We start from the raw sequence: 57,671 nt of genomic DNA, 5'->3' as shown, positions 1-57,671 counted from the left end.
CGCAGTTTGTCGAGGGTCAGGGCGCTGTCAAACCCACGGAAAGCGTGGGGGTTGAGACCCCAACTGCTTTTAACGGTACCGGAGTTGATGGGGGTATAACCCGCCGCCAGCTTGAAGTTGGTACCTGCATCACCAAGATTGAGCTTGAGTGCGGCAACCGACACGCTCATGTAGGACTTCTCGCACGGGCTGAACTTGCCTGGCTGGCCACATTCGTAGTCGTAGTACAGGATCTCCGACTGACCGACGGTATGCCCGAGCTTGATGTTGGCGTTGCCCCAGAAATCAAAACCAATGACGTCTTTGTAATAGCCAGAAATATAGCTAATCGCCACGTTACCGGTCTGGTTCTGGATCCCGGCCGGACCCAATCCGTATTTACCGGTAGTAGGATCTTTGACTGCACGATGACGAATGTATAACGAGGTATTGAGGTTTAATTTGCCTTCATCATAAAACGCTTTCTCAAACTGCGAAGGCGCTTCATAATCCGTTTCTTCTTCCGCAAAGGCATTTGGGGCAATAAAAAGCAACAGCGGTGCACACAGAGAAACTCTGAGTTTATGACTTGTCATTATTATATATCTTATAAAACCCTGTATTGTAGGGCGAGGGGACGTACTACTTATTTAAAATTATTGTTATTTATTAGCTCCGGTATTTGCGTGCCATATTTCTCCAGGAGATATTCATTATGTTGCGCCGAATTAGCAATGTTACCGCTCAAAAACACCGGCAGACATTTATTATCACGCCCCAGCTTCGCGATGATTTCTGCAAACAGGCTGTGCATAATAAAGAGCCCGGTCATCGAGGAGACTGGCGCAAACGGCGTGGCATGATCCGCAAGCGACAGCACCGCATCACCGATGGGCACCTGGTTATCTATCGCGATATCGGCGCAGTCGCGCAGCTTGAGACCAGCCTTGTGCTTCGACGGCTGGGTCTCGGCATACAGGAAGCTGGTCAGCGCCAGGGTAAATGCCCCGTGCTGTTTTGCCCATAATGCCGCATCCACCGGCGCGGGATTGATCCCGGAAGTTGAAATAACGATTAATGCATCTTTACTGGTTATCGCGAACTTCTCCAGATGCTCAGCGATATAGTCATTTTGCTTTTCATAATGCGATGAAGCTGCCGCACCTTCATGTAGCATTAAAGGCTCGATAAATATCGGCCGGACTGGAGCGATGCCGCCGGCACGATAAAACATATCTTCAGCGAAAATATGTGAGTGACCACAGCCAAAAATATAAACCACGCCACCCTGGTTAATGACCTTTGCCAGTTCCCCGGCGGCGGAGGTGATTTTATGGCTTTGCTGTTGGGTAATGTCGTTAAGTTTCTTCTGGACGATATTTAAATAACTTTGAATCATTGTCATAACCAGTATCCTGACCATTGCGGTTGGTAGATTCGGTATAACGCTTCCATATAGAAGTAATCCCCCCAGAGATTACATTCATCGATGCCTTTACCAAGGGCATACGCGTAAACACCGTGTTTAAGTAAGCCTTCGCAGGCGTCGTCATCGCGGGCAGAAGCGCCGCGCATTAATGCCTGCAGAAGCTGACGCGCCAGTTTCTCGTACCCGGCATCCGGGAAGTGCTTGTGCGCTTCGAGCAGGCCGCACACGGCAATAGCCAGCGCGGAGCTGTCTTTTGGCGCCGCCGGATCATCGGCAAGCAGCAGATCCCAGGCCGGAACACCGTCCTCCGGCAGGTAGCGGAAGAAGTACTCGCAGGCCTGCTGCCAGCGCTCGTAGTGGTCGGTTTCCCCGGTGGCAGACCAGTGAAGTGGGATCCCGAGAATGGCCCACGCCTGACCGCGCGCCCAGCAGGAGTTATCGTTGTACCCCTGGAAGGTTTTCCCGTGTGAAGGCGCACCGCTTTTCGGGTCAAAATAGAAGGTATGGAAAGTGGAGCCGTCTGCACGAAAAATGTTGTTGATGACCGCTGCATAGTGGCGTTCAGCAACGATTCGATAACGCGACTCACCGCTGATCTTCGCCGCCACGTGGAGCAGGGGAAGGTTAATCAGTGAATCGATAATCAGCCGGTACTCCTGCGGGTCATTCAGCGTTCCCCAGGCCTGGATAAAACCGGCGCTGTCGTGAAAACGGTTCACCAGCAGATCGGCCGCCGCCACGATAAGCGGGGTTAACTCGTCGCGCTCCGTCAGTTTCCAGTGCGCGACCGCCGACAGGCTATAAAGGAAGCCGATATCGTGATGGTCAAGGACATGGTGTGCCGCCAGGCGCGCTTTAAAACTGGCGACGTTACGTTCAACGCCGTCCAGGTATGGCGTATCGCCGCTGAACTCCCAGGCCATGGCCTGCATTCCGGTCCAGAAACCGTTGGTCCAGTCGTTATTCTCTTTCAGGAGATAGCGATTGTTGTGCGTGCAGGCGGAGGGGAATTTCTCGCCATACAGGCCCATATTGCGCGTGATGCGCTGCACACATGCCGCCAGCGCATCCCGACAGTCGTCGGGCGTGATAGCAGGAAAAGGCAGCGGCGCGAGGCGATTCGACAGAGTCTCTTTCATGTTTTTCCCCTACAGCGTAAACACGCGCTCTTTGTACTGGCTCATCAGCGCATCGTTGTATTCTTTGCCACCGGACAGATTGATGCTGCGCATCACCGGCGGCGCGATACCTTGTTCCAGCAGCATCTCGATGCAGCGGATCACTACGTTATTGATGATGAAGGCCGCAGAAAGCGAGGACACCGGGCCGGTCATGATGTTGCCGTTATCCATACTCAGCGTGCAGTCACCGTCCGGACAGCCGTTATCAAGAATGACGTCGGCATAGTCGCGAATGCTCTCGCTCGTTGATGCCGACTCTCCGCTGTAGCGGGTGATAACAACCAGCTTCAGTCCCATCTCTTTTACCTTGCGTGCCAGCTCAACGTGCAGCGGCTTGGTGCCGGAGTTGGAGATAATCACAAAGCAGTCTGCCTCGCGCAGATCCAGCAGCCCGGAAAAGATATCGCCAATCCCTTTGAGCGAATCAAACCAGCCGGTTGGCCCATAGAACTGGTCGATGGCTTTCGTGTTGACCAGGCCACCCGCACGACCGGCCAGCTCGACCGCCGCGGCAAACGAATGGCCGGAGCCAAAACCGTGAATAATGCCGTTGGCTTTGACGCACTCGGCAAACAGCGCCGCCGCTTGCTCAACTTCAGCACTCTGAGTAAGAAATACCTGATCCAGCGTCGCTAATACATGCTGATAATACTGCTGCTGATGTGGTGACATTCCTTATCCCTTATCGGCTTTTAAAAACGTGGTGATACAGGCGTTTGGTTCTTCCGGGGTCATCTGTGCCGTGACCGCCACGCCTTTTTCCAGCAACGCGTTGATGGCAGCAATTTCAGCATCGTTAACGCTTACCGAACGCTTAATCTGGCGACGATCGTCTTTGTTGGACATATTGCCGATATTGAGCTGGGTGAGGGCAGCCCCGCAGTTCATCAGCTTCAGCGCCAGCTCCGGCGTTTTCAGCAGGATCAGCACGCGCTGACCGTCGTAGTTCCCGGCGAGGATATTGGCGCTCGCTTTCTCAAAAGAGAGGATAGAGGTGTTGCAGCCTTCCGGTGCCGCACTGCGCAGCAGCATCTTTTCGACATCGTTTGCAGCAACGGCGTCGTCAATCACCATAATGCGGTTGGCGTTGAAATGGCTTACCCAGCGGGTCGCCACCTGGCCGTGGATCAGTCGGTCGTCGACGCGGATGTGAACAATACCTTTCATAATAACTTCCTTAAATCAATGTGTTGCTTAACCGAGAATATTCAGGTTGTAGCCAACGATACCTAAAGCAATCAGGACGAAAATGACGCGAGTTGAGTTCATCTTTTTGAGCCCCAGTAGCCACCAGGTGAACCACACAACCAGCAGTGGAATAAGCCCCGGCATAATCTGGTCGGCAATGCTCTGCAGCTTGAGCGACACTTCGCCGTAGCTGAACTCGAAGTTAAGATTTGCCTTCACCACCGAGGGAATAAGCGCCCCGATGACCGTCAGTCCGAGAATGTTGGCCGCACGGGTAATTTTGTTGAGGCTGTTGGTCAAAGATCCCAGCAGGTTGACCCCTTCCTGATACCCTTTACTGATGCTAAAGCGCATAAACAACATGCGAACCAGAGCGAACAGCAGCCAGAGGATAAGCCCCACCGGGTTGCCCTGCAGCGCGAGGTATGACGCAACGGAACCGATAATGGTGGTCGGGATAACGAAGAACAACGTATCTCCGATGCCCGCCAGCGGCCCCATCAGACCGGTTTTGATCCCGGCAACGGCATCTTTACCCGCAAGCCCGGTCTGCTCTTCCAGGGCGATATTTACCCCGAGGATCCCAGGCGCCATGGTGTTGTTGGTGTTAAAGAACTGGCTGTGTACCTTAGCCGCCTCCTTCTGCTCTTCAGGCCGGGTGTATTTCTTCTGAAGGAACGGGTAGATGCTGTACAGATAGCCAAGACCCTGCATTTTTTCGTAGTTCCAGCCGGACTGGCCGAACAGGAACCAGCGCCAGAACACGCGTTTTAGTACTTTATTCATCGCCCATTGCTCCATTTGCCGGGGACTCGGTGGTTTGCGTTGCCTGTTTTTCTGAGTTGAAGACGTAAAGCGCAATCGCCAGTCCCAGCAGTGCGGCACCCAGCACCGGCACTTTCAGATAGGCCGACAGAAAGAAGCCCAGAATCAGGAATGAGATGTTCTTCTTAATCGGTAAATAACGCAGCAGGATGGCGATACCCAATGCAGGCAGTACGCCGCCAGCGACTTTCAGACCGTTCATGATGGAAGCGGGGATCCAGGTCACGACGTCATTAACGAAGGTTGCCCCGAGGATCAGCGCTAACAGCACCGGCAACATCCGCGAGAGCGAGATCGGCACCTGGCCCAGCAGGTTCATTCTTGCTGCCGCCTTCACCTGACCGTCTTCAATCAGCTTATCGGCCTTATGATGAATAAAGGTGTTGGTAAAGCGCGCGAGGATATCCAGTTGCACCATTAAGAGCCCAATCGGTACGGCAATGGTGGCACCGAACGCTGCGCCCTGGCCGCTGATGATGGCAAAGGTGGTTCCCAGCACCGCGCCGGTCATGTAGTCCGGAATCGATGCGCCGCCGAAGTTACCCACGCCCAGCACCAGCAGGTTCAGGGTGCCGCCAACAATAAGGCCGGTGGTCATGTCACCCATAATCAGCCCGGCAAAGAAGCCCGCCATGCTCGGTTTCACCAGCCCAAGCGTCGTGTTGTTGCCGTCATATATCGCCAGCCCTGAATAGAGCGTCAGTAACGCTATCTGCCAGACCGCAATGTGCTCCATTTTTTACTCGTCTCCGTCATCTGTTTGCGCGGCAAGCGCTGCTTGCTGTAAATGGTAAATACCATCACGCGCTGTTGCTATTATTTCATTCAGCGAGGCAGGAGTATGATTTTCATCAATCGCCATCGCTATTTCGAGAATTAAGTTCAAATTCATCCCAGAGAGCAGGGTGATATTATCCCACAGGTTGTTGCTGACAATAATCTCCATTGCGGAGTTATACGGCGAACCGCTTTTTAAATCAGAAAGAATAATAATGTTTGATTCTGCTGTGCTGAGGGCGGTAATTTTATCGCGAAGTTCCTGTTTAAATACGGTTATGCCTTTCTCACCATCCAGTTCAACTACATGGAGGTTAGGCTGTGCGCCGAGAATCAATTCTGTGGCCTGTCTGGCACCGCTGGCGAAACCCCCATGAGAGATTAATAATAATTGGTTCATCCTGCCCCCTTATCTGGTGTTCTTATTTCAATATAAAATGATTCTAACCGTTTCCAGGTCTCAATATATTCAATCACCTGGCCTTGCTCGTCGTGGGTATAGCGCTTCATCATGATAACGGGCTGATGATCCGCGAGCTCAAGGTGCTGCAGTACCTCTGGCGCAGCATCGGTCAGGGCGCAGATGGTCTGTCGATAGGGCATGGTGTACATATCCAGACCATTGTTAACCTTAAAGGCCTCATAGATAGAGCTGAGTGCCGAATTCTTGACCGTTAATTTACTGGCGAAATAGCGGGCCGGAATATGTGAAATCTGTAATGCATAAGGTTTGTTACTGTCAAACTTCAACCGGGCAATACGATAATATCTTTCGTCATCATTTAATCCGAGTTTTTCTTTAATACTCAGATCGTTTTCCAGTTCACAGGCGATAACTTTAACAGACTGCATGCCTTTTAAATCGTTATCTGATTCAGAAAAAATAATGCTCTCATTACGTTTGGCTTTCGACACAAAAGTGCCTTTGCCCTGATAACGAATCAGATAACCTTCATTAACCATTTCGTGAATAGCACGAATAACCGTGGCGGAACTGACGGAGTAACGTTCTTTTAATTCCGATTCACTGTAGAACTTTTCACCTGGTTTAAAGGTACCGTTCCTTATTTCATCTAACAGAGCTGCCTTTATCACCTGGTATTTTGTTGACTGTGCCGTTGCTTTCATTGTTTCGCCAGTTTCTGTTTGCATTTATTTTATTTCGTAGGCTTACGATACCCGTACCAGATTGCACGATCAACCGCCCAACGCAACTTAACCGGTTAACCTGTTAAGTTGTTTCCTGGATTGTGATGTGCTTCGCAGTTCAGAGAGGAGTGAGAAGAGGAGAAGGGCGGGAAAATTCTGTCATGTAACTTGAAAGTGTGAGCGCATTCACGTTTAATTTACATGTCTCCAACCTTATTGAAAAAGATCATGATTCTTCGCCCGCATCAGCACTGGCTGTCGCAAATCTTTGTCTGGCACGGCTCTGTGCTGTCGAAAGTCTTCTCCCGGCTGCTACTTAACTTCGCACTCTCTGTCAGCGTTATCTGGATGCTGCCCTGGTTTTCTACCCTGGGTATCAAATTCACCCTCGCGCCGTTCAGCATCCTCGGGGTCGCGATCGCCATCTTCCTTGGTTTTCGTAATAACGCCTGTTATTCGCGCTATGTAGAAGCACGCCAGCTTTGGGGGCAGCTGATGATTGCCTCCCGCTCGCTGCTACGCGAGGTGAAAAACACTCTGCCGGAAGAGAAGGCAATGGCCGATTTTGTTCATCTGCAAATTGCTTTTGCCCACAGTCTGCGCCTTACCCTACGACGCTTACCGCAGTCGGCAATTCTTGCCCGATACCTTTCGGAAAAGGATCTGGCTCAGGTCGTTACCGCCCATTCACCGGCAAACCGTATTCTGCTATTGATGGGAAACTGGCTGGCTGAGCGTCGCGCGAACGGACAGCTTTCCGATATTCTGTTTCACAGCCTGAATAACCGTCTGAACGATATGTCAGTGGTGCTGGCGGGCTGCGAGCGGATTGCCAACACGCCGATCCCGTTTGCTTACACGCTTATCCTGCACCGCACGGTGTACCTGTTTTGCATCATGCTGCCGTTCGCGCTGGTGAGCGATCTGCACTATATGACGCCGTTTGTCTCGGTGCTTATCTCGTACACTTTTATTTCACTGGATGCGCTGGCAGAGGAGTTAGAAGAACCTTTTGGCACAGAAAACAACGACCTGCCGCTGGACTCGATCTGCAACGCGATTGAGATAGATCTGCTGCAAATGAACGACCAGACGCCGGTACCTGCTAAAATGATGCCGGACAAACACTACCAACTGACCTGATGCGCGTCTTTCAGACCAGGATTAAGTTATTGTTAAGATTTTCCGGGTCTAATGGCACAGAGAACCAGAAGGAGGAGCGAGATGGAAAGACGTGAACAAAGAGTGGAGACCGTCATCACCCTGGTGCTGTTCATTTCCCTGGTGGCGACGGCCTGGGACTTATCCCTGATGCGCTGGTTACCCTAAACCCGTCTGGCAACCATAAACAGACGAGGAAACGCCAGCAGGACGGTGCCGTTTTGCTGGCGTGGGTAGGTTTCCTGCAGCCGCTTCAGATAGCGTGATAAAAATGCCTGCTGCCCGGCATCGTCGAGATGTTGCAGGTAAGGGCGAAGGCCGGTGGCGCTGAGCCAGTCGATGATGGCTTCGTGTGATGCCATCGGGTGGAAATAAGTCGTCCGCCAGATATCCACTTCACATCCCGCATTGCTCAGAATATCGTAGTAGCTTAGAACATCCGGCAACGCCTGCCTGCCACTTTCCGCAAGCTCCAGCGTTTTCGCGACCTCGCGCATCAATGTGTGCGACGGCTCCTGCCAGTTGTCGGGCATTTGTATCGCCAGAACCCCGTCCACCGCCAGATGAGCCACCAGCTTCGGTAGTAGTGCGTGGTGATCGGTTACCCACTGCAGCGAAGCATTGGCGTACAGCACATCAAGAGGTTGTTCGGGGACGAAGTTTGAAATATCCGACTCCACGAAATCGCAGTCTGGCAGAGCATGGCGGGCTTTCTCCAGCATCGCCGGAGAGTTGTCGACGCCGGTAATGCGGGCATGCGGCCAGCGGCGGTGGAGGAGTTCCGTACTGTTGCCGGGGCCGCAGCCCAAATCCGCAACATAATTCACCTCGGTTTTCGCCACGCGTGCCAGCAACTCTGCTGCCGGACGGGTACGTTCCTGCGCAAACTGCAGATAGAGCGAAGGATCCCAGTCAGCCATTTTTTACTCCCTTTTTCAGTGACAATGTCACTTTTTCATTAATTTGTGCGCATAGGCTTCAAGCTGTTTCACCACAATTCCCCAGCCTTCGTGAAAGCCCATTTCTTCGTGCTGTTTGCGCGCTTCAGCGCTGCGGTGACGGGCAATGGCGGTATAGCGGGTGGTGCCGTTTTCCGCATCTTCCAGCAGCAGTATTGCCGTCATGAACGGCTCCGGGTTCGGTTTCCAGCCTTCAGTATAGGTATCAGTAAACACGAGTTTTTTACCGTCAACCACCTCAAGCCAGACGCCATTATTTTCCATTTCGTTGCCGTCGACCTCAAACAGAGTGTTAAAGCGGCCCCCCACGCGCAGGTCGATTTCGCAATGTTTGACCCGATGCGGTAGCGGTACAAAAAACTGCTTTATATGTTCCGGCGTTGTCCAGCACTCCCACACCAGCTGGCGCGGCACATCGACAATACACTCAAGTTTCAGATCGGTTTCTGGATCCAGCATGATACTCATCATTATTACCTCAGTAGACGTACCTGAATAATTGTTAGTGGCGCATGGGGGAAAGTCAAAAAGCAGGGCACATCATGGTATTATCTCAGAATGACTCCGGTACCGTTCGACTTCACCCCTTATCTGAAATGCTGGCAGCTCACGACTGATGGCGCGGCGATCGCCACGCGCTCCAGTTCGCTCTTACCGGTCATTTATGCCGGGGAGAAGGCGATGTTGAAAGTGGCGCATACCGATGAGGAGATAATCGGATCACGATTGCTTCAGGGGTGGCAGGGCAACGGCGCGGCACGCGTATTCAGACTGGCTGACAATGCGGTTCTGCTCGAGCGCGCCACCGGAGGGAGATCGCTTGTCACGATGGTTGAACAAGGTCAGGATGCGCAGGCCAGTGTCATTATCTGCCAGACGGTCGCTCAACTTCACCATAGTCGACCTGGCGCAATCCCAGAACTCACTCCGCTAAACGTCTGGTTTGAGGCGTTACTGGCGACACCCCAGCACGGTATACTCGCGCTTTGTGCGAGCACCGCGGCACAGCTCCTGCAAAACCCGGAAGAGGAAATCGCACTGCACGGTGATATTCACCACGGCAATATTCTCGATTTTAGTGAGCGGGGTTGGCTTGCTATCGACCCCAAAGGGCTCTTTGGCGAACGCGGTTTTGACTACGCTAATCTGTTCTGTAATCCCTCTGATGTGCTGTCTGGCTCAGCAGAAAGACTCGCGTCTCAGGTCATGCTGGTGGCAAAACAGGCCCGACTGGAACCTTCCCGGTTGTTGCAGTGGATTATCGCCTGGAGTGGTCTTTCCGCCGTCTGGTTTCTTGAGGATGGTGAAACGCGGAGTGCTACCGCGCGCCTGCGCGTTGCCACAAACGCTGCCGAAAAACTAGCGCAAATGTCGTCATAACTCGGTTTTCCCTTCTTTTTGCACGATGATTTGTGAAAGCTATCAAAGAACCAATATTTCACCGCTGCTAAACCTTCTGAAAAAACCTCACTTTTTATCTTTAAAAATCAACGCACTAAATCGTTCACAAAAAACTCACATTAAATGATCAAAAAATTGAACGCCCGTGTGTTTTTTTTAACATGCGCTAGATTAAGGAAATCGCATTCCCGCCAACCAGGAACTCTAGCCCATGCGTTTTCTCTTTCCTTGTGTACTTTCAGTATGTTGCATGACCTCATCTTTACCCGCGCTCTCCAGCGCCGACCTCATTTTCCACAGTGGCAAAATTTATACCGCTGAGGATAAACAATCCCTGCAGGAAGCCATCGCTATTGAAAACGGCAAGATCCTCGCCGTGGGCGATGATAAGGATATTCTGCGGCTAAAACAGCCCGGCACCCGGGTGGTGGATTTACAGGGAAAAGTGATGATGCCGGGGCTTCTGGATGCGCACTCGCATGCCATTCGCGGCGGGTTACAGCTGCTTTCTACCGATATCGACAGCCAGATGGTAAGCATTGCTACGCTGGAAAGCATGATGCGGGAGGGGGATAAAAGCGGTAAAGCCCGGCGTGGAGACATTCTGCTGGTTAACGGCTTTCCTTCTTCGTACTGGAGTCACCTCGATGAGCTTGATAAGCATTTTAACCAGGGGGAGTGGAAAGACCGCCCCATCATTTTCGTCGCCTGGGATCAGCATACCGGCTGGGCGAATAACACGCTGCTGAAGCGCTATGGCGTAACGGCGGAGCAGGTTAAAGCGCTGAAGGGCGAGGCCGTCAACACCATTGGGCATCACCAGGACGGGACGCCGAACGGTTTTCTGGCCGATGCCGGGCTGTACAGCCTGATGGAGCGCCTGCCACCGTACAGTCAGCAAAAACTGTTGAAGGGTGCCCGGGAAGCCCTCAGTGAATATCACCGACTTGGCGTCACCGGCTGGATGGATCCTATTGCTAACGATGCACCGGGAGTGAAGTTCACCAACGCGTCGGTGGGCGTCTTGCCAATTTATCAGGCGCTGGCGGAAAAAGGCGAACTGACCGCTCACGTGGCGGCATTGATGCTCGCCCCATCAAAAGCGACCCCGCGCGATCTCGACGAGCTGGATAAAGTCCGCCAGCGTTATCTGAATGTCCCGAATTTAACAATTCCGGGTATCAAAGTGTTTGCCGACGGGGTGGCGGAATACCCGGCGCAAACGGCCGCGATGCTGGAGCCGTATCGTAATACCGGTAAATACGGTGAACTGCTGCTGGATCCGGCAACCTTCGGCAAGCTGGTGACGGCGGCGGATAAGCGCGGCTGGCTGGTACATATTCACGCGATTGGTGACCGGGCGGTACGCGCGTCGCTCGACGGCATAGAAGAAGCCCGAAAAGCGGGCGACAGCCAGATCCCACACTCTATTACCCATATGCAGACCGTCAACCCACAAGATTTCCCGCGATTTAAGTCGCTGGGGGTGATTGCCGTGATGCAGCTGTTCTGGGCGGCGGCCGATCCCAACTCTGTCGATTTGTTTAAACCTTATGTCAGCACCACCGCCTTTGAAAATCAGTACCCGGTGCACTCGATGATTGCCGATGGCGCGGTGATTGCGGGCGCCAGCGACTGGCCGGTCAGCACGCCAAGCCCGTGGAAAGCCATCTATCAGGGGATGACCCGCAAAGGGCCGGAAGGTGTGCTGGATCCTGCAGAAAAGCTGGATCGGATGGACCTGTTCCAGGCGTACACCATTAATGCCGCCAAAGCGATGCGTCTCGATAAGCAAATCGGCTCGCTGGAAAAAGGGAAACAAGCGGACCTGGTGATCCTCGATCGCGATATTTTTACCGTTTCACCCGAAGCCCTACGTGATACCCAAGTCATCAAAACCTACTTCGCGGGACAGGAAGTCTATACCGCGCCACAACCACATAATAAGGAAGCAAAAAATGAAAGTTTATGAGTTCAGAAGTGAACAGCAGTCTGCCCATGCGTTAGGTAAAGCCATCGGTGAGCGCTGGGCGAAGGAGATCCAGCACACCACCGCGCTGTACCTGGATTTCTTCTCCCGTACCGGTATCGATACCAGAGAGGTCAGAAGGATCGGGGAAGACAGCCTATCGGCGCTTGAAGCCTGGTGTCCGCACCTGGCAAGCGAAGTGATTGCCACTGCCGCTGGTGCCGGGTTGCCGACCTGGCAGCTGGCGAGCCTCAATGCGCGTACCGAGATTATGGCCATCATGCCGGCCTCTCAGGAGGGCGAGTGTTCCACTGCTATCTATGCGCCTGCGGGTAGCGCCGCGCCGCAGACCATTCAGACCTGGGACTGGCACGACAGCCTGACGCCACACGGCCTGATGCTGCAGTTTATCGCCCGCACGGGATTTAACGTAAAACTGTTCACCGAGTTTGGCATCCTGGGGAAAATTGGCGTGAATAGCGCCGGAATTGGCCTGCATTTCAACATTCTGCATCACGAAAGCGACAACGGCAGCGGCGGGGTGCCGGTGCATGCTATCGCCCGGCGTATTCTCGAAGAGGCCAGCAGCGTGCAGCAGGCCATCGACATCGCCAGAAGCGCGGCCGTCAGCGCCTCGACGGTGCTGAGCGTGTTTTCGGCCGAAGATGCACCGCTGCGGGCCGCCAGCATTGAAATGTGCCCGGCACGCGTGGCGGTGGTGCCACCGAATCAGAACAGCTGGCTGCTGCATACCAACCATTTCCTGGCCCCGGAGCTGGAACCCGGCGAGCGGACGCCGGATGTCTCGACCACCTATGAGCGACTGGCGCATGTGCGGGCGACGCAGCACAGCATGGAGAACCGTCCTGCGCGGCAGAGAGCCGCCGCCATGTGCGGCATGGCGGGAAGTGAAGCGCCCATTTGCTTCATTCCGGATATGTCTTTACCCGATACGGAACGCTGGGAAACGCTGTTGACCATCGCGATAGATTGCAGGAGCGGCGAGCTCGAATACGCCGCCGGTCACCCGCAATACTTCGCCGACAACGGATCCATCCATTTCTGAAGAGAGCCAGCCATGTCTCAATCATCCTCTCAGGTGTCGTCTCTGACGGCACTTAAGACCTTCTGCGTTTCGGGGCTGGGAACTGCCCTCGAATTTTATGATTTCATTATTTATGGCACGGCTGCTGCATTAGTGTTTCCTCAAGTGTTTTTCCCGGAAATCGACCGCCTGATGGGGACATTGATTTCCCTCAGCGCCTTTGGCGCGGGCTTCCTCGCGCGTCCCGTCGGGGGGATCCTGTTTGGTCATTTCGGTGATAAGTTCAGCCGTAAAAAGGTGCTGATGACCACCATGACCCTGATGGGCGCCAGTACATTTATGATTGGCTGCCTGCCGGGACACGCCACGCTCGGCATTATGGCCCCAGTGCTGCTGGTTCTCCTGCGCCTGCTGCAGGGCCTGGCCGCCGGAGGGGAATGGGGCGGCGCCGCGCTGTTTGGCATTGAATCCGCGCCAAAGGGTCGCCGGGGGCTGTGGGGTAGTTTTACCAGCATGGGGATAGGTATTGGCGGGATCTTCGGTTCTGCGGTCTTCGGTATGGTCAGCCTCGCCTCGGGGGGGAATCTGGCGGAGTTTGCCTGGCGTATCCCGTTCTGGCTGGGCGGCGTGCTGGTGCTGTTCGGGCTGTATGCCAGGATGCGTAACATGACCGACGATGTACAGAAAGGCCCCAAACACGATACCTTTCCGATTGTCGCCGCCTGGCGCCAGCGCCCGCGCGAACTGTTGCTGTGCACCGGGATTGCCTTCGGTTATGTCACCATCGCCTATATTGGCAGTACCTTCTTTCTGGCCTACGCCACGCAGCTGGGTTACAGCAATAACACCGCGCTGCTGTTCGACATTATGACCTCGGTCACCATTATTCTTTCAGCCCCGCTGTTTGGCCATCTGTCGGACAAGTACGGGCGGCGTAACGTGATGGTATTTGGCGGCTTTATCATGGCCATCGGCTTCTTTATCTTCTTCCCGGTGGTTCGCACGATGCACGTGACAATGTCACTTATTGCCTATGCGATGATCGGGACGCTGATGGGGGCGACGCAGGGGCCTATCCCGGCATTTCTTGGCGAGCAGTTCCCACAGGAGATGCGCTATTCAGGAATTTCGGCAAGCTACCAGATTGGTGCAGCGCTGGGAGGGGGGACCGCGTCCAGTATCGCCACCTCGATTCTTATCATGAGTAACCAGAATCCGACCGGGGTAGCGATTTATGGCGCACTGGCGCTGGCATTACTCGCCTGGTGTACGCGTCAGCTGCGCGAAACCTCCCACCTCAGCATGGAGGAGATTGATAACGCGCCGCCGCTGACAAGAAGCACCTCTTCATGGTGGTTACGTAAAACCTCGAAGGACAAAGCGCTGTAATTCACCGCCACCGATAATGCTGTGGTTATGGCGCGTTATCACGTAACCACGGCGTCACGGTGACGCCCGCCAGCAGGCCTTCCGGGCTCAGCAGGCGGGTTACCGTTTGCCCCCAGGGCTCCTCGCGGGCCGCCACCAGTAGCACATAACCCTTATTCAGCAGCGCCTGGGTCGCCAGCGTGATATCCCTGACTTCAAACTCTATCCACGCCTGCGGCCGCGGGTGAGAATCCGGCCACTGCGCCTGCCCGAAGCAGGATTCAGCCGCCTGACTGAGCGGCCAGAGCGCGAAGTGCTTAACGCCGCCCAGCGCATCGTGCCCGGTAAGCAGATAGTCGGGGTTGCCATCCATCGCTTTCAGCGGCAGTCCCAGAGCCTCTTTGTAAAAAGCGCTACTGGCCTGCGTACTCTGCGTAATCGGGCCAAAGCCGGCGACAAACATGACATCAATACCTGATAATTCCGGGGCCATACTTCCTCCTGAGACGTGATGAATGTTCTGAGCAATAAACCACGGTGTATCTTAATCATAGTGACTGTACAATTTCTTTATAGAAATGATTGTGTTATGGATAGTAAAAGTCAGCTAAAGGAGACGGAAAGTGATTGAAACCCCACGTTTAATCTTACGCCAGTGGCAGGAGAGCGATCTCGAACCCTTCGCCGGGCTTAACGCCGATCCCGAGGTGATGAAGTATTTCCCTGCCACGCTGAACCGAGAAGAGAGTGACCAGCTCGTCCACCGCTTCAAAACCATCGTGGCGCAAAATCAGGGCTGGGGGTTTTGGGCGGTGGAGCACAAGGAGAGCGGGGATTTTATTGGCGGCGTTGGATTGTTGTCTCAGCCGGACCGTTTCGCCTTTTCCCCCTGTACGGAGATTGGCTGGCGTTTACAGAAACGTTACTGGCACCAGGGCCTGGCGCGTGAAGCGGCAGAAGCTGCGCTCAACTATGCCTTCACAACCCTGAAACTCGCGGAAGTGGTGTCCTTTACCTCTATCCACAACGCGCCGTCGGAAACGCTGATGCAAAGACTGGGATTCCAGCGGCAGGGGACATTTCTCCATCCGGCGCTACCGGAGCAGCACCCTCTGGCGCTGCACGTGTTGTATAAAATGCGTGTTCAACAGTCAGTGCATTCATGAGCACAGCTCATAAGTCCTAATCACGTTGAGCGACTAATACTCCAGGCGTAGCGGCGCTACACTTTAGCCATTCCCTCATAAGCCTGGAGTTAACCCTGATGAAAATTATTCGTAACGCGACCGTTGCTTCTGCCAAAGGCCCGGAAGCGTATTTTACCGGACAGGTACGTATTGATTCGCCGTTCAGCACCACACCGCCTGCACGGGTGGGCGGCGCAACGGTAACGTTTGAACCCGGCGCCCGCACCGCATGGCATACGCATCCGCTGGGACAAACCCTGATTGTTGTCCACGGGCAGGGGTGGATCCAATGTGAGGGCGAAGAGAAGCAGACCATCAATCAGGGAGACACGGTGTGGATCCCGGAGGATGTTCGTCACTGGCATGGCGCAACGGCCTCGACCGCGATGACTCACATCGCGATTGCAGAATCCCTCAACGGCAGCCCGGTCACCTGGCTTGAAAAAGTCAGCGACGAAGATTTTTTGCGCTAGTCCGCCTTCGTTGAACGCCGGACCTTCAACCGGCCAGCCAGTTTGAGCTGGGCGGGGGCATCTTCGGCACGGCAGAGATATTCCACCGCCAGACGGCCAAGCTCACCGTAAGGGAGCTGAACGCTGGTCAGCGGTGGGTTCAGCTGCTCGGAGATCTTCTGGTCGTCGTAACCGGCTACCAGCATCGATTCCGGTACCTGAACCCCACGGGTCGACAGCGCCTGGTAACAGCCGATAGTCAGCCAGTCGCTGGCGCAGAATATCGCATCCGGTCGTTCTGCAAGCGCCAGCAGCGAAAGGGTGGCCTGATAGGATTCATTAAACTGCCAGTTAGTTTGCTGAACCCACTCATCGCGGGGGGGAATGCCGAACTGCTCCAGCGCAGCCTGATAACCTGCCAGCCGCTGACGAGTGGCCTCCATCCAGCTTTCACCGGTGATGTGGGCAATGCGCGTGGCACCTTGTTGAATAAGATGCTTCGTCACCTGGTAGGCGTTAGCAAAGTCATCCGGGATAAATGACGGCAACAGCGGGTTATTCGGATCCTGCTGGTTTAAGAGCACCAGTGGGATGGCGGTACAGTCGAGAAATGCCGTCATATCCACAAGAGTCGTTACCGGAGAGGCGAGGATCAGCCCCACACAATTACGTTTTTCCAGCTGGCGAATGATGTTCAGCGCCAGCTCGGCATCATCACCGTATTCATAGAGCGTCAGCAAAATTTCATTACGCCACGCCGCTTCCCGCGCCTGGCTAATGGCGTCGATAAACGGATCGTAACTTTGCAGGGAACTTACCAGCAGGGCAATTTCTTCCTGATTACGCGGAGTATGAACGCCGGGAAGACGCTCATAGCCAAGCTCGGTGGCAATAGCAATCACCCGCTGGCGGGTCTCTTCACTGAGTTTGATATTGCGGGACTCATTGAGCACCAGGGAGACGGTGGCCTGTGAGACCCCCGCACTGCGCGCAATATCATTCATCGTGACCTTGCTCTTCCGCTTCATACTTCCTCACCTTTAAGGCTTATCTTAGCCACATCATACTCTGCATTACTAAAAACCACACAGAGATAAGGCTGTGTTAACAGTCACAATTTTTGGTCATTGCTGATGTTCTTTGTGATTGCTATCGCTTTTCACCACAAAGGTGTTTGCTCATTTCATCACCAACTAATAATTATTAGCTAATCATTATCAGTGAGGGCAAGTAATGAAAAAACAGTGGAGTCGGGAGCAGGCACAGGCGTGGTATCAGCAGCAAGGCTGGCTGTGCGGTTTTAACTATCTACCATCAACGGCGGTGAACTGGACGGATATCTGGCAACAGGAGACCTTCGATGCGCCAACCATCGAACGCGAACTGGGCTGGGCGGCAAAAGCAGGTTATAACAGTCTGCGCATTAACCTGCCGTTTATCGTCTGGGAGGCCGATCGCGACGGACTGATTCAGCGTATTAACCAGTTTTTGACGATTGCCGACCGCTATGGCATTCGGACCATGCTGACGCTGATGGATGACTGCGGTTTTTCCGGCGATGAACCGTACCTGGGTCCGCAAAAGGCACCCGTGCCGGGCAAACACAACAGCCAGGCGGCGGCGAGCCCGGGCAGGGCAAAGGTCTGTAATCGGGACGACTGGCCGCAGATCGAGCGCTACGTGCGCGACATCGTTCGCGAGTTTCGTACCGACTCGCGCGTATTGCTGTGGGATCTGTATAACGAGCCGGGCAACCGCGGTATTTTCGCGACCGGTACCGTTGAAGTACAGTACGACGAAAAGCTGGAGCGCTACGCCCACGAATTGATGCAGAACGCCTTCGAATGGGTGCGGGATGAGGATCCACAACAGCCGTTAACCGTCTGTGCCTGGCGTTTGCCGCCGGAACAGGAGGATGAGGTGTTCTACCAGCACCCGCTGGATCAGACGGCGCTGGCGCTTTCCGACGTCATCAGCTTCCATGCCTACACCAATACCGCACGTATGGTGGCGATTATTCACCAGCTGGAGCAACTGGGGAGGCCGCTGTTCTGCACCGAATGGCTGGCCCGTCACGTGGGCAGCACCATTGAGGAGCAGCTACCGCTGATGCACGCCGCCAACGTCGCACCCTATCAGTGGGGCCTGGTACGGGGTAAAACGCAGACCTGGCTGCCGTGGCCGGTGGTCATGGTGAATTCTCCGGATTACTGCCGCCTGTGGTTCCACGACGTCTTCGAAGAGAACGGGATCCCATTCTCGCGGGCTGAAATGGCACTGGTGGGTAAACTTAGCCGGATTGGTCTGCACCCGGCACGTTGATAATAACATTAATAACCGGAAATCCGGCAGTGCGCTGCCGGATCTGCGGAAGGTACACGCTATGGCAAATTCAATGAACATACCGTCACGCGAACTGTGGTCCTATTTTGGCTACGGGCTCGGTCAGTGTTTTAGCTTTGGTTTAGTGGGTTCTTTTATTAACTATTTTTATACCGATGTGCTGGGCATTTCCGCGCTTGCCGCCAGTACTATCTTCCTGATTGCCCGAGCCTGGGATGCCGTCCACGATCCGCTGTTTGCCAGTATTATGGACACCATTAACAGCCGTTTCGGAAAGTTTCGTCACTTTTTATTGATTGCGCCGCTGCTGATAACCGCCGCCACGCTGCTGTCGTTTTATAAGATTGAAGCCGACACGACCACCAAGATCCTTTATGCCGGCGTTACCTACATTTTATGGGGAACGCTGTACGCTATCTCCGATATCCCATTCTGGTCGATGTCCTCGGTAATGACTAACGACTCCGGGCAACGCACTCGTGCGGTTACCGCCGCTATGCTTGGGGTTAACGCCGGTATCGCCTGTGCCAGCATTTTCTTTCCGAAACTGGCGGCATTCTTCTCCCGGTTCAGTGACGATAAAGGCTATTTCATGGCCGCACTGGTGATGATGCTGGCAGGCTTACCGTTGATGATTAACGGTTTTTTCCAGATAAAGGAGCGGGTGCCAACCAGCGGCGAGAAGGTCACTATTCGCGATACCTTCCGCAATCTTCGGCATAACAAACCGCTGTTTGTTATTTTGCTGTCGTTCTTTTTCTGCGTGTTCCACAACGTCGCCAATGGGCTTTATATCTACTTCTTCATCTACAACATGGGCGATGGCAGCCTGCAGATGATGATAGGCCTGATGGGGATCGTTGCCGCGGTGGTATGCCTGGTAGGGCCGATGCTGACCCGCAGGATGCAGAAGAAAAAACTGTTTATCCTGCTCTGCGGGCTCGATATCGTGGTGCGTATTGTGATGTGGTTTGCCGGATATCAGTTCACATGGTTGCTGTTCCTGCTGCTTGGTCTCAGCAATATCTTCGTGATGATGACCAATATCCTGACCTCTTCGATGATTGCCGATACCATCGAATACGCGGAGTACCACACGCATAAACGCTGCGCGGCGATCACCTTCTCCGGGCAGACCTTTACCGGCAAAATGTCGGTGGCCGTCGGTGGGGGGCTGATTGGCGTATTTCTGACGCTCATTGGCTATATTCCGCAGGCCACGAGCCAGACGGGAGGGGTGCTGCAGGGGCTTTTCTTCGGCATTTGTCTGCTGCCTGCCGTGGGTTCCGTGCTGCGTCTTGCCATCATGTCGCGTTTTACCTTTACCGAAGACAAGCATGCGGAAATTTGCCGCCTGCTGGCGGAGCGTAACGGTACGGGGATCGACCCGGGAGAAAACGATGCACTTCCTGCACCCGACCCGGTGACCGCAAAATAACTGCTGTGCGACCACCGCCGGTTAATGTCAGAAAGCGGTGGTCTCTACTCCTTCACGGGGGCGACGGGATAGTTACAACCCGGTACAGGACTCGCGTGACAGCCCCCCAGCGGCGTTTTGTGCAGCGGCTCATGCCGTTCAGAGTAGCTATACTGCTGAAGCTGTTGCTCTGAACGCACGGGGTGTCCGGCAGAAAAGGGCAGCTCTGGCGATGTGCTCTGAAAAGCCATAGCCTGAGTGGCACAAAGGCAGAGTGCCGATAGTAGGGTACAGTGGGTAAATAATTTCATAAATATTCCGTTTTCCTTTACGTTTTGCATGCAGCGAGCATTGATTCAATATCGTCACAGCGGTTTTCTGCATCAGGAAAGTAATAGAAGTCAATTCCTGTTACATTATTATCCCCCGCTCTGATATCGACTTCTGCAATATTTTTATGTTGGATCCCCTGCAGCAGATACCTGTCGGTATTACCGGGAAGGGTACCGCCTGGCGTTAAGTTTAACTGCTGCGCTTTAGCCGCATTAATGAGGCACTGCTCAACGTCCGGGCGGGGCCTGTCAATCCAGGTGGTCCTCAGTTCCGGATGAATACCCATTTGGTCCAAATCGACACAGCCCGCTAATAACCCGGGAATTAAAAGTATCCCGACAAGCCGAATCATTGACATAGTTCATCCTTTAAACAAAAGTCACACTAGTCCGATGGTATGCCTGATTAACTCAATAAAACGTTAACGGAGGATATTAAAAATGAGGTCCGCACAGACCTCATCACCCTTTTATTAGTCAGGAAGATTAAATAAGTTCAGCGCATTGTGACGAGAAATTTTCAATTTATCATTATCACTGAGCGGGACAGAATCAAACCATTCCGATGCCCACGCCATCTCTTCAAAGGGAAAATCCGTAGAGAACATGATGCGCTCGACGCCCAGTTCCTGGATGGCAACCTGCAGGGCGGAGGTACGGAAATTCCCCGAGGTGGTGACGTGAAAATTATGGCTGAAATAGTGCTGGAACGTTTGTTGGCATGAATAGCCTCTGGGCTCATTCTCAACCCGGTGATCAACCCGCCAGATAAGCGCTGGCAAGCCTTCGCCCAGGTGACCCAGCACCACCTGCAGCTCTGGATGCCGGTCAAACAATCCCGAGCCCATCAGGCGCAAAGCATGTGTCGATGTTTCAACGCCAAACGCCCACGCAGATCCCAGAAGCCAGGGATGCCCCTGATATGCCTGCGCCCGGGATGGGAGTGGGTTACGTGGGTGAAGATAAAAAGGGCGCTGGAAGGCGGCAAATGTCTCCCAAAACGCATGATAACGAGCCTCATCGAGGTAAAGGGCTGAATCCTCACGTTCATGTTGGGAAAAGCCGTTAACCAGTGCACCCACGAACCCCAAATCCACAAAGCATCGGATCACTTCCTCAATGGCCGCATCCGGGACTTGCATCGGCAGAGCGGCAAACCCACGAAAGCGGTCACGATGTTTTTCAATGTGTTCCGCCAGCGCATCATTGGCTCTGCGGGCCACCTCTACGGCTCGAACAGGATCGTGGATACACTGTATGGCGGGCGCATTTAATGACACAATTGCCATCTCGATTCCCGCGTTATCCATCTGACGAAGTCGCTGCTCACCCACTCCCTGAATATTACGTTTTATACCTTCCCATTTATCAGGATAGATATACTCATGGGAGTCTTCTGTAGTTTCCTGAATGGCGAAATGTTCCTCTAATGCAATTTTATTTTTCATATTGAAATACTCTTACGTATATTTATACCGAGATTAAACGACCTTCAAAGTATGTTTTAAAAAAATCCCAAGAGGAAATACCATTGTGGTCTCCAGAATATCAGCTTGATATAGAACCTCATCATTTTGCCTGACCCAGGAGGGATAGATGGATCTACGGCGTTTAAAGTATTTTGTTACCGTGGTGGAATTAGGATCATTTTCCAAAGCCGCCGCACTTCTTTGCATATCGCAGCCACCATTAAGCCAGCGGATCCAGGAGCTGGAACATGAAATGGGGGGACTGCTCATCGACAGACGTTCCCGGCCATTAAAGACAACCGTAGCGGGAGAACTCATTTATCAGCAAGCGAGAGAGATTTTGCAGCGCGCAGAGCGGATGCAAGGGTATGCGCAGCGCATGTTCAACCAGGAGGATAACGTTATCAAAATTGGCTTTGTTTCAGCCAATTTTCATGCACACCTGGCTTCCGTTGTCAGACGCTTCATGCAGATGTGTCCTGACGTGGAAGTGCAGATAGTGGAGATGAACAGTGTGCAGCAGGTAGAGGCGCTACGTGCTGGACATATCGATGTCGGTATTGGCCGAATCAATGTTATTGCCGATGACATAGAACAAACTACGCTGTATCAGGAACAGCTTATCGCCGTATTGCCGCAGACGAATCCGCTGGCCCAACGCGGCTGTGCTGTCCCATTAGCAGCGTTTAGCGAGGGGCGATTCATCGTTTATACCAACCAAAAAAGACCCAGTCTTGCCGATGAGTTACTCGCCAGGCTGACCTCACTCGAGGTTAAACCTCAGCGAATCATTGAGGTAGAGCAGTACGACTCAGCGTTGCTGCTCATTGCCTCAGGTTACGGAATGACCGTGGCACCGGCATCCGCCCGTTTGATTTCAATGCCCGGGATTGCCTATGTACCGCTGATAGAAACCCTCACCGTCCCGATGGTGGTTTTCCACCGCCAGGAGTCTCGTTCACGGCTATTGCAGCAATTCTTTACCGCACTCGACGAAGTGAGAATCGGTGCTGCTCACGCAAATACTGAATCAGCGACGCTGGTGGGCAACCACGGGCCAGTAATGCAGCCCACAGATTCATAACGGGCTGGATATGCTTGAAAAAATGTTGATAGCCCGCGCATAGATAGTTATGACCCGCCGCTCCCGATGACGAGCGCGCAAAGCGGTGCTTTGGACACCCACCCTGGCAGACAAAGCGAAACTGACAGACCTTGCAGTCGTCGGTGAGGGTTAGCTTTTTTGCCAGGCCAAACGAGATTGCGGCTTCACTGTTGTTGATGACATCGATACTACGTTGATGGATATTCCCCAGAAGATGCTCCGGATACACATAGTGATCGCAATTATACAGGTCGCCATTCGCCTCTAATGCAAAAGCATGACCGCAGGTTTCGGCGTGAACGCATAAAACGGCTGGCTGCCTGGACCAGGCAGCCATGGCAACATCAAACATTTGCACAGAGATATGGCTAATATCCCGACGGATCCAGATGTCAAAGATCTGACTAAGAAACTCACCGTACTGCTTTGAAGGGACTGACCAGGGGGCCAGACGCGCGTGCTGTATTTCGGGGGGCACCAGCCTGAGCGTTGGAGCCGGTTCGCTACTCACTCGTTCAACGAGCGGAATGAATTGCATGTAGCGTGAGCCATTACGCCGCAGGAACTCATAGACCTCACCGGCGTGAGCGACGTTATGCCGTCCTACAACCGTCAATGTGTTGAAATCTATCTGGAAGCGGCGTAGCAGCGACAGCGCTTTCATTGCAAACCGATGACTGCCTTTACCTGAATGGCTGACGCGATAGCGATCGTGCAAGTCTTCGGGCCCGTCAACAGAGAGCCCGACCATAAAGCGATGTTGCGAGAGAAAGCTCGCCCATTCTTCGTTGAGCAGGATCCCGTTGGTCTGTAACGTGTGAGTTATTTTCATCCCCTGACCATAACGCTGACACAGTCGGATAACTCGCTGAAAAAAGGGAAGGCCTAAGAGAAGCGGTTCACCTCCTTGCCAGGAGAACGTCACCGGATGGGAATGCTGTGCCGCAATATGCTGCTTAACATACTCTTCCAGAGTCTCTTCAGACATTTTCCAGTGTTGCTTACGCTGCGGGTACAACGACTGCTTTTCGTGGTAAAAGCAATATTTGCAATCAATATTGCATTTTGCACCACCTGGTTTAGCCATAACATGGCATTGACGATACATGATATTCTCCCCCCAATAGAATTAATCTCTCATCAAACGATGTACTCTTTCTGGATCGAGATCCCACTGAATCCCATGAAGGGGAGGGATCCAACTTCCATCATCATTTCCCGCTATTTCGTTTGAAAATAGCGTATTGAGTTTGTCGTTCATGGCCATAATCAACGACACGTTTTGTTGGTTATTTGCCAGATTGTTCATTTCATGGGGATCCGACTTCAGATCATACAGTTCAATATCATTAAGACTAAAAAGTTCATCTGGGGTGTGAGGGGTATGATGTTGTTGTAATGAAAAATAGCGCGTAAATTTATATCGACCATCATACATCATCCGCACACCGCCTCTTTTTCTGAGGTCTGGAGAGAGGACAGAAAAGCGTTTTTGTTTTTCTTCTCGGCTTAGCGCTTCATTCCTGATTATTTTAAACATGTTGCCAACGTAGGTAGCATCAGAAAACAACAACATGTCATAACAATACAAGATACCCTTTCTAATCGCGTCAATCGGGGATGATTCCGGATTAAATAGCAAAGTGCTGAAGTCATATCCTTTACGGTTTTTCAGGGTGGTACTCCTGGATTTATTTGCACTTCCCGTCAGGCCCACCAGAGTGGGGGCGATATCTAAATGGGAGGTCAGCGCAGCACATTTTCTGCCACCGGGAAATGCGGGATGACTGATTATCATTGGCACATGAACTTGCTCTTTATAAGTGCAGGTACCTTTGCCATTCATCTGATGAGCACCGCATAACTCACCATGATCGGCAGTATAAACAATAATAGTATTTTTGGTTAAATCTAGCGCATCCAGCTCATCGAGGATCCTGACCAGCTGAGTATCGTTATCACGAATGCAGTTAAAGTAATAATCCTGAAGAATTCTCCAGCGACGGTCCTGATCGGCAATATTCCCAACCAGCAAACCATTACACAACTGATACTCAAGATGCGCTGGTGGCCTGCCATGCTCGCTGAACGCCTGGTGTCTGGAAGGAGCCAGCGGAACTTCGGGCCATGAATCCCGATAAATCGTGTTCTGCGGCGCTTTATTGGGAGTTGAAGAGTTACTGTTCAGAATCAGAGCGCCGCGCCATTGGTTTTTATCATCGTCGGTGTCAGTATCTATGTACATGGTATCGTGTGGGTTAACCAGATTAACAGCCAGGAACCATTGCTTATTATTACTTTGCAGTTCACTGCCTTTATCCCTCAACCAGTTTATCGCTTCTCCCGCCGTAAGTTCATCATATAAATATCCGCCATGACTATGTCCGATAATGTCACCAATTCCGCTATAATCGTGAAAACCATAACCCTCCATGATTTCATGAAGCTTAACTCTGGGGATCATGCCAATATCGGTATTGCCCTCAGCGTTTTTAGCAACAGGATCCTCCATTAAAGTACTTAAATGCCACTTTCCTTTATATGCAGGGTAATAACCTATTTCGCTCATGATATTACCAATGGTACCTAATTCAGGATCAAGGCTGTCCGGCATCCACGGAAAACCGGGGTTATCAAACATTTTAGTCTCAGGCATATGCAAGCCGGTATATAACACCGAACGAGAAGGTGTACAAACACTACTGCAAATATGATGGTTGGTGAATGTTGTTCCCGATTCCATTAAGCGCTCACGGCCCTGTACGGGGAACGGATAAGGATCAAAGTGACGCTCCTGATCCGATGTGATGAAAAGGATATTATAGCCTTCGGGGATTTTATCGGGCATTTCTCCGCTAAACTGATAGTGATACTTTTTAGATAACGCAGCTCCTTGTTGTTGAGGTGCACCTTCAGGGGACGCTGTCACTATATTCCTTGCTAATGCTTCTGGCGCAGTGACTAACGTTGCTGCCGTAATGACACCGGATCCTAGCAAGAATTTTCGGCGTGAAACTTTCATTTTATCTGTCATATTACTCTCCGTTTTAAACACGATGACGGATAAACCTATGACAATTTTTCTTTGTGACAAAGACAGATTGCGTAAGATATTGTACGGTTACTTTTAACTTTACCTAACTTTGTTATTTAATCGATTTTCAGTGAAAGTCTGTATCATCACGTTTAGCCCTGTAATTATTTATCGTCGACAATCGCTGTTTCGATGACTGGCGACGGTAGATACATGAAAAGGCACAAGCCGTATTGTTTTGAAACATTAACTCTTATCTTGTCATAGCTAAACAATTCATAACTGGAAGTGATTTTTTAATTTACCGTTGAAGCCGCATAGCTATAATGAGGCATCTTTCAAACAGGAGTCATGCGTTGGACAGTTATCCTGAACTTAATAATAAGGCGAGCTAGCGCAAAAATTCCTGTCGCTGCTTGCCGGTCCCGGCGGGCAGCAATCCCACTTATCATGTGATTGCGCCTCAAAATAAACATTGAGGTAGCGTGATGTTCTCATCGGAATCATCCCGGTATCCCCGAATTAACCCCATATTTCCAAGAGGAGAAGCGTTATGACGCATAACATTTCTGATGAACCTCCATCGAGAGGGCTAAGCACAGGCTGACTATCTGCATTGAAATCAGGTGTATGCAATGGAGGTGGTCACGGCAGTTGCCTTAAAGCTGTCAGATATTGACCTTTCATTTTATGCACTTAGGTGAGGTGTAGCATGCTGCTCACAACCAAACGCTATATGTTTTACGTTGATGCTAATAGCACAATTCATTTTTCAGCGCTGGCGGATACCTGTCAGCCAGCGAGAAATTCATCACCACTCTCCATTAATAAAACGCTCTCTGATGGGAAAAATCTCGTCAGTGGCTTCCTGCAAAAACTAGCGCAAAAAAGACAGCGCGCTGTTGAGGATTATATCGACACGCTGCTGCCTTAATTCGTAATATGCCATAGAGGGCAGGTGACGCCTGCATTCCTCTATGGCTAATTTGGGTTTGTAACTCTCATCTTGCATTATTCATTCATGTTCAGTGAAGATTTTTCCCTGCGCATGAATTAATGAGCGGAGACTCTTATTATGCATGCTTTGACAAAACACAGAAGCAAGACAACTTCTGTGCTTAACGATGTGGTTGTCGGATTTATTCTTGTGGCAAGTATTCTTTTATTTATCTACGGTTGGCAGGGGATGCATAGCGCATTCAATGGACGTGATTTACCCGCGCTAAACCTCGATTATCATTTTCTTCCTTACTACACGCTTCGCACCACCATGCGCCTGATTATCGGGCTGTTTTACTCGATGATATTTTCAATCGTCTTTGCGGTACTGGCAGCAAAATATGTTCCGATGAGACGTGTCATTTTGCCCTTCGTTAACTTTATGGAATCCGTTCCGTTAGTGGGCTTCCTGACTTTTACCACTGCGTTTTTCCTTGGGCTTTATCCTCATAGCGTAATGGGACTGGAAGGGCTTGCAATATTTGCCGTTTTTACCGCGCAAGCGTGGAACATGATGCTGACGCTCTACCAGACGCTCAGAGTCGTGCCCAATGAGCTGGCAGAAGCGACGGAAGCGTTCCGCTATAACCCGTGGCAGAAATTCTGGCGACTGGGGTTCATCTATTCATTTCCGGGTTTGCTGTGGAATACCATGGTGTCGCAGTCTGCCGCCTGGTTCGCGTTGATTGCCTCAGAGATGCTGACGGTAGGGGACGGCAGTACGAATTTACCTGGTGTTGGTTCTTATATTGGTATTGCGCTACAGGACGGCAGTCTTCCAGGCATACTCCGTGGTGTGTTAGCGCTTATCGTTAATATCGTTATCTTTGACCAACTGCTATTTCGCCCGCTGGTTCGCTACGCCCATCAGTTTAAATATGAGGATGTTAGTGACAGAAAAGTGCCCAGCTCGTGGTTCTATCAATGCCTGAGCCATTCAATGATAGGGCAAGGTTTGGGTCGCGCCTGTAAGCAGTTCTCTTTGTTCTGGCTGTTTGTGCTACCGAAAGCATGGTACGGATTAAAGTTGCATCGCGTTTTTGCTTTCCTGAGCCAGATGAACTGGCTGTGGTCCAGTTTGTGGTATCTGGCAATCGTCGTTGGCTGTATTTATTACGGACACCAGCTGTGGTTGTTCATTCCCCGGGAGTATTTGTCGTCACTCCCGGGCTGGATGGGATTAACTGCCGCGCGGGTGATTGCAGCTATGGTACTCAGCGTGGTTATCTTTACGCCTCTGGGCGTATGGATTGGTCTGCGGCCCAAGCTGGTACGTTTGTTCCAGCCCATTATCCAGGTATTAGCCGCAGTTCCTGCCAACGTCTTTTATCCGCTGATTGCTTTTATGATTGTGGCATGGCACCAGGATTTGGGGAGCTGGACCATCCCGATGATCATGTTGGGAACACAATGGTACGTACTTTTTAATGTGATTGCCGGGACATCAATGATCCCCAGCCAGATGGTGGAGGCGAGTAAAGTCTTTCATCTGCGCGGGTGGCTGTGGTGGACAAAATTCACGCTTCCTGCTGTCTTCCCTTACATCGTGACAGGGGTAATTTCTGCTGCCGGGGGGGCCTGGAATACGGCTATCGCTGCCGAAGTACTGAACTGGGGAAAAATCACCCTACAAACCAATGGGCTCGGTGCCTTTATTTCCCTTGCCGGTGACGCCGGCCAAAATCCACAGCAAGCGCTAGGATGCCTGGCAATGTGCTTCATGGTGCTGCTGTGCATTATTTTCGTCTGGCAACCTATGTACCGTTACGCAGAAAACCGTTTCAAATTCGACTAATGAGTAATAACCGGATCGCAGGATTTACTATGAAAAAATCACCATTGGTATTAGAAGTTAAAAACGTCTCTAAATTTTTTAATAAAGAGCGGAAGCAAAAAGTCACCGTGCTGGAGCATATCAACCTTGAGATAAAAGAGAATGAGATTGTGGCGTTACTCGGCCGTTCCGGCTCTGGAAAATCAACGCTTCTGCGTATGGTTGCCGGCCTTGTCGAACCCGATTTCGGTTCTATTGTTTGCTGTGACCTGCCTGTTAACGGACCGGGCAAAAATACCAGTATGGTCTTCCAGTCGTTTGCGCTTTTTCCATGGTTAAATGTGTTCGATAGCGTCGCATTTGGCTTACAGGCTCAGGGACTTTCTTCAGACGAAGTTGGGAAAAGAACGATGGATATGCTGGATCTCATCGGTCTTTCCGGCTACGAGAAAGCCTATCCGCGAGAGCTCTCAGGAGGAATGCGCCAGCGAGTCGGTTTTGCCCGCGCGCTGGCGGTAGAGCCAGACCTTTTACTGATGGATGAGCCGTTCTCAGCGCTGGATATTTTCACGGGCAATAAACTTCGTCAGGATCTTATCGAGTTGTGGGAAAACCGGGTCATTAAAACACGCTCGATGCTACTGGTGACACACAGCGTTGAGGAGGCAGTAATGCTTTCAGACCGCGTATGTCTGCTTGGCGGGCATCCCAGCACAATAACGGATATTTTCAACATTAATATCGAGCGCAGTCAACGAACCAAGGAAAGTATTTCTCCGATGGTTGAGAAGATAAGCGACACGCTCAATGACCGTATTGCCGCCTGCGCATAATTAAGAGGGTAGGGATTAGCTCATGGACGAGCTAATCATCACAGTTATCATGGATATATATTTCTGACGGTAACAACACTGAGTGTAATGTAAAACAATGAGTTATTCGCAGCCTTAAATAGCATGATACCGTGGCTCTGAGGGAAATCCCTTATTTACATGTATTGTTAACATTCTATAGTGGGAAGGCCATCTCGTTAATTACAGGAGAATACCATGACTGTGAATACCTCCAATGATAAACGTCCAACGCCAGATCCGGCTGAATATGATGCTTTTTTCCCTTCACCATACTCACTCAGCCAGTTTACTTCCCCCCGGTCAAATCTTAGCGGTGCCAGTTATCCTTCGCCTTACACGGGAGGACGTTGGAAGATCCTGATGTTATGTGCCGATGAGCGCTATCTGCAGATGGACAACGGGACTTTCTTCTCGACGGGAAACCATCCGGTAGAAACGCTGTTGCCTATGTATCACCTTGATAAAGCGGGTTTTAGCTTCGACATTGCGACACTCTCCGGTAATCCAGTGAAGTTTGAATATTGGGCTATGCCAACCGAGGATGAAGAGATTACCGGTCTGTTTACCAGATACCATGAGCACTTTAAAGCACCGCTAAAACTCGCGGATGTCATCAGTGCCGAGCTGGGCAACGATTCTGATTATCTCGCCGTATTTATACCTGGTGGTCACGGCGCGCTTATTGGGCTTCCCGCAAGCGCCGAAGTGAAAAATGTGCTCGAGTGGGCCATGGCCAATGACAAATTCATTATTTCGCTTTGCCACGGACCCGCCGCGTTTCTTTCGGTTGAGCGTAACGACCTGTTTGCCGGTTATAAAATTTGCGCATTCCCGGATACGCTGGATGCCCAGACACCGGATATTGGTTATATGCCTGGACACTTAACCTGGCAATTTGGCGAACAGTTGAAAAACATCGGTTTTGAGATAGTAAACAAGGATATCAGCGGCGCCACGCATCAGGACAGGAGAATGCTCACCGGCGACAGCCCACTCGCCGGCAACGCATTAGGTAAACTGGCCGCGAAAGCGTTGTTGGATGCAATCAGTTAAGAGCGCCTTCATGCTGGAAAATAACGCAATTCGTACGGCAATCACGATCGAAAGCAGCAAAAATCCGCTGGAAGTCCAGGTTGCCGTGCGTCAGTTCGCGACATCGTATGGTTATAACCGCTATGTCTTTTACTCCGCCTCTGTTAACCATGACGCTATTATTGACAGGATTTTTTGGGTCGAAGGCGACTGGTTTAACGGCGAAGAAGTCGATGAGCTAACCTATATGCGCCGTTGTCCGGTAACACAGCATATATTAGAAACCGACGAACCATTTTACTGGAGCAAATGTTCAGGACAAACCGGCGAGCAGTATCGGGTGGTGCGCAAACCGCAGGGAAGTGGCGTTCACGGTTTGCAAATCCCTGTTTTTGGCTTGCATGGGCTGGAAGGGGCCGCAAGTTTCGGTGGAGAGAAAATCGACACCTCGTCGGAGGCTCGCCTCAGCATCCAGCTGGTAGCGGTTACGGCGTTCTATACGTTGCGCAGGATGAAGGGCCACTTACGTGAACAAACTGAAGGGACGCTTTCGAAGCGTGAGCGCGAAGTTCTGGCATGGACGGCAGCCGGCCGGAGACAGGCGGACATTGCAGTGACGCTGGGAATTTCTCCACGTACGGTGGAAAATCATCTTCGTGCGGCCCGGCAGCGGTTAGGCGTCGCGACGACCGTAGAGGCAATCAGAATGGCAGTGAGAAATGGCGATATCGAAGGATAAGCGCCCCAGCGCTAAGGTAGTGCAGGGGATAATATCCTGATGTGAGGATTCGGTTTTTAATCAAAAAACACCCGTTTAGTATCTTAAGCTGACCATGGCGATATTTCCTTGTAGCATCTAACGAGTCACAGTGCTTTCCAGAACTTTTCCATTTTTGTTGATATTTTATTGAGGGAAATTCTATGTTGGAAATGAAAAAAGCTCGTTATACTGCTCATCATATTTGTCTGGAGTTGAAAAACGGACTGATTCTGTCGATTCCGTATTATTGGTTTCCATTGCTAAAGCAGGCACGGATCGCTGATTTAAAAAATTACAAAATTACGCCAGAGGGCATCGAATGGCCTGATATCGGCGAATCTCTGACGTTAAATGAAGTATTGAACAGCGCAGGATACCCAATACCAGATAATATTGACGATTGAGTAGGGCGAACTGCTCTGACCTCATCTCTAAAGGGCTATAAATTTGGTAATGATTATTGTTATCACCTGATGATGGTGTTAACATCCTAAAAAAGGGGATTGGACAATACTGATTTTCACATACAAATCAGCACACTAACAAGGAGCTCACATCATGAGCGTTTTACGAAAGGGATTTTTGGCTATCCCTCTGTTTATGCTGGCAGCCTGTAACTCAGGTGAGACAGGACCCTATAATACGGATGCCAGCAGAAACCGTCCCTGTACTTATATATATAATTGTTCACCTTTCCCCTACGGTCTTAACAAAACAGACCACATGAGCGCAGAGCAGAAGAAAGAGTACTTCAGGCAGAAACGTGCGCAACGTCTCCAGGAAAGAGGTCGCGTGGATAATAGCACTGATGGAGGTGCACGCTTCGGCTGGTAAATAAGCCAACTCATTCAATGCAGTGTTTTAGTTTTAATCTTCTGGGAAGGAAGGCAGATATGCACAACACCAAAAGGAACATTTTCAACATCCTTATCCCCATTATTTTAGGGTCATTTGCGACGGGCGCAATTGCCGATCTTCCTGCTGGTCGATATGGTTATACCGCTCCTGAACCAACCAGCACGGCATCTTCATCGGTCACTGAATATAAAAAGAACGAGCTTAAGTGGCATGATGAAAATGCGGGCTCACCGGAGTTTACCGAAAAAAGATCGATGTTCGGTAATTTTAATCAGGAAGAAACCTATACGACGAGAAACGGCAAGGTAAGTGTTAGCGGTACGTCGAAGTTCAACCCGTACACCGGTGAGAAAGAAGAAGAATCTGTCAGTATGGGGTACGACTGGTAGAGCGCAGGGAAATCTGTCTTTTTGTCACCGATGCACAACAAACCTTCAATGGAACTATTGCAGTAGTCACTATTTTCGGCCGGCTCAGGTATTTATCCCAATATTTATTTTCACGCTATGCTGATACATACATGAAAATTCTAATACCTCTGACCCGGCTGAAAAACAATGAAAAAAATCCTTCTTCTCAGTACCGGACTGACGTTTTCCTCTGTGACTCAGGCCAGTGCGCTCTATTTCTATGAAATCGGAACTGAAGACACCGCGCTTGCGGGGGCCGGGCAGGCCGCCCGCGCGCAGGATGCTTCGACTATCGTCACCAACCCGGCAGGAATGACGCGGCTGCCGGATCATATGTTTACCGGTGGGCTGCAGGCGCTGGGGGGCAATATTGATTACCAGTTAGACAACGACCGTTTGCAGAGCCCTGGCAATGTCATGAAGTTGACCCCTAATGCCAGTGCATTCTATAGCCAGAAAATTAACGAAAATCTGTACGCGGGTGTCGGACTGTACGGCAACTATGGCCTCGGTATCGATTACGGTAACTGGGCCGGTGATCGACTTATCAAGAAGAGCACCATGGCGGCGATGACGCTAAGCCCCTCACTCGCATGGAAGCTTAGTGACCGGGTCTCAGTGGGCGGGTCAGTAAACCTCAACTATGGTTTTTTATCTCTGACCCGCAATGTTGATGGCGGTGATCACAAAGACAACGATCATGACTGGGCAACGAGCTATCGTCTCGGGTTGTTAATGCAGCTGACAGAGCAAACCCGGGCGGGGGTCGCCTGGAACAGCAAAACGGACTACGACTTCAATGTGAACGGCAAAGCACGTTTCCCGAGTCTACCTGATGTCGAGTACAACCTGCCTATTTCGGCACAGGTTCGCGCACCACAACAGCTAATGTTGAGTCTGGTACATGACATTAATACCCAGTGGTCGGTCATGGGCGATCTGGGTTGGCAGGACTGGAGTCAGTTTGGCGCACCGCAGATTACGGTTAGCGGCGATACGCTTGATAAATCCAACCGCATGAAGGACACCTGGCATACCGCACTGGGTGTGCAATATCGACCAACGCAGCAGTGGCGTCTGAATGCAGGCGTCGCGTTTGATAGTTCGCCGTACCGCAACCAGAGCGATGTCGCAATGACGTTGCCAACGGGGGATGAGTGGCGCTTCGGCACGGGGGCGCAATATCAGCTAACACCCGCCAGCAATATTGGTTTTGCCGTCGAATATCTGCATATGCAGTCTTCGAAGGTGCAATCTCCTGAGTTGCTGAGTGGTGACTATAATCATCCGTACCTGTGGTTTACCAGCGTCAACTACAGCTACCAGTTTTAATAACAGAAAGGATGGTGTATGCGAAAAACGATACTTCTCAGTACGTTACTGCTGAGTTTCAGTTGTGCTGCCAGCTCCGATATGCTCTCAGCCTGGAATGATACACCAGCGAAACAGGCCATTGAAAAATGGGTGCAGGACGCCACGCGGGAAGGTAGTCCTGACTTTATTCCGCTCAATAAGCGTTATGTGGTATTCGACAACGATGGAACGCTGTGGCCAGAAGCCCCACTAACTTATCAATTACAGTTTGCAGTGGATGAAATCAAACGTCAGGCACCGGATAAACCAGAATGGAAAAACGATCCGTTGGTTAACGCGGTGCTTAATAACGATCTGAAGGCCGTCGCCGCTTCCGGTGAAAAAGGTCTGCTTAAGCTGGTTGCCTTAACCCACAGTGGCATGACAACGGAAGCGTTCAGTCAGCGTGTCGCCACGTGGATGGATACTCACAAGGACAAGCGCACCGGCTGTCGTTACGATCGGATGGGTTATCAGCCAATGCGTCAGCTTCTGGACTACCTGCGCACGAACGGCTTTAAAACATGGATTGTCTCCGGTGGCGGTATCGACTTTATGCGCGTGGTGTCGGAGAAAATGTACGGTATTCCGCCGGAGCAGGTGATTGGTTCGTTCTCATTGAGCGAATTTAGCCTCACCGATAACGGTACACAGCTGCGAAAAACCATGAAAGGAGCCTTCAACGACGATGCCGTTGAAAAACCGGTGGCCATTCACCTTTTTATGGGGCAACGCCCGGTAGCCGCGTTCGGCAACAGTGACGGCGATCTTGCTATGCTGCAGTACACCGCGGCAAACCCGGACTATAAAACCTTTGAACTGCTGGTTCACCATACGGACAGCGAACGCGAATACGCTTACGACAGTCATCCACCGGCGAGCGGCAAACTGGTGAATGGGCTGACCCAGGCGGCGCAAAAAGGCTGGACGGTAGTGGATATGAAACAGGACTGGAAAACGATTTTCGACCCCGCGCTATGTAAAGCACAAAATATTGGGGCCACGAAATAGCGACCCCACATTCGGCTACTTCAGCATAGACGCAATTTTCTCAAGCGTTGGTTTGGTCGTCTTATAAAAGTGCTTAAATCCAGGGCACAAGTAGTTAAGCCCTTCCTCTCCATCAGGTGCCCGGACAATACGGTTTTTCGGGCACTCTCCCCAGCACAGATTCAGATGCGGACAACTTTTGCAGTATGCCGGCAAGGTCTCTTTTTTACCCATCCCAAACGTTTTTTGCCGTTCGGAGAACACCATATGCGCCAGTTTATGTTCGCGAATATTCCCAAGACGGTACTCCGGGTATACATAGTGGTCGCAGGAATAGACGTCACCATTTTTCTCAATCGCCAGCGCTTTACCGCAAAAGGGAGCAGTGATACACAGCTGTGACGGAAGCCCCATCGTCTGTACTACGGCGGTTTCAAACAAGTTGACCTGCACCCGACCCAGATCGTAAGTCACCCATTCATCAAAGGTTTCAACCAGAAAGGTTCCCCAGTCATCGGGATCTACCGACCAGTCGGTCACAATAGAATCAAGATCGCCAGGCTTTGCCCGCCGGGAGCCGGTAATCGGGATTAATTCTTCACGCCAGAACTGGGGGGCGGTAGTTTTGAAATCGGTGGCTTCGACACAGGGGGTAAACTGAATGTAGGTTGCTCCGAGCTCGCGGGTAAGAAAACGGTAGACCTCGCGGGGAAAGCGCGCATTTACCCGGTTTACCACCGCCAGCGCATTGAAGGGAACCTGGTGGCGTTTCAGAGCCTCTATACCTGCCATCACTTTATCGAAAGTGGGTTTGCCGCTGCGGGTCACACGGAAGCGGTCGTGGATCTCCTGCGGGCCATCAATAGAGACGCCTACCAGAAAATTATGTTTCTTCAGGAACGCCGCCCATTTATCGTTAATCAGCACCGCGTTGGTCTGAAAGTCGTTCTCAATACGTTGGTGCTGCGGCTGATATTTTTTTTGCAGTGCAATGACTTTCTCAAAAAAATCGAGCCCCATCAGGGTGGGTTCACCGCCTTGCCAGGAGAAAATTATCTCTTCACCGTCCTGGCTTTGAATATACTGGCGAATGAATTTCTCCAGTACTTCGTCGCTCATGCCTTTGTCATGGGGTTGATGCAAAAGATCTTCTTTATGCAGATAGAAGCAGTACTGGCAGTCCAGGTTGCAGGTTGAACCGCTGGGTTTGGCCATCATGTGATAGCGTCGTTTGTAGGCGGGCAGGTAACGTCCGTGGTTCTGCAGAGGGGTCAGAGGAATCGTGGTGCTTTTTTTCATCAACCTGGACCTGTCTTATTCATGCCAAAAAAAGAAAAGCCCGGCGCAGCGGCACCGGGCAGGGGGTTTATTAGTTACCGGTCGGCAGAGCTAACTGGAAACCTTCTTTTTGTAACTGGTCACGCACATTTTTAAATCGTTGGTACTGAGACAGGGTGATTGGCCCACTGTAGGCTTCACTCTGCGGCTTACGAGGCGGGTACTCAACATAGGTCTTCATCAGTTCCGTGATGGCCTCGTTAAAGGTCACCAGGGTCCAGGTGTGCTCGGTATAGTTGTTCATGAAGATATCGTAGCGTTCTTGCGGATCCTGCCAAAGGTCAAAGATCTGCGGCACGGTGGCTACGTAGGATTCCGCGCCTTTCCAGCCGAGGTTGGAATCTACCGCCAGACCGCCAGTCTGCGCACCGTTGTCCCCCCGCAGGTTGAACACCGCTTTGTAATGCCCCACGCGAACGGCCCCTGGGGTAAGTTCATTCTCAGTGAAGTAGAACCAGGATGTACGTGGATCTTTACCGGTGCCGAACAGTACCGGCGAGATATCGTAGCTGTCGAAGACAATCGGCTGACCGGCCCGGTCTTTCGTCGGCAGTTTGATACCTGCAACGGAGGCAAAGGTCGCCATCAAATCCAGTCCGCCGACAATATCGTGATTGCGGCTGTGATCTTTAATTTTCCCTGGCCACCAGGCGATGGCAGGCACACGGGTACCGCCTTCACGGTCGGTTCCTTTGGTACCACGGAACGGTGTGTAGCCTGCATCCGGATAAACATCCTGCCAGGCACCGTTATCCGTGGTCCAGACCACCAGTGTATTTTTGTCGAGCCCCAACTCACGGAGTTTATCCATGATATGACCGACGCGCGCATCCATCTCCACCATCGAATCGGCATATTTGCTCTTCGACATGGATTTACCGATAAAGTCCGGGTCTGGCATATTCGGCTGATGGTTCTTCATGAAGTTGATACTTATAAAGAACGGCTCGGATGATTTCGCGTTTGCTTCCAGGTAGTCGAGCGAGGCTTTTTCAACATAGCGGTCAAAGAATGGAATACCAACGACACCTTCTTTGCCATCCACCTCCGGGGTGTTGACGTATTGACCGTTAATTTTAAACTCTTCCTTCGGTGCTTCACCCGCTTTACCAGACAGCGCACCACGAGTCACACGAGCAAACATTTCACGCAGCTTCGGGTCCATATCCGGGAACCAGGTAGGGTCCGCATAGGTATAAGCATTCAGGTGATACAGGCCGACGTACTTCATTTCGTCATAGCCCTGTGCGTTGGGAAGGGCGTAGTCTGCCTCTCCAAGGTGCCATTTACCGGTAAAGAAGGTCTTATAACCGCCGGTTTTCAGTACGGAAGCCAGCGTCCATTCTTCTTTAGGTAATCCGCCGCCTTGTCCCTGGAAGGCCACGGTTGTCATCCCGCTACGGTTTGGAATACGTCCCGTCTGCATCGCCGCACGGCCAGGTGTACTGCTTGGCTGTCCATAAAAATCAAAGAATGTCATACCTTCATCAGCCATACGGTCCAGGTTTGGCGTTGGCATACCACGGCCTTCACCCCCACCAAAAACCCCAAGATCTCCATATCCGGTGTCATCTGACACGATTAGAATAATGTTGGGTTTCTTTTCTGAACTGCCGTTCTGCGAAGTTGTATTCTGATCGGCTGCATTAGCCGCACCGGAGGGGATAATCGAACCTGCAGCGAATGCCAGTACACCGACTCCCTTGTACCACCTTTTGTTCATGTCAATTCCTCACCTTGCTAAAACCCTTTAAGGGCAACATTTTGATTCGCTTCAGTAAGTAATGAAACGAGTAAAATCATGAAGATAAAGCAGCGTGGAAATAACGAAGGTCTTCAACTAGTTGTAACGAATGAGTTTTAAGTGAAGAGCATGGAGCGTAAAAACGCCAGAAGAACACTACGTTTTTTTGAGATGAAGTGGGAGGGTGGGACGACGTTGCTTTTCCTTTAATCCTGAATCCTGTGTCTGTATACGAAAAGCATGAAAAAGTGTGAGCAATAGCGAGCTACTACACGTAATCCATGCTTGTGCTATACGGTTAGGCGTTTTGCAATAAATCCCAACGCGTGCCGTAGAGATCCTCAAAGACAACGACAGTTCCGTATTCTTCTACTCTGGGCTCTTCGCAGAACTGTACGCCAGCAGCCTTCATGGCGTGGTAATCCCGCCAAAAATCATCGGTTTGCAGAAACAAGAAGACGCGGCCACCACATTGATTACCGATAAAGGCTTTCTGCGTTTCGTTAGACGCCCGGGATAACAACAGGTTACAGTCGCTTTCCGGATTAGGTGACACAACAACCCAGCGCTTACCTTCCTGAGGCGTATCCTCTATGAGAGTGAAACCCAATTTCCCGGTGTAGTAGTCAATAGCCTTATCATAGTCATCAACCACAATAGACACATACGCCAGACATTTTTTCTGCGTTCTCATCTTCTTCCTTTCATCCTTTGATGGCCTACAAAAATCCCCCCAGTCCGGTCTCTGAGTCGTTGAACTGGGGGTTAAGCACTCAGAACTGATATACTAACCCGAGGGCAACAATATTATCCGTTGATATCCCAGCGCGCTGTGTGAACTCATTGTTTTTAAGCAGGTTTATTTTATAGTCAACATAAGTCGAGATGTTTTTATTGACGTTATACGTCGTACCAACATCGATATATTTCAACAGATCCTGATCCCCGAAACCTTCAATATTCTTACCTTTAGATTGCAAGTACGCGATGGAAGGTTGCAGACCCGAGTCAAACTGATACTGAGCAACCATTTCCAGATTCTGCGCTTTGTTCGCAAATCCACTAATGGAGTCCTGCGCGCCATTTCCGCTCAGACGAGTGGCGTTGTAGGTTTGCGTGAACTGTGTGGCAAGGTAGATGTTGTTGGCATTGTACTTCAGTCCACCCGTATAGGTTTCGGCATAATCACCACGTCCGACGGCAAGCCTGTTCTGATCGTCAGTACGTCGGGAATGAGAGTATGCGAAACCTGCGCTGACGCCATCGCCAATGTCATAGGTGACGGAAGTACCAAATCCGTCACCGTTCTGACTGAGTGCGTCCCGACCATTATTGGTTGCACCTTCGCCACCTGCACTGCCATTTTTGCCCTGATACTGCAGAGCAAAATTAAGGCCATCGATCAGACCAAAGAAATCAGAATTACGGTAGGTGGCGAGGCCATTAGCACGAGACTGCATGAAGTTATCAGCATCATAGGTGCCGTTACTCCCGTCACTTCCGAACTCAGGAAGCACGTCGGTCCATGAGGTTACATCGTAGACCACACCGGTATTGCGTCCATAGTCGAACGACCCGGCATCACCGAATTTCAGGCCTGCAAATGCCAGGCGAGTCCAGGATTGGTTACTGGACCCTTCAGTATTGTTCGCCTGAACGTTGTACTCCCACTGACCGTAGCCTGTGATCTGGTTATCGATCTGCGTTTCTCCCCTAAAGCCACCACGGACGTACGACTGATCGCCGTCAGCGTTTTTATCTTTAGAAAAGTAGTGCAGGCCATCGATTTTACCATATATATCTAGCTTATTGCCGTCTTTGTTATAGATCTCAGCTGCGTTTACGGCTCCCGGTATTAACATCACCGGCACCAGGTACAAAAGAATTGAACGTTTCATAGTTAAACCTCGATGTCATTATCCACTGCTGTTTACTTTCTCAAAAGTTAAAATGAAAAAGTGGCATCGGTAATCTAATTAGATAGCCTCAGATAATGAATCAGTTCGGTGTAACAGAGTGCAAGCTTACGAAATAACCATTAAAAAACACCCGCACCGAACAATTATATTATTTAATGCAACTGTTAATCACGGTTATTTATTTATGCGAGAAGATTGAGACGAGTCTGGCTTGAGTAGAGTAGGGGGAGGGTGAATTACATTTTTGTAAATGACCATTTTATCTCTACAGTGTAATTAGCTCACGTTAGCAATCGCTTTATTTTGTTATCATACTGCATTCAGTTTTATCACATTAATTAACTTGCTTACACTCAGACATGTTAAGTTTCTTTTTTTATGTTGCTTGCATCGGCAATAAGATATAAATAAATATTTTAAGTGTTGGTGGTATATAAATGAGAGTAGTGCAATTATGTAGACTTCGCAGTGCCCTGAAGCTCAGTTTTGCTGTCGCATTAGCTTTAGCATCAGGCTTCTATTTTCAGCTAGAGATTCCTCGCTGGGCTGTTGTCACTGCGGTTATTGTTATTGCGGGGCCAGCTTTTGTTGCGGGGCAGGAGCCCTATTCAGGAGCAATATTTCATCGCAGTTTACTACGTGTAGTGGGCACTCTGCTCGGAGGAATGGTGGGGCTGCTTATTATGTTCCTTGCAGCCCGTGCTCCTGTGGTAATGTTATTGCTTTGTTGTCTATGGATTGGTGTTTGCACCTGGCGCTCCTCTCTGGTACGCGTTGAATATGCATACGCCTGGGCGCTATCAGGATATACAGTACTCATTTTGATAGTCACAGTAACAAGTACACCCGGAACGTTATCGCTGGCACCAGAGTTCGTTATTGAACGTATTAGCGAGGTTATGTTTGGGATCTGCTGTGCTTTTATCGCCGAGGTTATATTCATGCCCCGATCCGCAAAAGCAGACATTGATGATTTGGTTGAGCAGATTTTCATATCACACTATCAGATAATGCGTTCGCTTTGCTTATCTCTCGGTGGAAATGTACCACGAGAACAGTGGCTGGTACTTCATCAGTTACATATTAAGCTGGAGTCGACACTAAACTTACTGGCACGAGAATCCTCGCGTTGGGAAAAATGCGCGCATCGTGGGAAAAAGTTGTATGCATTGTCACTGTCTATATTGACCTGTTCACATGAAGTACAGCGGGATTTGTCACAAAATAAAATGATACTCGCAGAGTCTTTGTCCCGTCAGTTTGAGACAAAAATCTATGAAAGCCCAGGGATTAGGCATCAGCTCAGATCGTTACATCACAGTCTCTTATCAAGCAAATCAAACCCGCTGCAACTGAAAATCTTGTACTGGCTAGGCGGTATGATTCGCTATCGGCTATTGGTTCGGGGTATTTTCAGTAATTGCGCGTATCTTCCAGTTGAGAGCAAATTGCTACGAAGAACTGAACCCGCGATAGTGAAAAGTGCAGAGCAATTTTCATCGGCAATAAATGGACTGCGTGCATTTGTCGCCAGTATGACATGCGTTGCAATCTGGGGATGGACCGGCTGGACTTCAGCCAGTGGATTTATGGTCGTGATCGCCGTGATGTGTTCACTGGCGATGCGGACAACCAACCCTCAAAAAACAGGACTGGATTTTGTACTGGGAATGCTAATCGCACTCCCGCTGGGAATGTTCTATTTTTTAGTCGTATTACCCATGACGCAACAAAACCTGATGTTGCTGTTAATCAGCATGGTTTTGCTCATCTTCGTGATCGGTTGGGAAGGGCAAAAAAAACGCATCGGTGCAATGGGTACGCTGATGGGAGTGCTGAATCTTCTGGTGCTCAGCAACCCAATGGTTTTCAACTTCAATGCCTTCATTGATGCAGCCCTGGGACAACTCATTGGGAGCCTGATTGGATATCTGGTCATTCTCATTTTCCCGGATAACTCACAAGCAGTAACCCGGCGAGCGTTAATAACATGCCTACGAAGAGAAGTGTTTCACCAGTTGAGATCCAGCATCAGAAACACCAGTCAGTTGCCTCAAATGTATGCTTACTACAACCGTCTTGAGCAGATTGAACCAACCGATGTATTAGCATTAAACCTGGCGATGAGCTTGATTATGGATTATCACGAACTGGCGCATGAAAATCTGTTGCGGGTTAATGCAAGTTAAAAAAATGCCCCGCTTTGGTCTCGAATGTCTTATTTTCACTATATTTTCCACTAAATAATGGTAAGGGTATTCTGTAATATTAAAGATTAATGGCTTATCCCATAAGGCCTCATTGTTACAGGCAGACTGGACACGGACAGCACGGAAAAACTGAATACTGTGCATGGACAAACTGACAAATAACATAGCCTAATGGGACAGGCACTAAGTCTCTCTTATATATTACTTTACTATTATCTGACATGAAAAATATCCCTTTTTCTCGTACATCTCTGATGACGTTATTTATCATTTTGTTGGCAGGTTGTACGGTTGTTCCCGGCCAAAATATTTCTGTTACTCATTCCTCTAATGAGGTTTCACAGACAGACGAGCTCAGCCAGCAGGTTAATGTCTACGCTATCACACCGTCGTTAGTTGAAACCCTCCGCCCGCAGGCAATTACCTCACAAGCGAATCCAACACTTGACGAAAAACTCAATCGTTACGAATACCGCATTGGCCCTGGCGACGTTCTGACCGTCACCGTCTGGTCACACCCAGAGCTGACGACCCCCGCCGGGCAATACCGCAGTGCCAGTGAAGCGGGGAATTGGGTCGCGGCTGATGGCACGATTTTTTACCCTTATCTGGGGAGGATAAAAGTGGCGGGGAAAACGATGTCGCAGGTCCGCAACCTTATTGCCAGCAGACTTGAGAGCGTTATCGAGAGTCCACAGGTGGATGTCAGCGTGGCCGCATTTCGTTCGCAAAAAGTCTATATCACCGGTGAAGTTGCACGCAGCGGGCAACAGCCGTTAACCAATATTCCGCTGACGGTAATGGATGCGGTGAATGCTGCGGGCGGGCTGACGAATGACGCCGACTGGCATAACGTCGTCCTTACACGCAACGGGCAGGACAGTCGTCTGTCGTTATACGCGTTACTTCAGCGGGGCGATCTTTCGCAAAACCATCTGCTGGCTGCCGGCGATCTGCTGTATGTCCCGCGTAACGACGCCCGGAAAGTGTTCGTGATGGGTGAAGTGGGTAAACAAAGTACCCTGAAAATGGATCGTAGCGGTATGACGCTGACTGAGGCGCTCGGCAATGCCGATGGCGTACGTCAGGAAGTGGCGGATGCCAGCGGTATTTTCGTTATCCGTGCGCTTAAAGATCGTCCGGCGGGAAAAATTGCCAGCGTGTATCAACTGGATGCGAAGGATGCGATGGCGATGGCGCTGGGCACCGAGTTCTGGCTTGAGCCTTACGATATTGTCTGGGTCACTACGGCACCCGTCTCTCGCTGGAACCGGGTCATTTCACAGATGCTGCCTTCTGTCATCGGCCTGCGCGATCTGAGTAGCCTGAATCATTGGGAAAACTGATGGTGAGGTCAGTCTTAGTTATTTGTAGCGGAAATCTGTGTCGTTCACCGGTAGGAGAGCGTCTGTTGCGGCGCGCGTGCGGCAATCTGCGGGTGGATTCGGCTGGCACTGTCGCCGTAGCCGCCGACCAGGCGGATCCGCTGGCGCAGCATGTATCGCTGGGGCGCGGCCTGACGCTGGAGGGGCATGTTCCCCGAAGTCTGACGCAGGAGATGGCACGCCAGTATGACCTTTTGCTGGTAATGGAACCAGAGCACCTCCGCCAGGTTAGCGCACTGGCTCCCTGGGCAAGGGGCAAGACAATGCTGTTTGGCCATTGGTCCCAGCACCGCACCATTCCTGACCCATACCGACGTGGCGTGGCCATTTTCGAATCTGTGTTTGGTCTGCTGGAGCAGGATGCTCTGCAATGGGCCAGACGTCTTAATACTTATTCTCTACCGAGTTCTCTTCATGCTTGCCAATAGTAATACCCCGTTATCCACGTCGTTACCTGACAAAGAGATCGATTTACTTCATCTGGTAGTGACGTTACTGAGTCACTGGAAGCAGATAGTCGCGCTGAGCCTGCTCTCCGGCCTGATGGCTTTGTTGTTCGCCATGACAGCAGCACCGCAGTACCAGGCAGATGTGCTGATCCAGGTCGAGAAAAAACAAAACGGCCTGCTGCCGGGCGGGTTAGATTCACTCATGCCTGAGCTATCTACTGGTACGGCCTCGGAGACTGAGCTTTTGCGATCGCGAATGATCCTCGGAAAAACGGTACGTGATGCCGGATTGCAGACGGTAGTGAATCCGGTTTATTTCCCGGTCGTTGGACACGCATGGGCGAGGCTAACGAATAACATGGTGAAACTTCCGACTATTCACCAGTACATCACAACGGATCAGTCACCGTGGGTTCTGCAGGTTGTTGATAGCAAACACTATACCCTGACGAAAGGTACAACGCGCCTGGATGGGAAAGTCGGGCAACCGCTGCAGGACGGAGGATTGACTCTTGAGATTAGTGCGCTGAATGCTCCGGCGGGAAGCCGGTTTACGCTATCCCGGCTGACAGAGCAGGAAGCGATTCAGGAGCTGAAAAAAAACATGACGATCGGTGCCAGTAAAGGGGATAGCGGCATGATCGACCTGACGATGAAAGGGGTATCGCCTGTGGCAATTGCACAGACCCTGAACATCATTGCCGAAAACTATCTGCAGCAAAATGTGGCTCGTCAGACCGATAAAGAAGCCAAAAGCCTCGCCTTTTTGCAGGAACTGCTGGCGGAAGTGCGCACAAATCTGACGGAAGCGGAAAACAAACTCAACGGCTACCGACAGCGGAATGACTCTATCGATCTTAGTCTGGAAACCAAAGCGATTCTGGAACAGGTGGCGGGCGTTGACAGTCAGTTGAATATGCTGACTTTTGAAGAAGCTGAACTCTCTCAGTTGTACAAAAAAGAGCACCCGACCTATCGGGCGCTGGCGGAAAAACGCCGTACCCTGGAAAAAGAGAAACGCAAGCTTGATCAGCGTGTCTCTGAGATGCCTTCTGTGCAGCAGGAGATTTTCCGCCTGAGTCAGGAAGTGGAATCGGGACGCGAGGTGTATATCCAACTACTGACCCGTCAGCAGGAGCTGAGTATCACTCGCTCTGGCGTGACGGGGAATGTCCGCATTATTGATACCGCCACCGTACCGGTTGTCCCGATCGGACCTAAAAAAACGCTGATCGTTGTGCTGGGATTGCTGATGGGAGCGCTGTTTTCCTGCGGGCTTGTACTGTTACGACGGATGCTAAAACAGACCGTTGATACCACCGAGCAGCTCGAGGATTTAGGGTTACAGGTCTGTGCCGCCGTACCACATTCGGGGTGGCTTGAACGACGCTCACGCCGGTCGATTCGCGCTCTGTGGCCGTCGGGTCAACAGACAGCACAGGGTCCGCGTCCTTTTTTATGCCTGGCAAATCCTGCCGATCTTTCGGTCGAGGCGATCCGTGGCCTGCGAACCAGCCTGTATTTTGAAATGCAGGAGAGAAACAACAATCTGCTGATGGTTTGTAGTGCAACGGAAAACAGCGGTAAAACCTTTTTAAGTACCTCGCTGGCAGCACTGATGGCAGAGACAGGGCAAAAGGTGTTGTTTATTGACGCCGACCTGCGGCGCGGTGATGCGCATACCTTGTTTAAGATGGATCGCGGGGAAGGACTTTCCGCACTACTGAGCGGTACTCATGAGGTACAGGATATCGTTCGGTGTTTTCCGGCGGGGGGCTTTGATGTCATCACCCGGGGTATGCACAAACTGGATCCTTCCCAACTGCTGGTGGAATCACGTTTTGCTCAGATCGTCGCATGGGCAAAAGCACACTATGATGTGGTGATTATCGATACGCCGCCGGTACTGGCGGTTAGCGATGCAGCAATTATTGGCAAACAGCAATGCCTGACGCTGCTGGTGGCAAGAGCAGGGCAAACTTCACTGAAAGAGACCGCGCTCAGCGTGCAAAAGCTGGCGACTCACGGCGTGGACATTGCAGGCGTGGTGCTTAACGGGATTCGACAGAACAAAGTGAGTGACTATTGCTATGGCTATCGTAGTGGAGGTTATCACTACACTTCTCAGGATGAGTGCGCCTGATCCTACTTAATTTGCGCATGCGCAAAATTTCAGGCTAATTTGAAACTGATAAGAGGCGATTGAAACCGCCACTTATCAGGAGACGTACCATATACCGTGGTGGAAGCCATCATTACTAAATGGCGAGTTTGTTAGTTTCCGCACTGGAAAAAGAACTTTCAGAGGTACTGAACGACCAGGGCAATCATGACCACAAAACGCCGGAATCTGTCTGATTCTACGTTAGTGCGCATAATGTATATTATGTTAAATTGAATATCAGGAGCAACGACACGCCTGACGTCTCGTTGTTCCTGCTTATCTTCCCTGCTTTTTCACAGCCCGGCGTCATCAATCCTGGTAGTACAACGTTTGATGATTTGAAAACATGACCGTTGCACCTTCCCGGTAGTTCTCATCATACGCGGTGACTAATGAGCACAATCCTGCGTTACCGTCTTTTCGGTAAGCACAGCTCTGCTTCAGCCAGATGTTCACTTTGTCGGTACCAATCGCCGATTCGAAATCGAGGAACTGCGGATTCCCCGCCGGATACGCGATAACCTTATCTGTCTGTTTGTCGTACTCTCGTATGCGTACCGGGAACTGGCCAAACCGATACTCAAAACGCTGGCTGACTTCACCTGTTTTTGTGTTAGTCATTGATTCGAGTAATCCACGAGCATTGTAGCTGAGCGTATAACTCCCGCTGTCATTATGCAGTTCTGTGATCTGACAGGCCTGATTGACCTTGCCGGAGATATGCTGTCCGTTGCGAGAACTCAAAACACCGTTCTTGTTTTCCAGATGGAATTCAACGCCGTTAAGCTTATCGACCATATTCACGCGATTGAAACAACCCTCGCGATCGTAGCGGACGTCGGTCGTGGCAACTAACTCCCCTTCACTATTGCGGATCCATTGCAGACTCTGTTTGACCGGCCCAACGCTTGGATCGTGGCTGAACAACAACGCGGCATTAAGAATTGCCGGTTTAAACTGGATGGGTTCCATGGCGTACACCGGCCCAGCTATCACGATCGCCAGCGCGAAGCAGATTCCTGCTTTCATTTTATAATCCCTGAGAAAAATCAACGTATAAGGCGCAATTATACAATCAGCTGATACCACGGTTATCAGATGATAAGAACGTTATTTTGTGCCTATTGTCCGGTGTCTCATGGTGCTGCGATGACGAATGACTCTTCCTGCACTCCTCGGTGCTCAAAATGGCATCGTTTTACAGGAACATGGAAGTATTCAGTCAGAAAATCCTCATCCAGAGCCGTCTTCTTGTCGCCATAAAAGTAACCCTTTCTACTCATCAGCAAACACTTATCTGCGATGCTGTTGGCATGGTTAATAAAATGCGTGTTCAGGATAACGGTGACATTCTTCTCACGCGATAGCTGACGCAATAACCGAATGATACGGGCCTGGTTGTTGAAATCCAGATTAGATTCAGGCTCGTCGAGTACCACAACATCGGGTTCGGAAACCAGCGCTTTAGCGATATAACACATCTGCAGTTCACCGCCGCTAATCTGGTTGATGTCCTTAGTCTCAAGGTAGCTGGCACTCAGATCAGCCAGCATTTGTGATGATTTTTCAATGTCTTTGCTTCCCGGCGACGCCATCATTCTGCCGCGAAGCGGGCATCCGAAAGAGACGAAATCGAGTACGCTATAAGAAAAGTGAACGCGTTTCGCCTGCGGAACATATGCCAGACGGGGCTCTCTGTTCCCTACTCTGCCGATCCGACAGGTGCCGCTGACGGGTTGGTACAAACCCGCGATTGTTTTAAGTAAAGTGGTTTTCCCGACGCCGTTCGGCCCAAGTACACACAGGATTTCTCCATCCTCCAGAGTAAAGCTCACATTTTCAAACGTATTTTTGCTGCCTTTGAAGGCAAACGTCAGTTCATTCACTTCGATCATAACGGTTACTCATAATGAACAGCACGGCAAACAGAGGAGCGCCAATCAGCGCGGTGAGAATACCAATGGGAATTTCTGCATACGTCACAGTCCTGGCAATATCGTCGATCAGCAGTAAAAACACCGCCCCACACAGCGCAGATGCCGGGATCAGCTTTCCGTGGTTGTAGCCGACCAGGGTTCGAACCAGGTGTGGGATCACCAGACCAACCCAGCCGACTACGCCAGCGATAGTTACTGAAGCCGCCACCAGAATGGAACCAGTAATCAGCAATATCGCCTTCAGCCATTGCGGGTTTATTCCGGCTATTTTTGCCTCATCATCACCGAGTGATAACACATTGATTTTAAATCGTAATCTGTAAATTATCAGATAACAAATCGCAAACAGTGGGATCAGCCCATACACCTGTTCTTTTATCAGCGATGCAAAACTCCCCATCAGCCAAAACACAATGGCCGGAAGCTGATCCTGAGGATCGGCTACATATTTGATGATGGAAACAAAAGACATGAATACCGAAGCGACAATAATCCCAGAAAGTATGGTTGTCAGCTCGCCGCTATTTTTCTTGAGATAACAAAGCCCCATGACACAACAGAGGCTGACAATGCCAAAAATGAAGGAGGAAAATGCGCTGAGCTGTAGCGGGAGGCCGAGCAAAATGCCTAAAGCCGCCCCGAACGCCGCTGCTGATGACGTACCAAGAACATCCGGGCTCGCCAGCGCATTGCGTAGTACTGCCTGATAGGTACACCCTGCAACCGATAACCCTGCCCCAACCATCATGACCGCCACCACTCTTGGTAACCGGAGGTTGGATATAACGGACAGTCCGGTGTGCAAACAATGCTGGCTATCATGATGCAGCAGTTCTCTTAACATCTCGCTAAAAGGTATGGTATAACGCCCGATAAACAGTGATGCTATTGCCATTAATAATAATAAAGTCAGTAGCACTCCCATCACCAGAAGGTATCTTTCTTTTTTCTGCATAGTAAGCCTGCCAGAATCAATTTAATTAATGTTGACTGAGCTCGTCATCAAGGAGTGCATCAGGGATAGCATAATTAAACATTTTTTATAATGTAGCCGTGTTAACTCTTTCATTTTTTGATCACTAATATAATCAGGGTTAAACTTATTAATCATATATAAAGGCAACAGCGCGGTTTCAGCTGACAGCCCTCCCCAGTTATGTAGGCCAACAGGAGTGGAAAAAATCTTCTTATTCTTAAATGCTTTTAAATTACTCCAGTCCTGCCCAGGGTTCTTATTGTTAAGAATATCTTTCGCGCTACCAAAAACCACAAAAATAATATCAGGATCCCACTGAATGATCTGTTCCATCGATACATTTATATACCTGCCAGCATCCCCTTTGACAGTCAGGTTACTGGCTACATTTTCCATCCCCGCCATTTTAAGATATGTATCACCATAGGTCTTAGGTCCACTGACTTTAAGCTGTTTACCATCACTTTGCTCCAGATAAAGTGCGCGAATGTGTTGCCCTCTCATCTTCTCCACATACGGCTTTGCCTCAGCAAGCGTTGTTTTCCACGCATCCGCAAACTTATGGCTGTGTGGCAAACCCAGCGTCTTGTTAAATGTGTTTTCCCAATAGACCTGTGTCTCTATGGGCTCAAATTTCGTATCGCCACCGGCGTCTAAATTTACGGTAGGTACCCCTGCTCGCTCCAGATTGTCATCCTGACTTTTACCGTAATAATAAATAATATCTGGCTGTAGATTAAGCAACGACTCCATATTCACCACATAATCCTTATTAATAAAGTCAGTCGTAATACGATCTATATCTGGTTTCATATCTCTGAGGAGCTTCATGTTGGAATGCAGAAACGCCCACGGACCTACACCAATAACATGCTGATATGCAAGATTATTAGCCATAATCACACCGAAGGGACAGTTCCCGGTAATGACAATGCGGTTGAACTTTAATGTTGTAGCTTTCTGATCATGTGCCGTATTGGTTGTGTTTTTGTTCTGAATAAAATCACTTGCATGACTTATTACCGGAAAAATAAGCAACGATGATACAATAAAAGCTGGTAATGCTCTGGTATTAGCCATAGTTAATCCCTCAATGATATTTGTTGATTATGATGTAATGGCGGCTACTGCGCCTAAGCCGATAATAGTCACACCAGCCAGGAAGACAATGACCGTTGTCGCTGCCACCCCACCCCCAACTAGTGCCGCCGTTTTACCTGTTGAAATATCTTTTCGCTCCAGAAATGACAACTTTGACAAAGTGATCACTCTACCGTTATCACCCGTGATGCGATTGGGTTCAATTTTTGCTACCGTTATTTCTCCATGATCGCCGTTCAGCAAGCCATATTTAAGATGGTCACCCACGTATATCGCCGGCTGGAAATCGTAGTAACTGCTCTTTGGTGCAATACTTTTTTTCTGCAGATTGACCGGATTGTATGTTGAACAACCAGAAAGTACCGAAAAAATAATCATAAACAATATGACCTTAATAGACTTTATTTTCATTAATTACCTCATACTGCTTTATTGCTAAAATTTTGTGCCTGATGGCCAGATTTGAATCGAAGATAACTTACGGTCAAAGACAGCAACGAGAAAAATGCCCCTGCGAGCAGGCTAATATTTGTGCCATGGCTTGCATAGAGATTGAAGAAAACAGCCACCAGCGCGGAGCCAATAATTTGTCCGACAAGGCGGGAGCTCCCCAGTAGCCCGCTGGCAATACTGCTATTCTCATGCGAGACCGACGTCATAATGAGATAATTGTTAGGAGACTGGAATAGCCCAAAACCAAACCCGCAAATGGCCACTCGCCAGAGGATCTGCAGATTCGAAGGTTCGCCCGGAAGCCATACCATAAGCAGCGTACCTACGAGAAGCAGCGATAGACCTGAAAGCGCGACCAGGTTAGGGTCATGTTTTTTAATAAGATCCCCGGCCACCAGCGAGGTCAACATCGTTGCCAGGGGCCATGCGGTCAACAACATACCGATCTCCACAACATTGCGGTGCAGCACGTTATGGAAATAAAACGGTAGGGAGACGAAGGCCAGTAACTGTGTGCTGTACGACAGCGTCGACATCAGTAACGACAATGAGAAGGTTTTACTGTGGAATATTTCTACCGGTATCAATGCACTATCATGCTTCCTTTTCTGATCGACATAGAGAATTGTCGCCAGCACGGCCAGGATTATTGCACTCAGAACCACTTCAATAGGGTTATTTTTCGTTACTCCGAGCATCAGCGTTGAAAACGAAATAAACGTCAGAAACACCAACCCGGCGCCTGCTTTATCAAAGCGGGTTTCCATGCGTTGAGTCGATTTTAGCGACACCATACACAGCACGAGCGAAATACAGGCAATGGGTACGTTAATGGTAAACAGCCAGTTCCAGCTCGCCACGGACATTATGGCAGAGGCAATTGAAGGTCCGGCGGCGGCGGAAACAGAGACCACCATGACATTAATCCCCAACCCTCGCCCTAGCAGTCTCGGCGGGTAGATATCTTTTATTAGCGCCGCATTCACACTCAGAATCGCCGCCGCACCAAATCCCTGAACCACACGAAATACGGTGAGCATATTCAGCGTGTCAGAGAGCGCGCATCCAAGGGATGAGAAAGCAAAAAGAATCGCTCCCATAATGAAGATTCGCTTGTTCCCGACTTTTCTCCCCAGGGCTGCAAAAACCAGTAACGAAGCAATAACCGCAAACTGGTACGCATTAATTATCAGGATGGAAGAGGATTCAGAAACGGCAAAATCTTTGGCGATCACCGGTAGAGCTACGTTGGCAATCGTGCTATCCAGCATGGCAATAACGGTGCTGAGTGAAACCGCCAGTACGGCAGCAACATTTAATTTTTCTTCTTTAGCGAGTTCGGTAGACATAATTCCTCCCCAGGATGAGTCATTGAACAATGGGGTAATCATCACCTGTTGTGTGGGTTTGCAATGAGTAAAAACGTTATAACATAACATATTCAAATGAGAATAATTATCTTTTGAAAGGATCTATATCAATATGTTTCGGTAGGAAGTATATGGTTTTCCGAAGCTATTTATTTTTAGCGCTTCCACCGGGTTAGCAGGCAATGTGAAAACACGAGGTAACCCACAGCAACAATAAATAACATTCAAAGCCTCGACCCCGGTCAATATAAAACGTTATAACATCACAATAAATGCAACAACGAGGTGATTGTTTTGGACAGGAAAACGACACGCCGGCAGATCATTCTTGCTGGTTTAGCGACTCTCGCCGCCAATGCGTTAGTTACACCATTTGCTCATGCGCAGGCACAAAAACGGTTAATACATCCTCATTCCCCCTCCCCGACTCATGGTCGTGGGAAATATACGGTCATGCTGGATCCCGGGCACGGCGGCATTGATTCAGGTGCGGTGGGCCATGAAGGTTCGCTGGAAAAACATATTGTACTGGAGATTGCCAATAACGTTAAAAACCTCTTAAAAGGTCACGGCATTGATGCTTTCCTGACGCGCACAGATGATACGTTTATTCCACTCTACGACCGCGTCCAGATCGCCCACGCGCATAATGCCTCTCTTTTTATGTCTATTCACGCCGATGGCTTCACCAGCCCTGCCGCTCACGGGGCTTCCGTCTTTGCCCTTTCAACCCGGGGAGCCAGCAGCGCAATGGCAAAATACCTTGCGAAAAGTGAAAATGCGGCAGATGAAGTTGCCGGCAATAGGGCTATGCACAAAGACAAATATCTGGACAGGATCATTTTTGATCTCGAGCAGACGGAAACCATTAAGGAAAGTCTGCTGCTGGGGTCGCATATTGTTCGCCATATCTCCCCTGTTCACCCTATGCATTCACGGCAAACGGAACAGGCCGCTTTTGTGGTACTGAAGTCACCTTATATCCCTTCCGTACTAGTAGAAACCTCGTTTATCACTAACCCTGAGGAGGAAAGACTTTTAGGCACAACGGCATTTCGCTACAAGATTGCTTCCGCCATTACCAATGGCATTGTCAGCTACTTTGGTCGTAAACAAATCGTTTCCGCATAATAATAACCCGCTCATTCTACTGGAATGAAGCAGTGAGCATATGTCCCGGTAAATCTATCCCCCTGTCACCATTTGGGTGTCAGATCTTCTTTAGGGCTATTTATCATGACATTGCAATTTCCGCGCTACTGCTTTGTAGCCATCTCACTACTGTTTTCGCCAGCGGTTCTGGCGGTTAATCTTGTGAACCAGGACGGCAAAAAACTCGATTTTTACGGCACAATAATCGCCAGACGTTTTACCAGCAATAACGTGAAAGACGATGGCGATCGAAGTTATCTCTATTTTGGTTTGATTGGGAAAAAAGATCTCGCCAGGCACTGGCAGGCCTATGCCCACTGGGAATATACGGTCAGCGCTTCAGATGCCAGCAGAAACGCAACCCGGCTGGCGTTTCTCGGGATAGACAACCCCGACTGGGGAAGTCTGGATATCGGACGTAACTGGGGAGTGCTATACGATGTAACCTCATTAACCGACCGTTCACCCTTCTTTCGTGAGATGTCATATAACTATATTGATAATTTTATGCGCGGCCGGGCGCTTAATCTTATGACATGGCGTAAAAGGTTCTCTCTCTTTCAACATCCCTTGAAGGTCGCCCTGCAGTACCAGTTCAAAGGCAATAACGACTATCACACCTTAAAACAGCAGAATGGCAACGGCATTGGTGCTTCGCTGGTGTGGTACTTTACCCCCGAGCTGAGTGCACTATTTTCGCTTTCATCTTCCGCAACCACCTTTTATCAACAACAGAATGCGGGCTATCAGAAAGACATTCGTACCTTCGCAGAGGGGCTTAATTACAACAGCAGAAAGCTGTATCTGGCCGCCGTCCTGACGCAGAGTAATAATGCCGTTAATCCTCAGGTCCGTGATAACAACACCTCCTCCGTCAGCTACGAAGCGCTGGCGAAATATATGCTGACCGACAAATTACAGCCAGACATCAGCTATACCCGGCTGACACAAACCGTTGCTGGCAGGCGTACCCAAATCCTCGATTACGAAGAGCTGGGGTTCAGCTACTACTTCAATAAAAATGTGCAGGTTTTCGTCGATTATAAATTTAACAATGTGCGGGATAAGGCTTCTGGCATTGATTGTGCGGACAAACTGGATACCGGAATAAGCTATCACTGGTAAAATTCTCCCCGGGCAGCCGGGGAGATTCATCATAACTACTGACGACGCAGCGTCATCAGCAGAATGGGTAATGCCAGGATAAGTGTGAGCAAATTCGCCATACTGACCGCCCGGTCACCTATCAGCAGGCCATACACCAGCCATAACGCCAGACCGGTGACAAACATGATATACATTAACCGAGAGATCCCCTGCGTATTACGGGTGCTTATCACTTTTATCGCCTGAGGCAAAAAAGAGAGCGTAGTCAGCATCGCAGCAAGATAACCAATGATTTTCACCCATTCCATGTTTATGCCTTCACCTGTGCTGGGCTCGCCACCGGCAGCGCCTCGCCGGGTTCGCTCTCATGGATTTTGCGATATTTATCGAGCAGATGAATTTGAATACGACGCAGCATGTCGCCGTTCAGCGTGTAATAACGGAAATACAGGAACAGCGTGATGGCAAAGAACAGCGTCGGCAGCACAATCATAATCGCCTGCATCCCAAAGATAGTCTGGGCTGACTGCACCGTATTTGGCACATAGCCAATCACCGCCAGAACCACGGCAATAAACCAGGCCGCAAACGCCGCCCCGGCCTTCACCACCAGGGTCTGCACGGAATACGCAATACTCTCACAGCGGATATTCATGGTGTATTCGCCGTAATCGACGGTATCCGCCACCATGATAACCTGCAGCACCCAGAACAGCGCGGTACCAACATTGAGCAACATACCCGCAAGGGCAATCAGCACCACCGGGTAACTCCCGCTAAGTGCCATCCCCAAAAGGACGCCGCCACCCAGTACCGGCATTATTGAAGCCCCCGCCCACAGCACACGTCGTGACAATCCTTTCACCAGCCGAGGAAAGAGGATGAGCGTCAGCAAATTGGCGACGCCCGCATAAGACATGTAGTACGGGAACAGCTCCGCATTACCAATGACGTAGGTAAAATAATAGATAGCAAAGCCAGAGATCACGTTCGATGCGGTGTTATATGCAAGCGCCATCCCCAGCAGGCATGCCAGCTGTTTGTTTTTATAGATAAGAGAGACCATCTGCTTCAGAGAGTGATCGCCTGAGTCCTCACTCACTCCGCTGTCGGAGGAATAGACTTCATGTACATTACGCAGCGTCACGATGGTCGAGACCACAAAGAAGGCTATCAGGATAAGCGTGAACATCTGAAAGCCAAAACCACGATCCCCGCCGCCGACGGCATTAACAAAGGGCAGCGTGATCCCTGCGGTCACAAACCCTGAAAGGCTGGCGAAGAAGCGCGGGTACGGCACCAGCTCCTCGCGTTCGCGCTTATCAAGCGTGATGGTCGGCACCAGCGACCAGAACGGAACATCCATAATAGTGTAGGTAAATCCCCACAGCAGATAAGTGACCCACACCCAGGCCAGCAGCGCCACGCCGGAAAAATGATGGGCGCTGAACAGCATATACAGGACTATCGAGTTCGTGATGGTGCCAATCAGGATCCATGGCTTAAACTTGCCCCAGCGCGAGCGGGTACAGTTAACCAACCACCCCATTAACGGGTCTGCCAGAGCATCCAGAATACGCGCCACCAGAAACAGCGTACCCACCACGCCAACCGAGAGCCCAACCACATCGGTGTAGTAGTACATCAGGTACATGTAAACAATACCAATCGCGAAATCCTTGCCGAAAGCGCCAAATCCATAGCTGAGTTTTGTTGTTAGTGAAATACTCATAGTCTCAAGGCCGCTGCAACCAGCGCCTCCTCCAGGGATAGTGACAGAAAACCATCGGGCCCATGGACCCGACGGCGAGGCGCAGCTACTACAGCCAGTCCGGTAGCCATTTCCCGTGGCTGGCAATCAGATCGTCCACCAGCGCGTAGATCTCCTCGATCCCAAGCACCGCCGCAGTATGCGGATCCATCATGGTGGCGTAGTACACATAGTCACGGTTCTCCGTCAGAATGGCCTCAGTCAGCAACGTCTGAACGTTAATATTGGTTTGCATCAGCGCGGCCAGATGCGCCGGAAGTTTACCGACTTTCGTTGGCTGAATACCGTTGGCATCCACGAGACAGGCTACCTCCACGCAGCACCCTTCCGGCAGGTTATCAATAAGCCCGTCATTGCGTACGTTGCCGTAGACTACGCTCGGTTCTCCGGTCCAGATGGCATTCATGATGGTGCTGGCATACTCGCGGGAAGGTTTGACCTCAATGCGCTCGCTGCTCTGGTACTGCTCCAGCTCTTTATGCCAGTTTGCCACCTGCTCAACGCAGCGTTTTGGATATTCATCCAGTGGGACTTTATAGCGAGCAATCAGATCTTCGCGACCGGGTTTGATAAACCACGGCGTGTATTCAGCAAAATGCTCAGAGGATTCGGTCACAAAGTAGCCCAGTTTTTTAAACATCTCGTAGCGGACGATATTTTCGCAGCGCGGGTTGCCGTGCAGATTCGGCTTCGGCGCCCTGCCTTCGGCATAGGCCTGCAACAGCTCGGGATAAAGACTGACGTACTCGCCGTTGGCCACTTTCTTCTCAAGCGAGAGGTAGAACGCCATATGGTTGATGCCGGCGCAGCGATAACGCAGGTCCGCCGGATCCAGATCCAGGTCGCGCGCCAGTTCTTCCGACGTTCCCTGCACGGAGTGGCACAGCCCCACCTGCTTGATATGCGGGTAACGGGCGTACATCGCCCAGGTATTCATCGCCATCGGGTTAACGTAGTTCAGCATCGTGGCATTCGGGCACACCTCGGTCATGTCATCACAGATTCGCCACAGGTGCGGAATGGTGCGCAGTGCACGCATGATCCCGCCAGGGCCAAGGGTATCGGCAATGGTTTGCTCCAGTCCGTGTCGTTTACACACTTCGAAGTCAGTTACCGTACAGGGCTCGTAGCCGCCAATCTGGAACGCGACTACCACGAAATCCGCGCCCTGGAGAGCGGCTTTCTGGTCGCGATGACAGGTTATTTCACCGTTAGCACCGAGCGATTCCATCAGCTTACGCACCACAATGTGCGATTCCTCAAGCCGGGTCTCATCAATATCCATCAACGCGATATGCGCTGATTTCAGGGCCGGGCGCTGAAACACATCGCCGAGGATGTTTTTAACAAACACCGTAGAACCGGCACCAATAAAGGTAATTTTGGGGGCAGACATCATCATTACTCCATCAGGTCATTGAACCCCTGCAGAGTGGCATACCCTTCCCTTGCTGCGCTGCCCTGTTCCCGTGGGAGCATTCCCGAAAACTCAGATAGGCTCGCCTCAGGTCAACGATCTGAGTTTTCGGGAGTAAATTGCGGAAAAAGTGCAGGAAATGGGCCGTCGACTGATCTAAGCTCAGGCCTAAGTGATGCGCTATAGCGCCCGATCTGACGATTCAGGAACAGGATGATGAAGGAAAATGCCACGCCGCCGCTGCCTCCGGACCCGCACATGTGCAGCAGCGATGAGAAGCAAACCCGCAGCCCGCTGACGCTCTATTCGGAATATCAGCGGATGGATATCGAACTGAGGCAACCTCACGCGATGTCCGCCAGCCACTGGCATGGTCAG

55 protein-coding genes and 1 pseudogene (1 of these 56 running past the window's edge) are annotated in these 57,671 nt (G+C 50.6%); 26 read left to right on the top strand and 30 right to left on the bottom strand.

Going from position 1 to position 57,671, the window contains the following annotated elements:
• The 9 genes in view from GYRE_RS18880 to GYRE_RS18840 are tightly spaced (at most 50 nt apart) and all read right to left on the bottom strand, a layout consistent with a single transcriptional unit that may run on beyond the window.
• Positions 1 to 575 carry the start of an OprD family outer membrane porin gene (locus tag GYRE_RS18880; protein ID WP_006820007.1) on the bottom strand. The gene continues 838 nt to the left of window position 1, outside the view, so only the first 575 of its 1,413 coding nucleotides appear in the window; it begins with the start codon at positions 573 to 575; its stop codon lies off the left edge, out of view.
• Positions 576 to 625: 50 nt separating this feature from the next.
• Complete coding sequence (locus GYRE_RS18875) at positions 626 to 1,402, bottom strand: SIS domain-containing protein (RefSeq protein WP_245939517.1); 777 nt, start codon at positions 1,400 to 1,402, stop codon at positions 626 to 628.
• Positions 1,381 to 2,547 (bottom strand): glycoside hydrolase family 88 protein, encoded by a 1,167-nt coding sequence (locus GYRE_RS18870; RefSeq protein WP_038257534.1) that lies wholly within the window; start codon positions 2,545 to 2,547, stop codon positions 1,381 to 1,383. Before GYRE_RS18870 ends, GYRE_RS18875 begins: the two co-directional genes overlap by 22 nt.
• A gap of 9 nt (positions 2,548 to 2,556) precedes the next feature.
• Positions 2,557 to 3,261, bottom strand: a complete 705-nt coding sequence (locus GYRE_RS18865; RefSeq protein WP_038257532.1) for a sugar isomerase domain-containing protein — start codon at positions 3,259 to 3,261, stop codon at positions 2,557 to 2,559.
• A gap of 3 nt (positions 3,262 to 3,264) precedes the next feature.
• Positions 3,265 to 3,756 carry a PTS sugar transporter subunit IIB gene (locus GYRE_RS18860; protein ID WP_006820011.1) on the bottom strand — a complete coding sequence of 164 codons (492 nt, stop codon included), beginning with the start codon at positions 3,754 to 3,756 and terminating at the stop codon, positions 3,265 to 3,267.
• A 27-nt stretch (positions 3,757 to 3,783) separates the two neighbouring features.
• Positions 3,784 to 4,563 (bottom strand): PTS system mannose/fructose/sorbose family transporter subunit IID, encoded by a 780-nt coding sequence (locus GYRE_RS18855; RefSeq protein WP_038257530.1) that lies wholly within the window; start codon positions 4,561 to 4,563, stop codon positions 3,784 to 3,786.
• Positions 4,556 to 5,338, bottom strand: coding sequence for a PTS mannose/fructose/sorbose/N-acetylgalactosamine transporter subunit IIC (locus tag GYRE_RS18850; protein WP_006820013.1), 783 nt, complete (start codon positions 5,336 to 5,338; stop codon positions 4,556 to 4,558). The genes GYRE_RS18855 and GYRE_RS18850 overlap by 8 nt, the downstream gene beginning before the upstream one ends.
• Positions 5,339 to 5,341: 3 nt before the next feature.
• On the bottom strand, positions 5,342 to 5,779 hold the full coding sequence (locus GYRE_RS18845) for a PTS sugar transporter subunit IIA (RefSeq protein WP_038257528.1): 438 nt from the start codon (positions 5,777 to 5,779) through the stop codon (positions 5,342 to 5,344).
• Positions 5,776 to 6,531, bottom strand: a complete 756-nt coding sequence (locus GYRE_RS18840) for a GntR family transcriptional regulator (RefSeq protein ID WP_244922347.1) — start codon at positions 6,529 to 6,531, stop codon at positions 5,776 to 5,778. The genes GYRE_RS18845 and GYRE_RS18840 overlap by 4 nt, the downstream gene beginning before the upstream one ends.
• 225 nt (positions 6,532 to 6,756) lie before the next feature.
• On the opposite strand from GYRE_RS18840, the gene GYRE_RS18835 reads away from it, so the two are divergent.
• Positions 6,757 to 7,671 (top strand): bestrophin family protein, encoded by a 915-nt coding sequence (locus GYRE_RS18835; RefSeq protein WP_038257524.1) that lies wholly within the window; start codon positions 6,757 to 6,759, stop codon positions 7,669 to 7,671.
• A gap of 182 nt (positions 7,672 to 7,853) precedes the next feature.
• Here GYRE_RS18835 and tam read toward each other — a convergent pair whose 3' ends face one another.
• Both tam and GYRE_RS18825 read right to left on the bottom strand, forming a co-directional pair.
• Positions 7,854 to 8,609 carry a trans-aconitate 2-methyltransferase gene (gene tam / locus GYRE_RS18830; protein WP_038257522.1) on the bottom strand — a complete coding sequence of 252 codons (756 nt, stop codon included), beginning with the start codon at positions 8,607 to 8,609 and terminating at the stop codon, positions 7,854 to 7,856.
• Positions 8,610 to 8,636: 27 nt separating this feature from the next.
• On the bottom strand, positions 8,637 to 9,110 hold the full coding sequence (locus GYRE_RS18825; RefSeq protein WP_038257593.1) for an SRPBCC family protein: 474 nt from the start codon (positions 9,108 to 9,110) through the stop codon (positions 8,637 to 8,639).
• Between the two features lie 96 nt (positions 9,111 to 9,206).
• On the opposite strand from GYRE_RS18825, the gene GYRE_RS18820 reads away from it, so the two are divergent.
• The 4 genes from GYRE_RS18820 (at position 9,207) to GYRE_RS18805 (ending at position 14,452) form a co-directional block, all read left to right on the top strand.
• Positions 9,207 to 10,028, top strand: coding sequence for an aminoglycoside phosphotransferase family protein (locus GYRE_RS18820; RefSeq protein WP_038257520.1), 822 nt, complete (start codon positions 9,207 to 9,209; stop codon positions 10,026 to 10,028).
• A 271-nt stretch (positions 10,029 to 10,299) separates the two neighbouring features.
• Positions 10,300 to 12,021, top strand: coding sequence for an amidohydrolase (locus GYRE_RS18815; protein WP_006820021.1), 1,722 nt, complete (start codon positions 10,300 to 10,302; stop codon positions 12,019 to 12,021).
• Positions 12,008 to 13,084 carry a C45 family autoproteolytic acyltransferase/hydrolase gene (locus GYRE_RS18810; protein ID WP_038257518.1) on the top strand — a complete coding sequence of 359 codons (1,077 nt, stop codon included), beginning with the start codon at positions 12,008 to 12,010 and terminating at the stop codon, positions 13,082 to 13,084. The genes GYRE_RS18815 and GYRE_RS18810 overlap by 14 nt, the downstream gene beginning before the upstream one ends.
• Before the next feature lie 12 nt (positions 13,085 to 13,096).
• A complete protein-coding gene (locus tag GYRE_RS18805) occupies positions 13,097 to 14,452 on the top strand; it encodes an MFS transporter (RefSeq protein WP_038257516.1) in 1,356 nt (451 codons plus the stop codon).
• A 25-nt stretch (positions 14,453 to 14,477) separates the two neighbouring features.
• Here GYRE_RS18805 and GYRE_RS18800 read toward each other — a convergent pair whose 3' ends face one another.
• Complete coding sequence (locus tag GYRE_RS18800; RefSeq protein WP_038257514.1) at positions 14,478 to 14,924, bottom strand: VOC family protein; 447 nt, start codon at positions 14,922 to 14,924, stop codon at positions 14,478 to 14,480.
• Positions 14,925 to 15,054: 130 nt separating this feature from the next.
• Between GYRE_RS18800 and GYRE_RS18795 the strand changes: the two genes are divergently transcribed.
• The gene (locus GYRE_RS18795) at positions 15,055 to 15,597 is read left to right on the top strand and encodes a GNAT family N-acetyltransferase (protein ID WP_038257512.1); all 543 of its coding nucleotides are present in this window, start codon (positions 15,055 to 15,057) and stop codon (positions 15,595 to 15,597) included.
• 98 nt (positions 15,598 to 15,695) lie between these two features.
• The gene (locus GYRE_RS18790) at positions 15,696 to 16,091 is read left to right on the top strand and encodes a (R)-mandelonitrile lyase (protein ID WP_006820026.1); all 396 of its coding nucleotides are present in this window, start codon (positions 15,696 to 15,698) and stop codon (positions 16,089 to 16,091) included.
• On the opposite strand, the gene GYRE_RS18785 is transcribed toward GYRE_RS18790, so the two are convergent.
• A complete protein-coding gene (locus tag GYRE_RS18785; protein WP_038257508.1) occupies positions 16,088 to 17,098 on the bottom strand; it encodes a LacI family DNA-binding transcriptional regulator in 1,011 nt (336 codons plus the stop codon). The two genes, GYRE_RS18790 and GYRE_RS18785, sit on opposite strands and share 4 nt — an antisense overlap.
• Positions 17,099 to 17,303: 205 nt before the next feature.
• Here GYRE_RS18785 and GYRE_RS18780 point away from each other — a divergent pair, with 205 nt between their 5' ends.
• On the top strand, positions 17,304 to 18,392 hold the full coding sequence (locus tag GYRE_RS18780) for a cellulase family glycosylhydrolase (RefSeq protein WP_038257505.1): 1,089 nt from the start codon (positions 17,304 to 17,306) through the stop codon (positions 18,390 to 18,392).
• A 61-nt stretch (positions 18,393 to 18,453) separates the two neighbouring features.
• Entirely contained in the window at positions 18,454 to 19,851 is a 1,398-nt protein-coding gene (locus tag GYRE_RS18775; protein ID WP_038257502.1) for an MFS transporter, read from the top strand.
• Positions 19,852 to 20,158: 307 nt separating this feature from the next.
• Here the strand turns inward: GYRE_RS18775 and GYRE_RS18770 are convergent, their stop codons facing one another.
• Together GYRE_RS18770 and GYRE_RS18765 are read right to left on the bottom strand one after the other, a co-directional pair.
• Complete coding sequence (locus tag GYRE_RS18770; protein ID WP_038257499.1) at positions 20,159 to 20,521, bottom strand: hypothetical protein; 363 nt, start codon at positions 20,519 to 20,521, stop codon at positions 20,159 to 20,161.
• A gap of 114 nt (positions 20,522 to 20,635) precedes the next feature.
• A complete protein-coding gene (locus tag GYRE_RS18765; RefSeq protein ID WP_038257497.1) occupies positions 20,636 to 21,610 on the bottom strand; it encodes an amidohydrolase family protein in 975 nt (324 codons plus the stop codon).
• A gap of 148 nt (positions 21,611 to 21,758) precedes the next feature.
• Between GYRE_RS18765 and GYRE_RS18760 the strand changes: the two genes are divergently transcribed.
• Positions 21,759 to 22,715, top strand: a complete 957-nt coding sequence (locus GYRE_RS18760; RefSeq protein ID WP_006820033.1) for a LysR family transcriptional regulator — start codon at positions 21,759 to 21,761, stop codon at positions 22,713 to 22,715.
• Here the strand turns inward: GYRE_RS18760 and GYRE_RS23975 are convergent.
• Positions 22,612 to 23,844: an anaerobic sulfatase maturase gene (locus tag GYRE_RS23975; RefSeq protein WP_072009090.1), complete on the bottom strand. Its 1,233-nt coding sequence runs from the start codon at positions 23,842 to 23,844 to the stop codon at positions 22,612 to 22,614. The two genes, GYRE_RS18760 and GYRE_RS23975, sit on opposite strands and share 104 nt — an antisense overlap.
• A 21-nt stretch (positions 23,845 to 23,865) precedes the next feature.
• Positions 23,866 to 25,770 carry a sulfatase family protein gene (locus GYRE_RS18750; RefSeq protein ID WP_038257491.1) on the bottom strand — a complete coding sequence of 635 codons (1,905 nt, stop codon included), beginning with the start codon at positions 25,768 to 25,770 and terminating at the stop codon, positions 23,866 to 23,868.
• A gap of 712 nt (positions 25,771 to 26,482) precedes the next feature.
• Here GYRE_RS18750 and GYRE_RS18745 point away from each other — a divergent pair.
• The 9 genes from GYRE_RS18745 to GYRE_RS18700 all read left to right on the top strand — a co-directional run bounded on the left by GYRE_RS18745 (position 26,483) and on the right by GYRE_RS18700 (position 34,821).
• Positions 26,483 to 26,704, top strand: coding sequence for a hypothetical protein (locus tag GYRE_RS18745; protein WP_006820036.1), 222 nt, complete (start codon positions 26,483 to 26,485; stop codon positions 26,702 to 26,704).
• Between the two features lie 180 nt (positions 26,705 to 26,884).
• Positions 26,885 to 28,564, top strand: coding sequence for an ABC transporter permease subunit (locus GYRE_RS18740; protein WP_237723268.1), 1,680 nt, complete (start codon positions 26,885 to 26,887; stop codon positions 28,562 to 28,564).
• 29 nt (positions 28,565 to 28,593) lie between these two features.
• A complete protein-coding gene (locus GYRE_RS18735) occupies positions 28,594 to 29,376 on the top strand; it encodes an ABC transporter ATP-binding protein (RefSeq protein ID WP_038257486.1) in 783 nt (260 codons plus the stop codon).
• Between the two features lie 222 nt (positions 29,377 to 29,598).
• A complete protein-coding gene (gene hchA, locus GYRE_RS18730; RefSeq protein WP_373896516.1) occupies positions 29,599 to 30,450 on the top strand; it encodes a glyoxalase III HchA in 852 nt (283 codons plus the stop codon).
• A 10-nt stretch (positions 30,451 to 30,460) separates the two neighbouring features.
• Positions 30,461 to 31,168 (top strand): PA1136 family autoinducer-binding transcriptional regulator, encoded by a 708-nt coding sequence (locus GYRE_RS18725; RefSeq protein WP_038257481.1) that lies wholly within the window; start codon positions 30,461 to 30,463, stop codon positions 31,166 to 31,168.
• A gap of 182 nt (positions 31,169 to 31,350) precedes the next feature.
• Complete coding sequence (locus GYRE_RS18720) at positions 31,351 to 31,593, top strand: DUF2442 domain-containing protein (protein ID WP_006820041.1); 243 nt, start codon at positions 31,351 to 31,353, stop codon at positions 31,591 to 31,593.
• A 489-nt stretch (positions 31,594 to 32,082) separates the two neighbouring features.
• Positions 32,083 to 32,436, top strand: a complete 354-nt coding sequence (locus tag GYRE_RS18710; protein ID WP_038257475.1) for a hypothetical protein — start codon at positions 32,083 to 32,085, stop codon at positions 32,434 to 32,436.
• Between the two features lie 168 nt (positions 32,437 to 32,604).
• On the top strand, positions 32,605 to 33,789 hold the full coding sequence (locus GYRE_RS18705) for an OmpP1/FadL family transporter (protein ID WP_038257472.1): 1,185 nt from the start codon (positions 32,605 to 32,607) through the stop codon (positions 33,787 to 33,789).
• A gap of 18 nt (positions 33,790 to 33,807) precedes the next feature.
• Positions 33,808 to 34,821, top strand: coding sequence for an HAD family hydrolase (locus GYRE_RS18700; RefSeq protein WP_038257471.1), 1,014 nt, complete (start codon positions 33,808 to 33,810; stop codon positions 34,819 to 34,821).
• 15 nt (positions 34,822 to 34,836) lie between these two features.
• Here the strand turns inward: GYRE_RS18700 and GYRE_RS18695 are convergent, their stop codons facing one another.
• From GYRE_RS18695 to ompC, 4 genes are all read right to left on the bottom strand, one after another.
• Entirely contained in the window at positions 34,837 to 36,099 is a 1,263-nt protein-coding gene (locus GYRE_RS18695) for an anaerobic sulfatase maturase (protein WP_038257468.1), read from the bottom strand.
• A gap of 70 nt (positions 36,100 to 36,169) precedes the next feature.
• Positions 36,170 to 37,861 carry an arylsulfatase gene (locus GYRE_RS18690; protein WP_038257465.1) on the bottom strand — a complete coding sequence of 564 codons (1,692 nt, stop codon included), beginning with the start codon at positions 37,859 to 37,861 and terminating at the stop codon, positions 36,170 to 36,172.
• Between the two features lie 319 nt (positions 37,862 to 38,180).
• Positions 38,181 to 38,576, bottom strand: coding sequence for a VOC family protein (locus tag GYRE_RS18685; protein WP_006820043.1), 396 nt, complete (start codon positions 38,574 to 38,576; stop codon positions 38,181 to 38,183).
• Between the two features lie 79 nt (positions 38,577 to 38,655).
• A complete protein-coding gene (gene ompC, locus GYRE_RS18680; protein WP_006820044.1) occupies positions 38,656 to 39,780 on the bottom strand; it encodes a porin OmpC in 1,125 nt (374 codons plus the stop codon).
• A gap of 458 nt (positions 39,781 to 40,238) precedes the next feature.
• On the opposite strand from ompC, the gene GYRE_RS18675 reads away from it, so the two are divergent.
• The 4 genes from GYRE_RS18675 to GYRE_RS18660 all read left to right on the top strand — a co-directional run bounded on the left by GYRE_RS18675 (position 40,239) and on the right by GYRE_RS18660 (position 45,988).
• A complete protein-coding gene (locus tag GYRE_RS18675) occupies positions 40,239 to 41,990 on the top strand; it encodes an FUSC family protein (protein WP_051860995.1) in 1,752 nt (583 codons plus the stop codon).
• A gap of 242 nt (positions 41,991 to 42,232) precedes the next feature.
• Complete coding sequence (locus GYRE_RS18670; protein ID WP_038257462.1) at positions 42,233 to 43,357, top strand: polysaccharide export protein; 1,125 nt, start codon at positions 42,233 to 42,235, stop codon at positions 43,355 to 43,357.
• Positions 43,345 to 43,824 carry an arsenate reductase/protein-tyrosine-phosphatase family protein gene (locus GYRE_RS23970; protein ID WP_071777535.1) on the top strand — a complete coding sequence of 160 codons (480 nt, stop codon included), beginning with the start codon at positions 43,345 to 43,347 and terminating at the stop codon, positions 43,822 to 43,824. The genes GYRE_RS18670 and GYRE_RS23970 overlap by 13 nt, the downstream gene beginning before the upstream one ends.
• Complete coding sequence (locus GYRE_RS18660; protein ID WP_038257456.1) at positions 43,811 to 45,988, top strand: polysaccharide biosynthesis tyrosine autokinase; 2,178 nt, start codon at positions 43,811 to 43,813, stop codon at positions 45,986 to 45,988. The genes GYRE_RS23970 and GYRE_RS18660 overlap by 14 nt, the downstream gene beginning before the upstream one ends.
• Positions 45,989 to 46,318: 330 nt before the next feature.
• On the opposite strand, the gene GYRE_RS18655 is transcribed toward GYRE_RS18660, so the two are convergent.
• The 6 genes from GYRE_RS18655 to GYRE_RS18630 form a co-directional block, all read right to left on the bottom strand.
• On the bottom strand, positions 46,319 to 47,038 hold the full coding sequence (locus GYRE_RS18655; protein ID WP_038257453.1) for a YnfC family lipoprotein: 720 nt from the start codon (positions 47,036 to 47,038) through the stop codon (positions 46,319 to 46,321).
• Between the two features lie 107 nt (positions 47,039 to 47,145).
• The gene (locus GYRE_RS18650) at positions 47,146 to 47,904 is read right to left on the bottom strand and encodes an ABC transporter ATP-binding protein (RefSeq protein ID WP_006820050.1); all 759 of its coding nucleotides are present in this window, start codon (positions 47,902 to 47,904) and stop codon (positions 47,146 to 47,148) included.
• Positions 47,888 to 48,901 carry a FecCD family ABC transporter permease gene (locus tag GYRE_RS18645; RefSeq protein WP_038257449.1) on the bottom strand — a complete coding sequence of 338 codons (1,014 nt, stop codon included), beginning with the start codon at positions 48,899 to 48,901 and terminating at the stop codon, positions 47,888 to 47,890. Before GYRE_RS18645 ends, GYRE_RS18650 begins: the two co-directional genes overlap by 17 nt.
• Positions 48,902 to 48,922: 21 nt before the next feature.
• A complete protein-coding gene (locus GYRE_RS18640; protein WP_038257446.1) occupies positions 48,923 to 50,002 on the bottom strand; it encodes an ABC transporter substrate-binding protein in 1,080 nt (359 codons plus the stop codon).
• 27 nt (positions 50,003 to 50,029) lie between these two features.
• The gene (locus GYRE_RS18635; RefSeq protein WP_006820053.1) at positions 50,030 to 50,434 is read right to left on the bottom strand and encodes a hypothetical protein; all 405 of its coding nucleotides are present in this window, start codon (positions 50,432 to 50,434) and stop codon (positions 50,030 to 50,032) included.
• 8 nt (positions 50,435 to 50,442) lie between these two features.
• On the bottom strand, positions 50,443 to 51,825 hold the full coding sequence (locus tag GYRE_RS18630) for an MFS transporter (protein ID WP_038257443.1): 1,383 nt from the start codon (positions 51,823 to 51,825) through the stop codon (positions 50,443 to 50,445).
• A 306-nt stretch (positions 51,826 to 52,131) separates the two neighbouring features.
• On the opposite strand from GYRE_RS18630, the gene amiA reads away from it, so the two are divergent.
• Positions 52,132 to 52,977: an N-acetylmuramoyl-L-alanine amidase AmiA gene (gene amiA / locus GYRE_RS18625; protein WP_038257440.1), complete on the top strand. Its 846-nt coding sequence runs from the start codon at positions 52,132 to 52,134 to the stop codon at positions 52,975 to 52,977.
• 105 nt (positions 52,978 to 53,082) lie between these two features.
• Positions 53,083 to 54,123, top strand: coding sequence for a porin (locus GYRE_RS18620; RefSeq protein ID WP_006820056.1), 1,041 nt, complete (start codon positions 53,083 to 53,085; stop codon positions 54,121 to 54,123).
• A 35-nt stretch (positions 54,124 to 54,158) separates the two neighbouring features.
• On the opposite strand, the gene GYRE_RS18615 is transcribed toward GYRE_RS18620, so the two are convergent.
• From GYRE_RS18615 to melA, 3 genes are all read right to left on the bottom strand, one after another.
• Positions 54,159 to 54,413: a SemiSWEET transporter gene (locus GYRE_RS18615; protein ID WP_006820057.1), complete on the bottom strand. Its 255-nt coding sequence runs from the start codon at positions 54,411 to 54,413 to the stop codon at positions 54,159 to 54,161.
• A gap of 2 nt (positions 54,414 to 54,415) precedes the next feature.
• Complete coding sequence (melB, locus tag GYRE_RS18610; protein ID WP_038257437.1) at positions 54,416 to 55,837, bottom strand: melibiose:sodium transporter MelB; 1,422 nt, start codon at positions 55,835 to 55,837, stop codon at positions 54,416 to 54,418.
• A gap of 88 nt (positions 55,838 to 55,925) precedes the next feature.
• The gene (melA, locus tag GYRE_RS18605) at positions 55,926 to 57,275 is read right to left on the bottom strand and encodes an alpha-glucosidase/alpha-galactosidase (RefSeq protein WP_134436794.1); all 1,350 of its coding nucleotides are present in this window, start codon (positions 57,273 to 57,275) and stop codon (positions 55,926 to 55,928) included.
• 234 nt (positions 57,276 to 57,509) lie between these two features.
• On the opposite strand from melA, the pseudogene GYRE_RS24625 reads away from it, so the two are divergent.
• Positions 57,510 to 57,671, top strand: a pseudogene (locus tag GYRE_RS24625) (transcriptional regulator MelR); the annotation flags it as partial.

Source organism: Yokenella regensburgei ATCC 49455 (genome assembly GCF_000735455.1).
GTDB classification, from domain to species: domain Bacteria; phylum Pseudomonadota; class Gammaproteobacteria; order Enterobacterales; family Enterobacteriaceae; genus Yokenella; species Yokenella regensburgei.
Note: the sequence above shows the minus strand (reverse complement) of the source record. Positions and strands in the feature narration are given on the sequence as shown.

Bases quoted from the DNA above. Each gene is read 5' to 3' on its own strand.
- GYRE_RS18875 (WP_245939517.1), bottom strand. From the start codon at position 1,402: ATGGTCAGGATACTGGTTATGACAATGATTCAAAGTTATTTAAATATC.
- GYRE_RS18870 (WP_038257534.1), bottom strand. From the start codon at position 2,547: ATGAAAGAGACTCTGTCGAATCGCCTCGCGCCGCTGCCTTTTCCTGCT.
- GYRE_RS18865 (WP_038257532.1), bottom strand. From the start codon at position 3,261: ATGTCACCACATCAGCAGCAGTATTATCAGCATGTATTAGCGACGCTG.
- GYRE_RS18860 (WP_006820011.1), bottom strand. From the start codon at position 3,756: ATGAAAGGTATTGTTCACATCCGCGTCGACGACCGACTGATCCACGGC.
- GYRE_RS18855 (WP_038257530.1), bottom strand. From the start codon at position 4,563: ATGAATAAAGTACTAAAACGCGTGTTCTGGCGCTGGTTCCTGTTCGGC.
- GYRE_RS18850 (WP_006820013.1), bottom strand. From the start codon at position 5,338: ATGGAGCACATTGCGGTCTGGCAGATAGCGTTACTGACGCTCTATTCA.
- GYRE_RS18845 (WP_038257528.1), bottom strand. From the start codon at position 5,779: ATGAACCAATTATTATTAATCTCTCATGGGGGTTTCGCCAGCGGTGCC.
- GYRE_RS18840 (WP_244922347.1), bottom strand. From the start codon at position 6,531: ATGCAAACAGAAACTGGCGAAACAATGAAAGCAACGGCACAGTCAACA.
- GYRE_RS18835 (WP_038257524.1), top strand. From the start codon at position 6,757: ATGATTCTTCGCCCGCATCAGCACTGGCTGTCGCAAATCTTTGTCTGG.
- tam (WP_038257522.1), bottom strand. From the start codon at position 8,609: ATGGCTGACTGGGATCCTTCGCTCTATCTGCAGTTTGCGCAGGAACGT.
- GYRE_RS18820 (WP_038257520.1), top strand. From the start codon at position 9,207: ATGACTCCGGTACCGTTCGACTTCACCCCTTATCTGAAATGCTGGCAG.
- GYRE_RS18815 (WP_006820021.1), top strand. From the start codon at position 10,300: ATGACCTCATCTTTACCCGCGCTCTCCAGCGCCGACCTCATTTTCCAC.
- GYRE_RS18810 (WP_038257518.1), top strand. From the start codon at position 12,008: ATGAAAGTTTATGAGTTCAGAAGTGAACAGCAGTCTGCCCATGCGTTA.
- GYRE_RS18805 (WP_038257516.1), top strand. From the start codon at position 13,097: ATGTCTCAATCATCCTCTCAGGTGTCGTCTCTGACGGCACTTAAGACC.
- GYRE_RS18800 (WP_038257514.1), bottom strand. From the start codon at position 14,924: ATGGCCCCGGAATTATCAGGTATTGATGTCATGTTTGTCGCCGGCTTT.
- GYRE_RS18790 (WP_006820026.1), top strand. From the start codon at position 15,696: ATGAAAATTATTCGTAACGCGACCGTTGCTTCTGCCAAAGGCCCGGAA.
- GYRE_RS18785 (WP_038257508.1), bottom strand. From the start codon at position 17,098: ATGAAGCGGAAGAGCAAGGTCACGATGAATGATATTGCGCGCAGTGCG.
- GYRE_RS18780 (WP_038257505.1), top strand. From the start codon at position 17,304: ATGAAAAAACAGTGGAGTCGGGAGCAGGCACAGGCGTGGTATCAGCAG.
- GYRE_RS18775 (WP_038257502.1), top strand. From the start codon at position 18,454: ATGGCAAATTCAATGAACATACCGTCACGCGAACTGTGGTCCTATTTT.
- GYRE_RS18770 (WP_038257499.1), bottom strand. From the start codon at position 20,521: ATGTCAATGATTCGGCTTGTCGGGATACTTTTAATTCCCGGGTTATTA.
- GYRE_RS18765 (WP_038257497.1), bottom strand. From the start codon at position 21,610: ATGAAAAATAAAATTGCATTAGAGGAACATTTCGCCATTCAGGAAACT.
- GYRE_RS18760 (WP_006820033.1), top strand. From the start codon at position 21,759: ATGGATCTACGGCGTTTAAAGTATTTTGTTACCGTGGTGGAATTAGGA.
- GYRE_RS23975 (WP_072009090.1), bottom strand. From the start codon at position 23,844: ATGTATCGTCAATGCCATGTTATGGCTAAACCAGGTGGTGCAAAATGC.
- GYRE_RS18750 (WP_038257491.1), bottom strand. From the start codon at position 25,770: ATGACAGATAAAATGAAAGTTTCACGCCGAAAATTCTTGCTAGGATCC.
- GYRE_RS18745 (WP_006820036.1), top strand. From the start codon at position 26,483: ATGCTGCTCACAACCAAACGCTATATGTTTTACGTTGATGCTAATAGC.
- GYRE_RS18735 (WP_038257486.1), top strand. From the start codon at position 28,594: ATGAAAAAATCACCATTGGTATTAGAAGTTAAAAACGTCTCTAAATTT.
- GYRE_RS18725 (WP_038257481.1), top strand. From the start codon at position 30,461: ATGCTGGAAAATAACGCAATTCGTACGGCAATCACGATCGAAAGCAGC.
- GYRE_RS18720 (WP_006820041.1), top strand. From the start codon at position 31,351: ATGTTGGAAATGAAAAAAGCTCGTTATACTGCTCATCATATTTGTCTG.
- GYRE_RS18710 (WP_038257475.1), top strand. From the start codon at position 32,083: ATGCACAACACCAAAAGGAACATTTTCAACATCCTTATCCCCATTATT.
- GYRE_RS18705 (WP_038257472.1), top strand. From the start codon at position 32,605: ATGAAAAAAATCCTTCTTCTCAGTACCGGACTGACGTTTTCCTCTGTG.
- GYRE_RS18700 (WP_038257471.1), top strand. From the start codon at position 33,808: ATGCGAAAAACGATACTTCTCAGTACGTTACTGCTGAGTTTCAGTTGT.
- GYRE_RS18695 (WP_038257468.1), bottom strand. From the start codon at position 36,099: ATGAAAAAAAGCACCACGATTCCTCTGACCCCTCTGCAGAACCACGGA.
- GYRE_RS18690 (WP_038257465.1), bottom strand. From the start codon at position 37,861: ATGAACAAAAGGTGGTACAAGGGAGTCGGTGTACTGGCATTCGCTGCA.
- GYRE_RS18685 (WP_006820043.1), bottom strand. From the start codon at position 38,576: ATGAGAACGCAGAAAAAATGTCTGGCGTATGTGTCTATTGTGGTTGAT.
- ompC (WP_006820044.1), bottom strand. From the start codon at position 39,780: ATGAAACGTTCAATTCTTTTGTACCTGGTGCCGGTGATGTTAATACCG.
- GYRE_RS18675 (WP_051860995.1), top strand. From the start codon at position 40,239: ATGAGAGTAGTGCAATTATGTAGACTTCGCAGTGCCCTGAAGCTCAGT.
- GYRE_RS18670 (WP_038257462.1), top strand. From the start codon at position 42,233: ATGAAAAATATCCCTTTTTCTCGTACATCTCTGATGACGTTATTTATC.
- GYRE_RS18660 (WP_038257456.1), top strand. From the start codon at position 43,811: ATGCTTGCCAATAGTAATACCCCGTTATCCACGTCGTTACCTGACAAA.
- GYRE_RS18655 (WP_038257453.1), bottom strand. From the start codon at position 47,038: ATGAAAGCAGGAATCTGCTTCGCGCTGGCGATCGTGATAGCTGGGCCG.
- GYRE_RS18650 (WP_006820050.1), bottom strand. From the start codon at position 47,904: ATGATCGAAGTGAATGAACTGACGTTTGCCTTCAAAGGCAGCAAAAAT.
- GYRE_RS18645 (WP_038257449.1), bottom strand. From the start codon at position 48,901: ATGCAGAAAAAAGAAAGATACCTTCTGGTGATGGGAGTGCTACTGACT.
- GYRE_RS18640 (WP_038257446.1), bottom strand. From the start codon at position 50,002: ATGGCTAATACCAGAGCATTACCAGCTTTTATTGTATCATCGTTGCTT.
- GYRE_RS18635 (WP_006820053.1), bottom strand. From the start codon at position 50,434: ATGAAAATAAAGTCTATTAAGGTCATATTGTTTATGATTATTTTTTCG.
- GYRE_RS18630 (WP_038257443.1), bottom strand. From the start codon at position 51,825: ATGTCTACCGAACTCGCTAAAGAAGAAAAATTAAATGTTGCTGCCGTA.
- GYRE_RS18620 (WP_006820056.1), top strand. From the start codon at position 53,083: ATGACATTGCAATTTCCGCGCTACTGCTTTGTAGCCATCTCACTACTG.
- GYRE_RS18615 (WP_006820057.1), bottom strand. From the start codon at position 54,413: ATGGAATGGGTGAAAATCATTGGTTATCTTGCTGCGATGCTGACTACG.
- melB (WP_038257437.1), bottom strand. From the start codon at position 55,837: ATGAGTATTTCACTAACAACAAAACTCAGCTATGGATTTGGCGCTTTC.
- melA (WP_134436794.1), bottom strand. From the start codon at position 57,275: ATGATGTCTGCCCCCAAAATTACCTTTATTGGTGCCGGTTCTACGGTG.